Source organism: Ruegeria sp. K11 (genome assembly GCF_056531905.1).
On the sequence record NZ_JBQFMP010000004.1, the window covers coordinates 225,437 to 282,554 of the forward strand.

Genomic DNA, 57,118 nt, shown 5'->3' on the forward strand with positions numbered 1-57,118 from the left:
CATCGTTTTGATGCTGGTGCTGGCGGCAGCGGTTGTAGGATTCTGGAAACGCGAAGAAATTCAGCGTCTTATGGCAGTGAACGCGTTGTTTTCCGAAGACAAGATCGTTCACAACTTTTCTCATATGGATCAGGCGTTTCTGACGACCAATTTGTCGCGCGGCGATGGGCCAACGTGGGATCTGCCTTATGGGACGGGCTTTGATCTGCCGGACGGGACAGATCGCTGGATCGCGGATCGGGCGGTGACGTCATTGCTGGTGCTGCAGGATGGCCAGATCGAATTCGAGGCGTATTATCTCGGCACCTCTGCCGAAGACAAACGCATCGCTTGGTCCGTGTCCAAAAGCTATCTGTCTGCGCTGTTCGGCATTCTGGTGGCGGAAGGCGCAATCGACTCGCTGGACGATCCGGTCACCAAATATGCGCCCAAAATGAAAGGCAGCGCCTATGACACGGCCACGATCCGCAACGTGTTGAATATGGCAAGCGGCGTCACTTTCGACGAAGATTATCTGGACTACGATTCCGACATCAATCGGATGGGCCGGGTGATCGCTCTGGGCGGCGCGTTGGACGATTTTGCCGCCGATCTTCGCGACACGTTCGCCGAACCCGGTGAGACCTGGCAATATGTCTCGATCGACACACATGTCATCGCCATGGTGATCCGGGGTGCAACCGGCCGCAGTGTAACCGAGTTGATGGCCGAAAAGGTTATCGCACCGCTAGGGCTAGAGCATGACGGATATTACCTGACGGATGGGGCCGGAGTGGCATTTGCGTTAGGAGGGCTGAATTTCACAACCCGCGATCTGGCACGGTTTGGGCAAATGATCCTGCAGAACGGCCAACATGATGGCCAGCAACTGGTGCCTGCTGACTGGATCGCCAAATCGGTTCAACCTTCAGCCCCGACAGCGCCGGGGAAAATCGGTTATGGCTATCAATGGTGGATTCCCGTTGGCGCTCATGAGGGAGAGTTTCTGGCGCGTGGCATATATGGCCAGTACATCTATTTCGACCAGCCCAGAGGGGTCCTGATCGTCACCACCGGCGCCGACCGCAAGTTCCGGGAACCCGGCGTCAGCGACCAGAACATAGAAATGTTCCGCAAAATCGCCCAAAGCCTGTAAGGTGGCACCATGCAGAAACAGGACAGTATCAACGTTCTGGGCGGTGTTCTTGCCCATTGCTCGCGCGATCCGCTGACCGGGTTTTTCCGTGATGGGGCCTGCAACACCTGCCCCGAGGATCAGGGCAGCCACACGGTTTGCGCTGTCATGACGGCCGAGTTTCTGGCCTATTCGAAATATGTCGGCAACGATCTGAGCACAGCACGGCCCGAATTCAACTTTCCCGGCCTCAAGCCCGGCGACAGCTGGTGTTTGTGTGCGTCGCGTTTCCTTCAGGCGCATGAGGAAGGATGTGCGCCCAAAGTTCATCTTGAGGCGACGCATCAGCGCGCTCTGGAGATCGTTCCCCTTGTCGTTTTGCGGGAGCATGCGACAGAGGGGTAGATCACCCGGCGATTGCCACATACCCCCGAGAGGTTCGCGACGGCGGCCCGGTGGGGAAAGCGTGTTCGGACTTCAACTCCCAACCTGCCGCCGACAGCATCTCTGCGACAACGGTCGGCCGGTAGGCACGGTGGCGCCACTGGAACCAGATGATCGCATTGCACCAATGGGGTTTGCTGACCACCAGCCACAAGGTCGCCCCCGGTGCCGCAAGGGCACGCATCCGACGCAATGCGGCGACCGGGTCATCGCAATGTTCCAGCACATGAGCGGCCAGCAAACAGTCATACCGGTCCGGCGTGTCATAATCCTGCAGCGTCGCTTGAACCGCGTCCGCTTTGACACCCCGACGGGTCAAAGCAGACACCGCCTGTTGAAGCATGGCTGCCGAGGGCTCCAGCAAGGTTAAATGCCCTTCGGGGCGTAAAGCCGCGCGCGCATCGGCAAACGCGCCAGTGCCGCAGCCGATGTCCAGCGCAGTGTCGCCCAAAGCGGCTTTGGGGTCAGCAGACAGAAAGCCAAGATAGGCATCGAAATAGCCAAGCAAGCGCATCTTGTCCGCCCAACCCGGGGCAGCGGCATCGTATTTCTGATCTAACGTGGACGCTCGGGCCATCTTCGCAGATTGGCACATACGCCGATCATGCGAAACCGTGCCGGGATCAGAACTCAGCTTGCCAGGTCAAGCCAATGCTATAGCTTTCAAAATCGCTTTCGCCGAAGCCGTCGTAAAACAGATCAGCAGACAAGAGGCTTCTGTTTTCGAACCGGTAATCAAGCCCCATGTCCACTCGCCCCCGCGTCGTATCGCCGATAGGGGAAACACCGGGCACGGTGCCGGTTCCGGATGTCGTGCTCCACACCCCCGAGAGACCACCGTTCAGCGTCAGCTCTCCACGCGTGACAGCCACAGGATAGCTGAAATCCATACCCAGTCTGGCTGTTGTCAGGCTGAAATCCTGTGCCGAAATGCGGTTTCCAAGGCCGTCCGTGTAGGCCTCCTGATCGTCACTGACATAGCTGACGTCAAGAAGCGGCAATAGGGTCAGATCTCCGCGCTGTACTTCGCCGGTGACACGGGATTGGATCAACCAGCGGTCACTGTCGAAACTGTCCTCGAAGGTGCCCAGCGGCGAAATGTCGTTGTCACTTTGCCCATAGAGCGCGCGACCTTCGATGAAAATCGGCTGGCTGGGCAGTTTCGCCACCACATAGGGCCCGACGAACCATCCGGTCCCGTCGATCTCGGCATCCCCTTCGTCTGTTTCGGCATAATCCAGCTGTACCATCGCACCGAGCAGCAGGTTTTCATTGATCCGACGATGCGCCCCTATGGTGGCAAGCACATAAGAGCTGTCAAAATCGCCTTGCGAGCTTCGGTTGCCGGTCAGATTGAACCAAACCGGCAGGCTGGGATCGCTGGCGAAATTCAGAAAACTGGTCCCACGCGTCACCGAAGCGTTAAACGTTCCAGAGCGGGATTGTTGCAGGAAAGGCGTCAGGCCGGGTTGGTTCGATACAAGGCTGTTAGCACGGGCGAACTGGAAGGCCTCGATCAGACGCCGGGCTTCCGCTTCTGCGTCGTCGTCGGGGGTGCTCAACGGGGTTCTTGTATTGATAAGAACAGTATTTGTTACGCCTGACAGAGCGATTTCATAGCGGAAGAAAGGACCATCAACTGTTTCCCGGGCATTAAAAATGATGCCCATATAGCCGTCGGTTGCATAAGTGCTGTCAGCACCGTTTTGGCTAAGGATTGTTGCATCCAGATAGCCCAGGCTCAACAGATCCGCGACCGTAATGACAGAGCCGCTCACAATGGCATTACCCGAATACACAGTTCCGCCTGGAAACGACCCTGGAATACCAAACGAAACAAATGCGGTCGAGCTGCCGGTATCGTTGAAAGCTGACGCGGGACCTCCGTTCGGTGTCGCAATACTGGTAAACGGAATGTCGGGGAGGCCAAAGGCATCAGCTTCTTTGCTGTGGCCAAGCAATACCGCAGTTAGCAAAACTACTAAACCAAGTCTTTGAAACATAGACCAAACCATCACTACCTCCCAGTGCACCAAGACGTGCAAACATCCGAGCATAGCGGTCAGGTCTGACCGTCAAAACGCTGCTCGTTATCCCGTTTGTTTCGGGGTTCCCCAAAGTTTCGGCCGTTGAGCGCGACCGGTTAACATTCGGTTAATCTAAAGCGCGGCATTTGTATAGAACGGTGCAATAATTTGGTTAAACCTGAAGCCACGACACAACATCCCGGTGCGATTCCAGCTTGGGACATGCATGTTGATTGCCGGCTATTCATGCGTGAAATATAGATTTTTCCCGGCATTTGATCATGACGCGCGGGCTATATGAAATTTCCGTTTCCCAAGAACGTCGCCTCGCCTGTCAAAAACAGTTTCCAAAAAGACGACAATGCCTTCATTGAGGTGGAATTGCATCAGTCAAAAATTGATAAACGCAAGGCTGACGGAAGGAGGACGTCGCCCTCCCCCGCAAATTTTTCGATTTTGCTTAACCAGCGTCTCGGCCTTCGGTATCAGACATGTCGAAATTGAGGTATTTCGCAACCGTCTGCACGTCCTTGTCGCCGCGTCCGCACATGTTCATGCAAATCAGATGATCCTTGGGCAATTCAGGCGCAATTTTCATGACATGCGCCAATGCGTGGCACGGCTCCAGCGCGGGGATGATGCCTTCGGTCGAACAACACAACTGGAACGCCTCAAGCGCCTCTTTGTCGGTGATCGAGACATAGTTGGCGCGTCCTATGTCATGCAGCCACGAATGTTCGGGGCCAATGCCTGGATAGTCCAGACCTGCCGAAATCGAATAGCCCTCGAGAATCTGCCCGTCATCATCCTGCAGCAGATAGGTTCGGTTGCCATGCAGTACGCCCGGACGACCACCGGTCAGCGAGGCGCAATGCTCCATCTTCTCGTTCACGCCCTTGCCGCCTGCTTCGACGCCGATGATGTTCACATCCTTGTCGTCGAGGAACGGATAGAACAGGCCCATCGCGTTCGACCCACCGCCAATGGCGGCAATGATCGTGTCGGGCAGACGGCCTTCGGCCTTTTTCATCTGTTCCTTGGCTTCCTTGCCGATGATCGACTGGAAATCCCGCACCATCGCAGGGTACGGGTGCGGACCGGCCACAGTGCCGATACAGTAGAACGTGTCACGCACATTCGTCACCCAATCGCGCAGCGCATCATTCATCGCGTCTTTCAACGTGCCACGGCCCGAGGTCACCGGGATCACTTCGGCCCCCAACAGACGCATACGGAACACATTCGGAGCCTGCCGCTGTACGTCATGCGCACCCATATAGACGATGCACTTCAAACCGAACTTGGCACAAACAGTGGCGGTGGCCACGCCGTGCTGCCCTGCCCCGGTTTCGGCGATGATCCGTGTCTTTCCCATGCGGCGTGCCAGAATGATCTGGCCCAACACGTTGTTGATCTTATGCGCGCCGGTATGGTTCAACTCATCCCGCTTGAGGTAAATCTTCGCCCCGCCCAGATGCTCGGTCAGGCGTTCGGCGTAGTACAGAGGCGAGGGGCGGCCCACATAGTTGGCCCAAAGATCGTCCATCTCGGCCCAGAAGGTCGGATCGTCCTTGGCTTTGTCATATTCCTCTTCCAGCGACAGGATCAGCGGCATCAGAGTTTCGCTGACAAACCGCCCGCCGAAAATGCCAAAACGGCCCTGTTCGTCGGGGCCGGACATGAAGGAATTGAAAAGATCGTTGGCCATGGAAGTCTCCGTCATCTTACCCGTTGTTCATAGGAGGTGATGGCGCGATTGACCATCGCAAAACGCATCATTCCGCAGCCTGAAGTCGCTGTTCCCAAACCTGCAGAGCCTGGCCCCGGCTGGGAACAGCGACGCAGGAAAACTGGCAGAACACGTTGACATCCGCCAGTCGCGGAGCGGCCTGAACGATCCGGCGGTGCGGGCCGGACTGCGTAAAGCTCAGCATCGCCTCGATATCCTGCCAGACGGAATAGGAGAAATAGAGCCCTGCGTGGGGAAACACCTCGGCGTGCAGGCACAATGCATCTCCGCGGGCCTGAAGCAGGGCTTTGTGAGCGCGCCAGAAAAACTCTGGCGCGTGATACCATCGTCTGAGTGAAACTCCGCCAATTGCAGCCAGCATACAGCGCCCCTAAAAACCGGGATACGCATCAGGACGGCGTTCAGATCACCTTGTGGCGTCGAGGAACGCGTGGATCAGCGCCGCATCTTTGACACCCGGCGCGCTTTCCACGCCCGAAGACACATCGACCTGCCGCGCGCCGGTCATCCGAACCGCCTCGGCCACATTGTCGGGGGTCAGGCCGCCGGCCAGCATCCACGGCTTGCGCCAATATTTCCGGCCCGCAAGCAGACGCCAATCAAAAGCCAGACCATTGCCGCCGGGCAGATCGGACATGCGCGGCGGTTTGGCGTCGATCAGCAATTGGTCCGCAACGTCGGAATACACGTCAATCGCGTCCAAATCTTCGGGTTCGGCAATGCCGATGGCCTTCATCACCGGCAATCCGTAACGGTGCCGAATGCCAGCCACACGTTCCGGGCTTTCCTTGCCATGTAATTGCAGCATATCCAGGGGAACAGTCGACGTGATCCTGTCGAGGTCGTCATCGGTTGCATTCACCGTCAAAGCCACTTTTGCAACGCCAGCAGGCACCAAATGTGCAAGCTGTGCTGCATCGTCCCGGGCAAGGTGACGCGGCGATTTCGGAAAGAACACAAAACCCACATACCGCGCGCGCGCCTCAACCGCCGCGCGCACGTGCTCCGGAGCGGTCAGGCCGCAAATCTTGACAGATACATCGGGCATTTGAACGCCTCAGCTGGCTTCGTCCAACAAGGCCAGAACCTCGTCCTTGCCTTCGTTCTGCTTTTTCTTGAGCTTGTTGACCTCACGCTCAAGCTTGCGCACTTCGCTTTTCTTGACAGTGGCGTCCTTGCGGTGCTTGTGCTCGCGCAGCCATTCCCACAGGAATCCGATCACCAGACCGGCAATCACCCCGCCCAGCACCACGATGAACAGCGGCAGCGACGTGGTGAGGTTAAAGCCCAACAGCTCGGCCAGAGCATCGGGCATCAGCTTGAGTTCGACGATCTGCCGGTTGGCCAGCGAGACCGATACCAGAATGATCCCAAGGATCGCGAGAAAGGCGTAACGAATATAGCGCATCATGAGGTCAGGCTTTACCGTTCAATCGATCCCTTAGCAACTTGCCCGTCTTGAAAAACGGAACACATTTTTCTTCAACCTGAACCGTCTCGCCGGTTCTGGGATTCCGACCCACGCGGGCATCCCGTTTTTTGACGGAAAATGCGCCAAAACCACGAAGCTCTACTCGGTCGCCGCGTGACATCGCATCGGTCACTTCTTCGAACACTGTGTTCACGATCCGCTCGACATCGCGTTGATACAAATGCGGGTTTTCGTCTGCAATTTTTTGAATCAATTCAGAACGGATCATGCGCGCTACCCTCCCAGGCGACCGGTTTACCATCTCTAGTGTTCTGACCAGTATAGAAAAAAACCCAGTTCGGGGGAACGTAAACTCTGTGTGTTGGCGGGTATATTTACGCCAATCTGACCCGATTTTCCGCCGAATGGCCTGAATCCGCCTTCATGTATGCACGATACATATTTTAACCTGCGAATATGGAACACATTGATTCGCAACAAAAACGGCCCCGCACAGATGTACGGGGCCGTTGAATTGTATCGAGTCAGGGACCCGGTTTAGTCGCCGGATTTCAGCGCCGCACCCAGGATATCACCCAGCGATGCACCCGAGTCGGACGAGCCGTACTGTTGCACAGCCTCTTTCTCTTCCGCGATTTCGCGTGCCTTGATCGACAGGCCCAGACGGCGAGTCTTGCTGTCGACATTGGTGACACGAACGTCGACCTTGTCACCAACCGAGAAACGCTCGGGGCGCTGTTCGGCACGGTCACGGCTCAGGTCGGAACGACGGATGAACGACTTCATGCCTTCGTATTCCACTTCGATGCCGCCATCTTCGATCGCGGTGACGCCAACGGTGATGACCGAGCCACGCTTCACGCCGCCCACGGCTTCGGCGAACTTGTCACCGCCCAGGGCTTTGATCGATAGCGAGATACGCTCTTTCTCGACGTCCACTTCCGAGACAACCGCCTGAACGACGTCGCCTTTGCGGTAGTTCTGGATCGCATCCTCGCCACGCTCGTCCCAGGACAGGTCGGACAGGTGAACCATGCCGTCGATGTCGCCGTCGAGGCCAATGAACAGACCGAATTCGGTGATGTTCTTGACTTCGCCTTCGACTTCGGTGCCCTCGGGGTGCGTTTCTGCAAACACTTCCCACGGGTTGCGCTGAGTCTGCTTCAGGCCCAGAGATACGCGACGCTTCGCGCCGTCGATTTCCAGAACCATGACGTCGACTTCCTGGCTGGTCGAAACGATCTTGCCGGGGTGGACGTTTTTCTTGGTCCAGGACATCTCGGACACGTGCACCAGACCTTCGACACCGGCTTCCAACTCGACGAACGCGCCGTAGTCGGTGATGTTGGTGACGCGACCCTGATGGACCGAGCCCAGCGGGTATTTGGCAGCAACCAGATCCCACGGATCTTCCTGCAGCTGTTTCATACCCAGGCTGATGCGGTGGGTCTCTTTGTTGATCTTGATGACCTGAACCTTGATGGTTTCGCCGATCGTCAGGATCTCGGACGGGTGGTTCACACGACGCCATGCCATGTCGGTGACGTGCAGCAGGCCGTCAACACCGCCCAGGTCAACAAATGCGCCGTATTCGGTGATGTTCTTGACAACACCTTCGACGGTCTGACCTTCGGACAGGTTGCCGATAACCTCGGCACGCTGTTCGGCACGCGATTCTTCCAGGATGGCGCGACGCGACACAACGATGTTGCCACGGCGACGGTCCATTTTCAGGATCTGGAACGGTTGCTTCAGACCCATCAGCGGGCCAGCGTCGCGCACAGGACGCACGTCAACCTGCGAGCCGGGCAGGAACGCAACTGCGCCACCCAGATCGACAGTGAAGCCGCCTTTGACGCGACCAAAGATTGCACCTTCGACGCGCTGGTCGTCGGCATATGCTTTTTCCAGACGGTCCCATGCCTCTTCACGGCGGGCCATCTCGCGCGAGATGACGGCTTCGCCACGGGCGTTTTCTGCGGCGCGCAGGTAAACTTCGACCTCGTCACCTACAGCGATTTCAGGGGCTTCGCCGGGATTTGCGAATTCTTTCAGATCAACGCGGCCTTCCATTTTGTAGCCTACGTCGATGATGGCTTGACCGGCTTCAACCGCCAGAACCTTGCCTTTGACAACAGAACCCTCTTCGGGCGTGTCCATTTCGAAGCTTTCATTCAGGAGGGCTTCGAATTCCTCCATGGATGCGTTAGCCATGTGGCGTTGTTTTCCTTTACATACGTTTTTGCTGGCCGAGCGGTTGTCTCCGCCGGTCTTGTTTCATGCTGCCTGAGGACGTGACCCGGAACGCGCCTGAGCTAACAAACACAAAGGGCCGAGGTAACCCGGCCCTGCTCAGATACGTCATCCGGACGTTAACCGCCCTTGTTCAGACAGCGCGCGTATAGGCGGAATTCCGGCAAGGTGCAAGGGCCAAGCAATGATTTGCGGGCATTTCACGCCTAGCTGCCGTGCCAAATCCCGGCATCACGTCGCAACATCGACTTTTCGATGGCGTTCAATCTTTCAATGGCCGCCGAAGGACGGCTGCCCCCCCCTTCGCGCATCCATATCCTGAGTGCGGATGCGGGGCTCCAAGGCAAACAGGCCGTGGCGAGCCAATGCCGCAGGTCTTTGGGAAGGGCATCATAGGCGCGCATGGGGGATTCTCGCCGCCGTCGACGTTTCAGGCCGCTTCGCATGTTGCGACCAGAGTTTCGCCGCCCGCCCGTGTCTTTTGGATATGAGCTTTTGTACCGTTGACCCGACATGACCAACCTCCGCTTATTTGTATATGTTATGACATTACATATACGTTACCGCGGCACAAGGTCAGCTTTTACCGGTAATCGCGCTCTTAGATTTCCTCGCCCTTCTTCAACAGATCCTCGATCAGCTCGCGCTGCAGGTTGTTGCTGTCACCGCCGCCAAACTGTTGCGCGCCGCCGGAGTAAAGCGAGCCGTAGGTCTTGGCGATGTTCACTGTCTGCGCCAACCCCGAGATCAACTGGTCCTTTTCCAGAGGCGATAATGGGTGAATGAATGCAGCCCACAACGTTCCGTTGGCAATGGCATAGCGTGCATCCAGTGCGCTGTCGAAATTGGCCTGCATCATGCGACGCATATCATCGGCGCTCAGTTCTTCGGCACTGCGGATAGGTACCATCGCGCGCATTCGATCCGCTGTGGCGTCTGTTATGACCAGAACCGGCACGTCCGAGACCGTCAGTTGAAACCCGCCCAAACCGCGCGGTTCCGCTTCGGGATCAAGGGCGAAAATGATCTTGCCCAACCGCTCATAGCTCATCGGAGGCTCAAGCTCAGGGGTCTCTTCGACCTCTTGTGCAGCCAGACTTCCGGCTAGAAACATCAGAAAAAGGACTAGTCGGATCATGGTATCGCTCCTGCAGGTTGCCTGTTTACCTTACGCGCCGGGTTTCGGAGTGACCACACAAAGCTTGGTGAAGAGCGCTTCCCGATAGGACAACATTTGGAACGATCTGCAAAGTAGTAAGATTTAATCAGCATAGATCATTCCACATAAGGGCCATAGATATGTTTCAGCGGCCACCTCCCCCGCCGCTCGAAACTTCAAGATGGAAGGAAATGCAATGAAAACCCTTATCCTGACCACCCTGGCCGCAACTCTGCCTCTGATCGCCGCACCGGCCTTTGCCGCAGATGAAATCAATGTCTCGAACGGCATCTCGGCCGCAGGCGCGCCGCTGGCCGCGCATGGGGTCGATCTGGTCGCTCTGGTTACCAACGGCAATCCGGTCGAAGGCTTCGCCACTCATACCGCAACATATGACGGCGCTTCGTACTACTTCACCAGCGCCGAGAACCGCGAAGCGTTCGAAGCCAACCCGGCCGCGTATCTGCCACAGCATGGCGGATTCTGCTCGTTCGGCGTTTCGGTCGGCAAGAAGTTCGACGGTGACCCGGATCAATACCTGCTGGCAGATGGCAAGCTGTACCTGTTCCTGAACGCGGAAACCCGGGCTGCGTTTCTGAAAGATGTCACAGGCACAGCAAAAAAGGCCGATGGTCAGTGGGCTAACATCAAAAGCATCGCGGTCGGCGAATTGTAAAGCGCATGAAAGCAGCGCGCGGCGTCAGGACGTCGCGCGTTGTTTTTGCACGATAACCGCCACGGCCTGCGCCAGTGCGTCATCGATACTGAGATCGGTCGTATCCAGCAAAACCGCGTCCTCGGCGGGTTTCATAGGCGCGGTGCTGCGGTCGGCGTCGCGCGCATCGCGTTCGCGTACGTCGGCAAGAACCTGTTCACGCGTGATCTCGGTCGCTTTGGCCTTCAATTCAAGAAACCGTCGCTCAGCCCGAATTTCGGCGCTGGCGGTGACAAACAGCTTCACCTCGGCCCGGGGGCAAATCACCGTCCCGATATCGCGCCCGTCCAGCACCGCCCCACCGGCGCGACGCGCAAAAGCGCGTTGGAAATCGACAAGGGCGGAACGGACTTCGGGGATAACCGCCACTTTCGACGCGGCTTGTGCAATCTCTGTCGTTCGTAAATCACCCTCCGTAAGCTCATCCGCCGTCAACGCCTGCGCGGCATCCAACGGTTTCATCCCGTCCAGCGTGCGTCGACCAACTGCGCGATACAACAGACCGGTATCAAGATGGGCAAAGCCGAAATGTGCAGCCACGCCTTTGGAGATGGTCCCCTTACCGGCTGCAGCCGGACCGTCGATCGCAATGGTGAAACTCTGGTGCGACATCACACTGGCCTGTTATTTCGCACAAGCTTGGCGCCCAGCCGGGACATCAGAGGCTCGAAGATGGGGAACGAAGTGGCGATGGGGCCACCATCATCCACAGTGACCGGTTTTTGAGCCCCCATCCCCATCACCATGAAGGACATAGCGATGCGGTGATCCAGAAAACTCTCGCAGGTGCCGCCGCCAGGGATGTTGCCGATGCCCAGCCCATCGACCGACCACCAATCTTCGCCCTCATCCACGGTCACGCCATTGGCGCGCAAACCGCGGGCCATCGCGTCGATGCGGTCGCTTTCTTTGACGCGCAGCTCTTTCACGCCACCCATCATCGTTGTTCCGGCTGCGTTGGCCGCAACCACCGACAGAACGGGGTACTCATCGATCATCGAGGCCGCACGTTCGGGCGGCACTTCGATGCCCTTCATGTTGGGCGAGTATTTGGCGCGCAGATCAGCAACCGGTTCACCGCCCTCTTCGCGTTCATTTTCATAGATCAGATCGGCACCCATCTCGCGCAGCGTTGTAAACAGGCCCGCGCGGGTCGGATTCAAGCCAATCCCCGGAACCAGCACGTCCGAGCCGGGTGTGATCAGCGCCGCACAGACCGGGAAGGCCGCGCTGGACGGGTCACGTGGCACGGCGATGACCTGCGGCTTTAGCTCGGGGCGACCGGTCAGCGTGATCACCCGCCCCTCATCCGTGTCTTCGACGGTGATCTCTGCGCCGAAACCCGCCAACATCCGCTCAGAGTGGTCGCGGGTGGCCTCTTTCTCGATCACGACCGTCTTGCCGGGGGCGTTCAGACCGGCCAGCAGAACGGCGGATTTTACCTGCGCCGATGGCACCGGCACCTCATAGCGCACCGGAGTCGGGTCCGCTGCCCCGACGAGTGTCATGGGCAGACGCCCACCGGACCGCCCGACGGATTGCGTTCCAAACAGTGCGAGCGGGTCGGTCACGCGCGCCATTGGACGTTTGTTCAGGCTGGCATCGCCGGTGAATGTCGCCGTGATCGGACAGGTCGCCATTGCGCCCATGATCAGCCGCACTCCGGTTCCCGAGTTACCGCAGTCGATCACCTGATCCGGCTCGGCATAGCCGCCGACACCCACACCATGCACGGTCCATTCGCCGCCACCATGGTCGGTCACCTCGGCCCCGAAAGCGCGCATCGCCTTGGCAGTGTCCAGAACGTCCTCGCCTTCCAGCAGGCCGGTGATCCGGGTCTCGCCCACCGCCATCGCACCCAGAATCAACGACCGGTGCGAGATCGACTTGTCACCAGGCACCTCTGCCGTGCCGGTCAGCGGGCCGCAGGGATGCGAGGTCATCGGGATGGGCGTGCCGTGTCCGGACATGGGGGCTCCTGTTTTCGCTATCAGTTCAAGGCGGATTAGCGAATTGGGGCCGGTTGGTCCAGCGGCAATCAGCCTTTGCGGCAGAAGGTCAGATAATGCGGTGTCCGACCTTCGCGCAGAGCCTTTTGTTCGTAGCGTGTTGAGATCCAGTCATCCCACGGCGCGCGCCAATCAACGGGGCGTTCAGCCAGCCACTCAAACCCGGCGCGCGGAACTTCTTCCAATGTCTGGCGCACATAGTCGGGAATATCCGTTGCCACACGAAAGATCGCACCCGGTTTCAACGCGCGCGCAAGCGGCTCCAGGTGTTCGGGTGTGACAAACCGGCGTCTGTGGTGCCGGTTTTTCGGCCACGGATCGGGATAGAGCAGAAAGGCGCGCGATATGCTGGCCTCGGGCAGCACGTCGAACAGGTCACGAGCATCACCGGGATGCACCGCCAGGTTTTCGACACCGGCCCGACGGATTTTTCCCAGCAGCATGGCGACACCATTGATATAGGGCTCTGCCCCGATGATGCCGATATCGGGGTTGTTTTTCGCTTGATGCACCAGATGCTCACCACCGCCAAAGCCGACCTCAAGCCAGACCGGCTTGCCCCTAAACAGTGCGTTCAGGTCCAACGGGGTGCGTTCGGGGTTGGTGTCCCAATCCACCTCTCCGGGGGATAGGGCCGCGAGATCTTCGTTCAGATAGGTCTTTTGGCTGGGTTTCAGGGCCTTGCCCTTGAAGCGGCCATAGAAGTTTCTGCGCGGGCGTTGTGGGGTCTGGGTGCTCATGGCGGTGCCCATACTGCGGGCGTCGCTTTGTGGCAAGGGGTGGTAGTGGGGGCCAGCCCCCACACCCCCGGAGTATTTGTCAAAAGATGAAGAGCGCGCCCGAAGGGGCGCACCTTTTGATTGCGATCAGACTGCGACTTTGAGGGCGTCGACCAGATCGGTGCGTTCCCAGCTGAAACCGCCATCTGCTTCGGGATCGCGACCAAAGTGGCCGTAGGCCGCAGTCCGTTGATAAATCGGCTTGTTCATTTGAAGATGCTCGCGAATACCGCGCGGGGTCAGATCCATCACTTGCCCAACGGCCTTTTCAATCTCGGCGTCGGCAACCTGTCCGGTGCCATAGGTTTCCGCATAGATCGACAGAGGTTTCGAGACGCCGATCGCATAGCTCAGTTGGATGGTGCAGCGCTCAGCCATGCCCGCGGCCACCACGTTTTTCGCCAGATACCGCGCGGCATAGGCCGCCGAGCGGTCTACCTTGGTCGGATCCTTGCCCGAGAATGCGCCACCACCATGCGGGGCGGCGCCGCCATAGGTGTCCACGATGATCTTGCGACCGGTCAAACCGGCATCGCCGTCGGGTCCGCCAATCACGAATTTTCCGGTCGGGTTGACGTGCCATTCGGTTGCGTCCGTCAGCCAGCCTTCGGGCAGGGTTTCGCGAATATAGGGTTCGACAATGGCGCGGATGTCGTTCGAGGTCAGCGCTTCGTCCAGATGTTGCGTGGACAGAACGACAGAGCTGACGCCCACCGGTTTTCCGTCTCGATACAGCACGGACAACTGGGATTTGGCATCGGGTCCCAGTGCGGGCTCGGTCCCATTTTTGCGCACTTCTGCGAGACGGCGCAGAATTGCGTGCGAATATTGGATCGGAGCCGGCATCAACGCTGGCGTTTCCGTCGTTGCGTAGCCGAACATGATCCCCTGATCGCCCGCGCCTTCGTCCTTGTTGTCCGATGCATCGACGCCCTGTGCGATATGGGCGGATTGTTCGTGCAGCAGGTTCGTCACCTCGACCGTTTCGTGGTGAAACTTGTCCTGCTCATAGCCGATATCCTTGATACAGGCGCGCGCGATGTCATCGATATGCGCCATGTAATCATGCAGCTTTTCCTGATCCGACAAGCCAACTTCGCCGCCGATAACCACACGGTTGGTGGTGGCAAAGGTTTCGCAGGCCACGCGTGCTTCGGGTTCTTCGTTCAGAAATGCATCAAGGACGGCATCCGAGATTCGATCGCAGACCTTATCGGGATGCCCTTCGGAAACGGATTCCGAGGTAAAGGTATAGTTCTGTCGGGACATGAATAGTGCTCCATTAAGATTTCCCCATCACGCCAGGAAGCCGTTGTGGCGGGCATCAGAGGGGATACGGCGCGCGCTGCGGCGGGTCAATCGCAAATCAGCGACGACCCCATCGAGCGTGGCACCAAAGCACCGAAAAAAGGAACAATAAGACGGAAAACACCGGATAATCACCAATGCGAGAATAAACTGTAGGCGGGTGCGGCTGGGGCAAAGACACATCCAGATAACCCGCCTGCCCCAGCGGCAAGGACGCCACGATCCGACCCAAGGGATCAATCATTGCCGAAACGCCGGTATTGGCCGAGCGCATCAAGGGAAGGCCCTGTTCGATCGCCCGCATTTGCGCTTGCGCCAGGTGCTGAAACGGGCCAGAGCGCGTGCCGAACCACGCGTCATTTGTGATCTGCAACAAGAAATCGCTACGTCCCGGTGCGGACAAGACGTCCTGCGTGAAGACCGCTTCGTAACAAATCAGCGGCAACGCTGCTCCCAAGGGGCCCAGATCCAGCAATGCCGCGCCAGGACCCGCGCTGAACCCGTTGCCGTCCGAAGCGGCCAGACCGTGAATTCCGAAACGCGCCATAAGGTTTCCAAATGGCACGTATTCGCCAAATGGTGCCAGGTGGTGCTTGTCATAGAGCCCTTCTTGTTGTCCCTGCGCGTTCAGATGGATCATCGAGTTATAGATACGCGGTCCCTCTGCGCGCCGAATCCCGACGATGACCTGTGCCCCCTGCGCCGCATCCGCAATGACATCAAGAATAGGTTGCGCGCTGCCCAGCCACGCCTGAACCGAGGTTTCCGGCCAGACAATCAGATCCGGTCTCGGTTGCGCTGCGGTAAACTCGATCTGGCGCGCGAAAAACAAAGGCGCAAAATCGGGGTCCCATTTTTGGTGTTGGGGCGCATTGGGTTGTATCAGCCGAACCGTGTGATCGGTCTCGACCACAGATGGCCGTGTCGCGGCATAGCCGAACGACAGAAGGGCGAATCCCATCGACAAGGACCCGGCCATCAAGAGCTTGCGCCCGGACTGTTCGCTCCCCAAGACCGCCCCCGGAGGGAGTGTGGCCAAAAAGGTCAGGGCCGCCAGACCGTATGGGCCCACCAGGGACAACACTTGTGCCGCCGGAGTGCCAACCCAAACCTGCGCGACGCCTGCCCATGGGAAGCCGGTGAGCAGGTAACCTCGACCGAACTCGACCACAGCAAGCGCGATGGCCAGTGCTATTCCCTGGGCCAGCGGCGCGGCTTCGGGTTTGCGTGCGACCCGGAACGCGACAGCCCAGAACAGGGCCAGCCCTCCGGCCATGAAAACCAGTGCAAAGGGCGCCATCCAGGCGTGGCGTTCCGCGTCAACCTGAAATGGCTCGATGATCCAACTAAGCGCATGGGCAAAATACCCGGTCGCAAAAACCCATCCCAGCCAGCCTGCCTGCGTCGGTGTTGCAGTGGACAGGTATATTGGCCCAATCAGGACAAAGGCCACAAGCGTCAGCGGCCAGTAGCCCAGCGGCGCCAGCCCGCAAGCGGCAACTGCACCCAGCAGACCCGCTGCGCCAAGCCGCAGCCAGAAGGGCCAGCGCTGTATTAAGTTCATGCAAAGCTATCCGGCAGCATTACCCGCAGACGCTTGATCCGGCGAGGATCGGCGTCGATCACTTCGAACTCGGGGCCTTCGGGATGCAGAACAACCTCGCCCCGCGCCGGAACCCGGCCAGACAACATGAACACGAGCCCGCCAAGCGTGTCGATTTCTTCCTCGTCGACATCCTCGTGGCTGGTCAGCGACCGACCGATCTCTGCCTCGAAGTCCTCGAGCGGAACACGAGCCTGGACGATATAACAGCCCGGTTTTTCCTGCAGCCAAAGCTGGTCTTCGTCCGCATCATGCTCGTCCGCAATCTCTCCGACCACCTGTTCGATCAGGTCTTCGATGGTCAGCAATCCATCGACACCGCCATATTCGTCAATGACCAGCGCCATGTGGCGGCGTTCGGTCTGCATCTTGGTCAGCAGAACGCCTATGGGCATCGATGGTGGTACAAACAGCAAGGTTCGCAGCATCGAGCGCAAGTCAAACTCGGTCGTGTCACCATTGAAGCCATGGGTCAGCGCAAAGTCCTTGAGGTGGACAAAGCCAAGCGGCGTGTCCAGCGTTCCGTCATAGACCGGGATGCGCGACAAACCGCTTTCGCGAAATAACTGCGCCAATTCCTCTTTGGTCGAGGCTGAAGAAACCGAAATAATTTCCGCCGTCGGGATGGCCACGTCTTCCACCCGCATCCGGCGCAGGTTGATCATGCCCCGTGGCTGGGGGTCCGTTGTTCGATGTCCGTTGACCGAGCCGGTCTCTTCTTCGTCCTGCGACGAGAAGGCATCAATAATCCGAGAAAAAAATCCGCTTTTCTCTGTGCTGTCGTTGGTGTCCTGCGGGTGCGCGCTCTGCGCCGCCCTAGAACTGCCGTCTGTATCGTCCATTTTCCTGTTCCAATTGGTCGGACAAATCTGCCCACATCACCCATTATATGGGTTATTAACACCCAGTTTGCCAAGTATCTCGACCTCGACCCTCTCCATCAAAGTGGCGTCGGGGTCACGAATGTGATCATAGCCCAGTAAATGCAACACTCCGTGAACCAGCAAATGGGTGACATGATCGGCCATGGGTTTTGCGGCTTCGACCGCCTCACGCGCGCAGGTGTCGTAGGAAATCGCGATATCACCCAAGCTGATTTCTCCGGTGAAATCGGCCTGCGGCCGCGCGGGGACGGCACCGGGCTGTTCCGGAGCCAGATCCTCGGAGGGCCAGCTTAGAACGTTGGTCGGGGACGGCTTTTGCCGAAACTCGGCATTCAGCACGGCAATTCGCGTGTCATCACAGCCCAAGACACTGATTTCACATTCGTCGGGATCAAGATCGCAATGAGCGAGGGTCGCCGAGATGGCGCGGCGGGACAATGCCTCCAGTTCCCGCCAGCGGGGATCCTCAAGAGTGATTTCCAGGTTCATACCAGTTGTCCGACACTGTGGCGCACGCGCGCCGTGTCAGGTCTAACCCGTTTCGCGGCCCGCATCGGCCTCATACGCCTCGATGATGGCGGCGACAAGCGGATGGCGCACCACATCTTTCGAGGTGAAATAGTTGAAACTGATATTCGGAAGCGTTTTCAGCAACCGTTCCGCATCGGCCAGACCGGATTGGACACCGCGCGGCAAATCAACCTGCGAGCGGTCGCCGGTGATCACCATGCGGCTACCCTCACCCAATCGGGTCAGGAACATCTTCATCTGCATGGTCGTGGCATTCTGCGCCTCGTCCAGCACAACAAACGCATTCGCCAGTGTCCGCCCCCGCATAAAGGCCAGAGGCGCGATTTCGATTCGCTTTTCCTCGATCAACTTGGCGAGTTGCTTGCCCGGCAGAAAATCGTTCAGCGCGTCATAGAGCGGCTGCATATAAGGATCGACCTTGTCCTTCATGTCACCCGGCAGATACCCCAGTTTTTCCCCGGCTTCGACCGCCGGGCGGCTGAGAATGATTCTATCGACATGCCCACCGATGAACATCGACACGCCCACCGCCACGGCCAGATAAGTTTTGCCGGTCCCCGCAGGCCCGATGCCGAATGCGAGTTCATTGCTGAACAGCGACTGAACATATGCTTTCTGCGCGTCGGTGCGCGGTTCAACCAGTTTCTTGCGCGTCTTGATCTCGACCGTGCCGCCCTTGAACATCTCAAGCTGATCGCCATCACGGGTGCCGGTTCCAACCTCGGAATTGCCCATGCGCAATTCCCGGTCCACATCTGCGGCTTCGACATCGCGCCCGCCTTCCAGCCGCGCATAAAGCGCCTGCAGCACTTCAACGGCCTGCTTTTGCGCCTCTTCTTCGCCCATGACGACCAATTGGTTGCCGCGTCGCAGAATCTGGACTGAAAGCTTCTGTTCGATCTCAGCAAGATTGCGGTCATATTCGCCGCAAAGGTCAATCAGCAGTCGGTTATCGGGAAATTCAACAAGCGCCTCTTGCGGGGGCATGTCATCTTGCGGTGGGGTCAGGGCACCGATGGCCAATCCGTTCTCCTGTCTTGGCGTTACACCCCGAGCGTAGACAGGATTTCCAAGCGGATGCAAGCGGCAGATAAAATATTTGCAAAGTGAATGGCAAAAGCACCGAACACCTCTGGTCACGTCCTTGGAACGGCACCACCCGGCGCGTCAGAACGTGTAATTCAGACCGAAGCGCAGGCCGCGATAGTTGGGTGTCGATTTCGTTGCCAGCCCGGTACCCAGATCCACGCGTTCCGATTCGAATTGCAGATACTCAATCTCGCCCGTAATCGACCAGTTTTCGTTGATCTTGTGTTCGGCCCCCAGACTGGCCGAAAACCCGTTCCGCGTATCAATATCTTCAGCCGTGTCCGAAATGCCCCCGGCCGTCAGAGTATTACGCGTGGTAATCTCGCCCTGTACGTATCCGACAGTTACGAAATACAGGATATTGCCGCTTCGATTGGTAACACCGTTGCGAAGCCGCACAGACCATATGTCCGAGATTTCCGAGGCAGCATCGACGATTGTTCCGCCGATTTGAGTGGTCACATCGTCTTCCAGCGTGCCAAAGTCGTAGCCGACCTCGATCCCATATACATATTCGCGTCCACCAAAGGTCGGTAAATAACCCCGCCATCCACCGCGAACGCCACCATAAGTCCCCTGCGGCTCCAACTCACCAACCGGAAAAGTATTGCCTGCCGCGGACAGGCCAAAGCGATCCGACCCGCCGTCGCCATAGCCCGCACTTAGCCCAAGATAAAACGCGCTTACGTCTTCGGCGATCCTGGTGGGGGCGATAATATCGGGCTCAGCTATCTCCCCGATCACGTCACCCGCAAAAGCCGGACAGGCGATCACCAGCAAAGCTGCGGAAGTCAAACAACGCTGTATGAAACTCTGGACAAGCAACTGGTTCACTATACCCACCCTCCGCAACGTTGTGACCAACACCGCCGACCAACGCCAATTATTACACCTCAGGGACCCGGCCCTGAAAAACTAGCCATGCTCGGAACATAGTTCCGAATCATAAATCAAGGGTAAATTTCGGGTGACCGTTTCACTCTGACTGGGTGGCAGCCCGACTCAGAGCAATTCGCCGGCCAACGAGTTCGCTCCGGATGCCGTAATCTTTACCTTACGTAAGTCACCTGCAGCCACATCTGCGCCGGAAACGTGAACTGCATGAAGATATTCGGACTTCCCGACCATCTGGCCGTTCAGCCGCCCCGGTTTCTCGAACAACACGCTAACCGTACGCCCCACCATCGAATCCTGAATTTCACGCTGATGGCGCGTGATCACGGATTGCAGCCGTTGTAAGCGGTCATCCGCCACTTCGGCCTCGACCTGTGGCCGTTCTGCCGCAGGTGTGCCCGGTCGCGTCGAGTATTTAAACGAATAGGCATAGCCGTACCTGACCCGTTCGACCAGTTCCAGCGTGGCCTGGAAATCCTCTTCGGTCTCCTCCGGGAACCCGACGATAAAATCACCTGACATAAGAATATCAGGTCGTGCTGTCCGGATGCGCTCGATCAGGCGCAGATAGCTTTCGGCGGTATGACTGCGGTTCATCCTTTTCAGGATTTTATCCGAACCGGACTGCACCGGAAGATGCAGATAAGGCATCAGCTTGTCACAGGTCCCGTGCGCTTCGATCAGATCATCGGCCATGTCATTGGGGTGCGATGTGGTAAACCGGATGCGCTCCAGCCCGTCGATCTTGTTCAACTCCCAGATCAGACCAGCCAGGGTCATGTCACCATCTGGGCCCGCACCATGATAGGCGTTGACATTCTGGCCCAGCAACGTGATTTCCCGCACCCCGCGCTCGACCAGATCACGCGCCTCGCGCAGGATACGATCAGCGGGGCGCGAAACCTCGGCGCCGCGCGTATAGGGCACCACACAGAACGCGCAGAACTTGTCGCAGCCCTCCTGCACAGTCAAAAACGCCGTTGGTCCGCGCTTGGCCTTGGGACGGTTTCTGAGTTTTTCGAACTTGTCCTCTTCGGGAAAATCGGTGTCCAGCGCCTTGGCGCCCTCCCGTGTTTTCGCCTCCATCTCGGGCAGTCGGTGATAGCTTTGCGGCCCAACCACCAGATCGACCAGAGGCTGCCTGCGCATGATCTCTTCGCCCTCGGCTTGCGCCACGCACCCGGCGACGCCGATCTTGAGGTCCGGCTTGTCCGCCTTCAACCCCTTGAACCGGCCCAACTCGGAATAGACCTTCTCGGCCGCTTTCTCGCGAATATGGCAAGTGTTCAGCAGAATCATATCCGCGTCATCAGGGCTTTGGGTTTCGACATAACCCTGCCCGCCCAGCGTTTCAGCCATACGCTCGCTGTCATAGACATTCATTTGACAGCCATAGGTCTTGATATACAGCTTTTTCGGGTCTGACATGAAAACGGCCTTTGCGTTCGCGGGATCGGCGTCATCTATACATATCGAACGCCGCTTGCAATGGCGCGCGGTTTACCCGATTTTGGCGAAAAACCGCAGCGCGATACATCCTGACAGGCAATGACCTACGACACGCTCCAAGCATTCTTGCAAACCGGCCAGACAGCGCAACTCACAGGTCCGGTCGCCCTGATCTTTGCCGAAGATGATGTCGAGGTCGACAGCACCATCCGCCACCACCTGAATCTGGGCTTCAAATCCGTGATCGCCTTCATGCCCGGATCGTTCAACCTCGACCCCGAGCTTGCCCGGCGAATCCATCGCGTGACCATGACCTGCGCCCCCCGCACAACCGTGTTCGACGCCATCAACCAGATCACCAAATCGGCACCCGGCCTGTGGATGTATTACTGCTACAACGCCGAGTATCTGTTCTTCCCGTTTTGTGAAACGCGGACGGTGGGCGAAATGCTGACCTTCCACACGGAAGAACGCAGACAGGCCATGCTCTGCCACGTTGTGGACCTTTACGCCGATGATCTGGACATGTTTCCAAATGGCGTCGCCCCCGACCGCGCCCTGCTGGACAGCACCGGCTACTACGCACACTCCCGCCACGACACCGAGGGCCACCCGCTCGACCGGCAGCTTGAGATGTCCGGCGGTTTGCGTTGGCGGTTCGAGGATCACATCCCCTATGAGCGCCGCCGCATCGACCGTATCGCCATCTTCAAATCCCAAAAGGACATCCTGCTGCGGCCCGATCACACCTTCACCGAACCGGAATACAACACCTATTCTTGCCCGTGGCATCACAACATCACAGCAGCAATCTGCTCTTTCCGCGCCGCCAAGGCGCTGAAATCCAACGCAGGGTCCACATTCGACATCCGCACGTTTCGCTGGCAACACTCAAGACCGTTCGAGTGGTCTTCCACGCAATTGCTCGACCTCGGCCTGATCGAATCCGGCCAATGGTTCTGATCCGCATTTCTTCTGTTTGAAAATACCTCGGGGGAGTCGCGGCGCAGCCGCGGCGGGGGCAGAGCCCCCTATCGCCGCAACAAAACCGGAAACCAGTCTTCTCTCAAACGCTGACCAAGCTCCATGCCATGCCCCGGAAACGGCGGCGACGTGCGCCCGGGGCGCTCAACATACCGCGCGTCATCCCCAAGCAGACGCAACGAAAACGCCCGTCGCCGACAGTCCGACCGATTGCCACGCGCCCCGTGCAATGTCCGATAGTTGAACGCCACCGCATCGCCCGGGGCCATATCAAACTCGACGACCCGCATGCCCTCGGCATCCGGGTCCGGAACCGGAATATACTGCCCTTCATCCGGGAAGTACCCCTCTTCCGAAACCCAGCGGGTCGGCAAAACCTCTTTCTCCCACCGATGCGACCCGGCAACACACCGCAATGTCGCTTCGGTCACTGGGTCCAGCGGAGACCAGAAACTGATCGTCTGCTGCCCATCGACAAAGTAATACGGTCCGTCTTGATGCCAGGGTGTCGCCATCGACGTGCCGGGCTCTTTGACCAGAACATGATCGTGAAACATCTGTACGGTCTGCGACTGCATCAGATCAGCGGCAACCTCGGCAACCGGAGAGGTCCGGATCACCTCCTGAAACGGCGCGATGCGTGACCAGTTGCAATAGTCGTCGAAAAACCGACCCGTCTCACCCTGTTTCTGGTTCTCCGAAGCATATGGTCCGGGCTCGGCCATATTCATTGCGACCCCATCGCGCAATGCATCAACGTGTTCCGCGAACAATCCCCGGACCAGCACAACACCATCTTGCTGATAGGCGTCGATCATGTTCTGTGAAACCAAGGGATGCACCATTTCCGTCTCCATGCCTGTCCTGCGATGATCTGCACATGAGAGCCGCCACGGTTCAAGCCCTTTCGAACTATGTTCAGATACAGGACAAACCGGTCAGGCATGTCGACCGCAACCTGTTCATCGATTTCAAACGGGATTATTTCTTGCGCAGACGGATCACGACATCGACCGATGCAATCTCGACACCTTCAGGAGCCTGGGGAAGACGTTGAATCACCAGTTCTTCGGATGGGGCGTCGCTCAGCCGCGCCTCTTCTTCCCAATAAAAATGGGGATGGTCATGCGTGTTGGTGTCAAAATAGCTTTTTGACCCGTCCACCGTGATTTCCTGCAGAACGCCTGCGTCACAAAAGGCGCGCAGCGTATTGTAGACCGTCGCCAGAGACACGGCATCGCCATTCTCTTTCGCCGATTCAAACAGGCTTTCGGCCGTGACATGGCGATGCCGCCCGTCACCCACCAGCAACTCGGCCAGAGCCACGCGCTGCCGTGTCGGGCGCAAACCGGCGTCAACCAACCAATTCGTGGCTATGCTTTGGCTTTCAGGTGTCATGAATCCGATACCATTTTGTTGCTGACTTATATATAAGTGCTTTGGTCAGGTAATTTCAAATGAAATTCATTCGCAAAGAACGCCCTGAACACAACATGATGTAGGCCGCCGCTCTTGCAGGACCTTGCAAACGGGTGCTAGACGAGGCCAGATTGAATGAACGGACCCCTGGCAGGAGAGGCGGCAGAATGGCCCAATTCCCGAGCAGCTTTGATAAGGACGATCTGCTGAAATGCGCCCGTGGCGAGTTATTCGGCCCAGGCAATGCGCAGTTGCCCGCCCCGCCGATGCTGATGATGGACCGTATCACCGATATCTCGGCCGATGGCGGCGAACATGGCAAAGGGCATGTTCTGGCCGAATTCGACATCACGCCGGACCTGTGGTTCTTTGATTGCCACTTTCCCGGCAACCCGATCATGCCCGGCTGTCTGGGCCTTGATGGTCTGTGGCAGTTGACGGGGTTCAACCTGGGCTGGCGTGGCTGGCAGGGGCGCGGCATGGCCGTGGGTGTGGGCGAGGTCAAACTGACCGGCATGGTGCGCCCGGACCGCAAAATGCTGACTTATAAAATTGATTTCAAAAAGGCGATCCAGACCCGCCGCCTGACCATGGGCGTGGCGGATGGAATCGTCGAAGCGGACGGTGAAATGATATACGACGTCAAGGACATGAAAGTCGTCCTGTCCGAAGCCTGAGCCTGACCGGCCCGAAATAAGGAGCACGCACATGCGTCGAGTAGTTGTCACCGGTTTGGGGGTCGTGTCCTCCATCGGGAACAATGCCGAAGAGGTTCTCGCCTCGCTGAAAGCTGGCAAATCCGGCATCGAAGCGAACGCGCAGATGGCCGAACACGGATTTCGCAGCCAGATCGCCGGATCGCTCAAGATTGATGTGACCGAACATGTGGACAAGCGCACCCTGCGCTTCATGGGACCCGGTGCCGCCTATGCTCATATCGCCATGAGCCAGGCAATTGCCGATTCCGGCCTGACCGAAGATCAGGTGGTGAACCCGCGCACCGGTTTGGTGGCCGGGTCCGGTGGACCTTCGACCAGCGCTATGCTGACCGCGCATCAGACTGTGCTTAAAAACGGCGCGACCAAGCGGATTGGGCCGTTTGCAGTGCCCAAATGCATGTGCTCGACCATTTCCGCGAACTTGGCGACGGCCTTCAAAATCAAGGGCATCAACTATTCGATCACCTCGGCCTGCTCGACCTCGCTGCATTGCATCGGCAACGCGGCTGAACAGATCATGCTGGGCAAGCAGGACGTGATGTTTGCAGGCGGCGGTGAAGAACTGGACTGGACGCTGTCCTGCCTGTTCGACGCGATGGGCGCGATGTCATCCAAATATAACGACACGCCCGACAAAGCGTCACGCGCGTTCGATCAGAATCGCGATGGGTTCGTGATTTCGGGCGGCGGCGGCATCGTTGTGCTGGAAGACCTCGACCACGCTCTGGCCCGTGGCGCCAAGATATACGCCGAGGTCACCGGCTATGCCGCCACATCCGACGGCCATGACATGGTCGCCCCGTCTGGTGAGGGCGGCGAGCGTGCGATGCGGCTGGCCCTGTCCACCGTGCCCGAAGGCCGCAAGGTGGGCTATATCAACGCCCACGGAACCTCGACCCCGGTCGGAGATGTGGGCGAGGTCGAAGCCGTGCGCCGCATCTTTGGCGAAGGTGGCGTGCCGCCAATTTCATCGACCAAATCGATGACCGGACACGCGCAAGGCGCGGCTGGCGCATTAGAGGCGATCTTCTGCCTGCTGATGCTGCATCATGATTTCATTACGCCCTCGATTAACGTCGAGACTCTCGCCGAAGGCATCCTGCCCGGTGAAATTGCAACGCAATTGGTTGAAAACGCAGGTTTGGACAGTGTCATGACCAACAGCTTCGGCTTTGGTGGCACGAACGGGTCCATGGTTCTGTCCAAGTATAACGGGTGAATAAGATGTCGGAACTTCTCAAGGGCAAACGCGGCCTGATCATGGGCGTGGCCAATGACCGCTCGATCGCGTGGGGCATTGCCAAGGCCATGCACGAAGCCGGCGCTGAACTGGCCTTCACCTATCAGGGCGAAGCTTTCGGCAAACGGCTGGAACCACTGGCCCAGAGCCTGGGCAGCGATTTCATGGTCGATGCGGACGTCACAGACGACGAATCGCTGGATCGGGCGTTTGATGAGCTTGGGAAGCGCTGGCCGACCATCGACTTCGTGGTTCACGCCATCGCCTATTCGGACAAGTCCGAACTGACAGGGCGGTTTTTGAACACCACGCGCGCGAACTTCAAACACTCGCTGGACGTCTCGGCCTATTCCTTCATCGAGGTTGCGCGCCGCGCTTATCCGCTGATGAAAGACAATGGCGGCACACTGCTGACCCTGACCTATCAGGGGTCCAACAAGGTTGTACCGAATTACAACGTCATGGGTGTTGCCAAGGCGGCGCTGGAATCAGCCACACGCTATCTGGCCAACGATCTGGGTCCTGAAGGCATCCGGGTGAACGCGATCTCGCCCGGCCCGATGAAAACGCTGGCCGGTGCGGCCATCGGCGGTGCGCGCAAGACCTACAAGTTCTGCGACCAGAACGCACCGATGCGCTCGAACGCGACGCTTGAGGCGGTGGGCGGCACCGCTGTCTATCTGGCCTCGGATGCCGGTACCTATACGTCGGGCGAGATCATTCGCGTCGACGGCGGCTATCACATTCTGGGCATGCCGCAGCCCGAGGCCATGTGACCATATCTTTCCCTGTGACCGCCCAGATTTGACCATCTTTGGGTTGCAGGGATTGCATTATGAGCAAGTTTGAACACATCCTCGCAAGCACCGGGCATTCTGCCCCGAAACCGCGATCCGGTATGAAAAGCAGCCGCGCGCGTGTGCTGCTTTTGACCCTGACAATCATGTTGATTGCGTTTGCGTTCCTGACCCAGCCGCAAATCCGTGCGGCAGTTGAACCCTGGCTCGGGCAACTGCCGGGGATTTGATCCGGGTCCTCAGTTGATCGACACGATCTCGATATCGAAAATCAGGTCCTGACCTGCAAGCGGGTGATTGGCGTCCAATGTCACGGTGGCTTCGTCAACTTCGACAACGGTCACTGGCAGAGCTTGCCCGTCGGGGGTTTGCATCTGCAACTGCGTGCCCGGCTCCAGCGGAATGTCATCGGGGATACCTTCGCGCGGAATGCTTTGCCGTGCACCGGGATTGATCGGGCCATAGGCTTCTGCGCACGGAACCTCGACCCGTTTCTTCTCACCGATTTCCATACCCGGCAGCGCCGCATCCAGACCGGGAATGATCTGGCCCGAGCCCACCGCAAATTCCAACGGATCGCGACCGTCCGAGCTGTCAAAGACTTTGCCATCCAGCAGCGTGCCGGTGTAGTGGATGCGAACCGTGTCGCCTTGTTTGATTGCGGTCATTGTGGCCTCCGGGCCGTTAGGGCATGAAGTGCGCACCCTAAAGTTCTGCACGACATTGTAAACCCTGGCCCCTTTCCCCCTGCGGGATGTTGTGCAAGTCTGCGCCCGATTAGCGGAGGACCCAATGCCCATCACCACATGCGTTTTCGATGCCTACGGCACCTTGTTTGACGTCGCCGCCGCCGCGCGGCAGGCTGCGGCAGAACCCGGCTTTGAGGCGTTGCAGGACAAATGGCCCGAACTGGCCAACCACTGGCGCCTGAAACAGCTCCAATATACTTGGCTGCGCGCCGTGGCAGACGCCCATGCAGATTTCTGGGATGTCACGCAGGACGGACTGGATTGGGCCCTGGAGGCGGCTGGGCTGCAAGGCGACGCGAAGCTGCGGCAGCGGCTGTTGGATTTGTATTGGGAACTGCAGGCCTATCCAGAAGTTCCCGCGATGCTGAAGGCGCTCAAGGATGGGGGGATGCAAACCGCGATTCTGTCGAATGGCTCTCCACCGATGTTGGACGGCGCGGTACAGTCGGCCGGGATTGGCGATGTGCTTGACGATGTGCTGTCCGTCGAAAGCGTGGGTGTCTTCAAACCGCATGCCCGCGTCTATGATCTGGTGCAAGGCCGGTTCGGCTGCGCCCGCGACGAGGTGCTGTTCGTTAGCTCCAACGGATGGGACGCTGCAGGAGCCAGCGGGTACGGGTTCGTCACCGCCTGGGTCAATCGTGCGGGCGAGCCGATGGACCGGTTGCCGTGGAAACCCGCGCAGGTCTTGTCCGACCTGACGACGATCCCAAAACTCGCAGGTCTTTGATGGCGTTTTTCACCACCTCGGATGGAAAGCAGATTTACTTCGAAGACAGCGGCACGGGCGCACCGTTGTTATGTCTGGCCGGGTTGACGCGCAATACACGCGACTTTTCGTATCTTGCACCGCATGTGCGGGACTTGCGCATGATATCCATGGACTACCGGGGGCGTGGCCAGTCGGACCATGATCCGGATTACGCAAACTACAATGTCATCCGCGAAGCGCAGGATGTGGTGGAACTGCTGAACCATCTCGGTCTGGAAAAGGTCAACATACTAGGCACTTCGCGCGGCGGCCTGATCGCAATGGTGCTGGCTGCAGGGTATGCAGACCGGCTGGCCAGTGTGGTCCTGAACGATGTCGGGCCGGTGATCGAACCGTCAGCCATCAACCGGATCATGACCTATGTGGGCAAGCAGCCCAACGCCAGAACCTATGACGAGGCAGCACAGGCCCTGAAACACATGATGGAGCCCGCCTTTCCCGGCGTGCCACTGGATCGCTGGCGTCAGATGGCTACGTTTCAATATGCCGAAACCAGCAATGGCCTGACATTGCGTTATGACCCGGCCTTGCGCACCGCGCTGATCGAGCAGGCCAAAACGGGAGAATCGCCCGATTTATGGCCGTTGTTCGACGCGTTACGCGCCGTGCCCACTGGCGTGATCCGGGGCGCGAATTCTGATCTGCTCAGCGCTGCGACACTGGCGGACATACAGAGCCGAAATCCCGGGCTGATCTCGGCCGAGGTTCCGGATCGCGGTCACGTTCCCTTTCTGGACGAACCCGAGGCGCTGGAAGTGCTTCGCAAAACGATGAGGCCCGTATGAGCAATATCGACATGATCGAAGCCGCAGCGCAGCGGCTGCAGGGGCATGTGCGGCAAACGCCGATCCTGACCTCTCCGTTTCTGGATGACATCGCCGGGCGGCGCGTTCTGGTGAAACCCGAATGTCTGCAGCACACCGGCAGTTTCAAGTTTCGCGGCGCGTGGTCGGCAATCTCGGCGCTGGATGAGGAGACCCGCCAACGCGGGGTCATCGCCTATTCCTCGGGCAATCACGCGCAGGGTGTCGCCCATGCCGCCACGCGGCACGGCATTTCGTCGGTGATCGTCATGCCGTCGGATGCGCCGCAGCTAAAGATCGACAACACGCGCGCACTGGGGGGTGAGGTCATTTTGTATGATCGCGCCAATGAAAGCCGGGAAGAGATCGGTGAGGCGCTGGCCCAGCAGCGCGGTCTGACTTTGATCCGGCCCTATGACGAACCGCAAGTCATCGCCGGACAGGGCACAGCAGGGCTCGAGATCGCCGCGCAGGCGCGCGAACTGGGCGTGACCGAAGGCGACGTTCTGGTTTGTTGCGGTGGTGGCGGTCTGATCTCGGGCGTCGCACTGGCGCTTGAAAAGCACGCACCCGGGCTGCGTGCCCGCCCGTGCGAGCCCGAAGGGTTCGATGACGTCAAACGGTCCTTGTTGTCGGGCCGCATTCAAAGCAATGCCGAGACGTCCGGCAACATCTGCGACGCCATCCTGACCCCCCAGCCGGGGCAGATCACCTTTCCGATCCTGCAGCGGTTGTGCGGGCCGGGGTTTTCCGTGTCCGAGCAAGAGGCGATGCACGCCATGGCCCTTGCCTTTTTGCGGCTGAAAATCGTGCTGGAACCCGGCGGAGCCGTGTCGCTGGCCTCAGCCTTGTTTCGCAAAGATCAGATCGACGGGGACGCCGTCATCGTCCTTGCCTCGGGCGGAAACGTTGATCCGGAAATTTTTACCAGATCAACAGAGTTCTTAACCTGACATTCAGCGGGAATAAGGGCATTTTACGCGCGAACAGAGTCCAGACGCTCGAATTCAGAGGCCGAATGCCATGCATATCGCCGACCTTGGTGACGTAAAGCTGCACTACCGGATCGATGGCGACCCGGCTGGGGTGCCTTTGGTCTTTGCCAACTCGCTTGGAACCGATCTGCGCCTGTGGGATCAGGTGCTGCCGCATCTGCCCGACGGGCTACGCATCATAAGATATGACAAGCGCGGTCACGGGTTGTCCTCGGAACCGGCTGGGCGGTATTCCATGGGGGCTTTGGTGCGCGATGCCGAACGTCTCCTTGATTATCTTGAAGTCCGAGATTGCGTGTTTGTCGGGTTGTCCATTGGCGGCATGATCGCGCAGGGGCTGGCCGTGAAACGGATGGACCAGATTCGCGCTTTGGTGTTGTCAAACACGGCGGCCAAGATCGGCACCCCGGCAATGTGGCAAGACCGCATGGCCGCCATCGAACACGGCGGGATCGAGGCGCTGGCCGATGCGACCATGGAGCGGTGGTTCTCAAAGTCCTTCCGAGACACGCCAGAACTGCAGCTGTGGCGCAACATGATGGCCCGGCAACCGACCCAGGGGTATCTGGGGTGCTGCGCCGCTATTTCCGGCACCGATTTCTATACGCCGACCAGCGGGTTGCGGCTGCCTACGCTGGGAATTGCCGGCAGCGAAGATGGTTCAACCCCGCCCGATCTTGTGCGCGAAACCGTCGATCTGATCGCTGGCTCACGCTTTGCCCTGATGCGACGCGCCGGACACTTGCCTTGTGTTGAGCACCCGAAAGAGTACGCTGGGTTGCTGTCGGGGTTTCTGGCCGACATCGGGCATATCTAAAGGAGACGCATGATGGCAGATTTCCTTTTGGTTCACGGATCGTGTCACGGCGCGTGGTGCTGGCGCGACCTGATCCCCGAACTGACGGCGCTGGGGCATTCCGCGCGCGCCATTGATCTGCCCAGCCACGGCTCGGACCCGACGCCGATCGCGGATGTCACACTGGATCTGTGTCGGGACAAAATCCTGTGTGCATGTGACGCCAACACCATCGTTGTGGGGCATTCCTGGGGCGGCTATCCGATCAGCGCCGCAGCCGAGGCCGCGCCGGATGCGATCAAAGGGCTGGTCTATCTGTGTGCCTATGTTCCGCAGGATGGTCTGTCGATGATCCAAATGCGCAAACGCGCCCCCCGGCAGCTGATCGGCGATGCGGTCGAGAAATCCGCTGACGGCCTGTCCTATTTCGTCCTGCCAGACCGGATTCAGGGGCTGTTCTATCACGATTGCGATGCGGATATTCTGGCCTATGCGCTTGCCCGGTTAAGTCCGCAGGCCATCGCCCCGCAGGACACGCCGCTGCCGACCGGGCCATGCTTTGAACGTGTGCCAAAAGCCTATATCCGCACCCTCGACGACCGCACCATCCCAACGGAATATCAGGCCGAGATGAGCCGTCACGCCGCGCCGGAGCTGCGCCTGACCATCGACAGCTCGCATTCTCCGTTCTTCTCGCACCCGCGAACCCTTGCCCGGATGCTGGAGCGCATTGCAGACGCATTCTGACCCGACACCGACGTCACCTCTTTCCTCAAGGCCGGGGCAAAGCTAGTGTCGCCGGGGATTTTGGACCCGAGGTTTCATGCGCCTGCCCTTTCTGTTCGTACTCGGCATCGTGATGATCGACGCGATGGGCATCGGCTTGGTCCTGCCCATCATGCCGCAATTGATTGTCGAGGTTCAGGGCGGTTCCCTGGCCAATGCCGCCATTTGGGGCGGTGTACTCAGCACCGCGTTTGCCGCAATGCAATTCCTGTTCGGGCCGGTTCTGGGCAATCTGTCGGACGCCTATGGCCGCCGGACCGTGGTGCTGGTCTCGCTTTTTGTAATGGCGCTGGACTATGTGGTGATGGCCGTAGCGGGCAGCATCTGGCTGTTGCTGGCCGGGCGCATTGTCGGCGGGATCACCGCCGCCACCCATTCGACAGCCTCGGCCTTCATGGCGGATGTATCCAGACCCGAGGACAAGGCCGCCAATTTCGGATTGCTGGGCGCGGCCTTCGGGCTTGGCTTTGTTCTGGGGCCACTTCTGGGCGGCCTGCTCAGCGAATTTGGGACCCGCGCGCCGTTCTGGGCAGCGGCAGGGCTGTCCGGCTTCAGTTTTCTAGTCGGGCTGTGGGTGATGCCGGAAACCGTCACGGACAAGACCCGCCGGGCGTTCAACTGGCAGAGGGCCAACCCGGCCGGCTCGCTTAAGGCCATCGCTGCCCTGCCGGGCATTCGACCGTTGTTGTGGGTTTATTTCCTCTATTCCATCTCGATTTATGTCTACCCGGCCATCTGGTCCTATTTCACCCTGGAACGGTTCGGCTGGTCGCCGCAGATGATCGGCCTGTCACTGGCCGTATACGGGATTGGGATGGCGGCTGTGCAAGGCGGCCTGATCCGCCCGGCGACGCGGTATCTGGGTGAAAGGGTCACGATCATCTGGGGCATGGTGTTCGAGATCGTCAGCTTCGTTTTGCTGGCGTTTCTGACCAACGGGTTCATCGCCCTGATGCTGATCCCGATCACCGCATTCGGGGCGGTGGTTTCACCCGCGTTGCAAGCGTTGATGTCCAGGGCCACACCCGATTCACAACAGGGCGAGTTGCAAGGCGTACTGACCGCGCTGCATGCGCTTTCGATGATCCTGTCCCCTCTGATCATGACCAGCGTCTTTGCCTATTTTGTCGGGCAGAACGCCCCTGTCTATCTGCCCGGTGCGCCTTTCCTGCTGGCTTTGGCCCTGATGGCGGGCGGGTTCGTGCTTTTTGTGCGACCGCGCGCCGCTCTGGTCTGAGAGCGACCTTATTCTGGCGGATTTTGCCTTGAATGCATGCGCCCAAGCCGTCACCGTGGTCAAAAAGGAACGGGGAAAGACATGCAATCCATCAAAGCGGCCGTGTGCCGGGAGTTTGGCGCACCTTTGGTGATCGAGGACATCTTGATTGCACCGCCCGGGATGGGCGAGGTCGAGGTTTCGCTGGACGCGGTGGCGATCTGTCATTCCGATATTTCCTTCGCCAGCGGCGCCTGGGGCGGGTTCCTGCCCGCAGTCTACGGCCACGAGGCCGCAGGGGTCATCACCGCCGTGGGTGATGGGGCAGGCGCGTTTCAGGTTGGCGAGTCGGTGGTGGTCACGCTGATCCGCGCCTGCGGCTCCTGCCCATCTTGCGCGGGTGGAAAACCGACCATTTGCGAAACACCTTATGACACGGTCAAAGGCCCTCTTCGGACAGGCGATGGCGGACCTCTGGATCAGGCGATGGCTTGCGGTGCATTTGCAGAAAAGGTGGTGGTTGATCACCGGCAGATCGTAAAAATCCCGGACGCCATGCCAAAGGATGTGGCCAGCCTGTTGTCCTGCGGGGTCATTACTGGCGTCGGCGCGGCGGTGAATGCTGCGGGCCTGCGCGCTGGTCAGGATGTGGTTGTCATCGGTGCCGGAGGGGTTGGCCTGAACGCAATTCAAGGCGCGCGGATTGCCGGGGCCCGGCGTATTGTGGCGGTCGACATGACCGACGACAAGCTTGAGATCGCCAGGGAATTCGGCGCAACCCACGGCGTCCGCGCCGATGCGGGCACGCCCTGGAAAGCCGCTTACAAAGCGCTGGGCGGGCGTGGAGCCGATGCCGTTCTGATCACTGTCGGCGCGATCCCGGCCTATGATCAGGCGCCGCGCTATCTGGGGCGCGGCGGCAAGGCCATCATGATCGGGATGCCGCATTCCGGTGACATGTCCAGCTATGAGCCGGTCGTTCTGGCGGCGCTGGGTCAGGGGCTGATCGGTTCGAAAATGGGCGATGTCGTCATTCAGCGCGACATTCCCTGGATGATCGACCTGTATGATCAGGGGCGTCTGAAACTGGACGAGCTGATCTCGGGGCGCTGGACCCTGTCGCAGATCAACGAGGCGATTGCGGATACCAGAACCGGATCAGCCCGGCGAAATGTCATCGTCTTCGACAAGAACTAGGGCCACCTGACGCGAGGGATTGGGATGAAACTGCAGGATCTCGATATCATCGTCACCGCGCCGCCTGCGCCCGGCTGGGGTGGGCGCTATTGGATACTGGTCAAAGTCACAACGGATACCGGCATTACCGGATGGGGCGAATGTTATGCCTCGTCCGTAGGTCCCGAGGCCATGCGCCATGTGATCCGCGATGTGTTCGAACGGCATATGCAGGGCGAGACCCCCGAGAATATCGAGCTGATGTTTCGCCGCGCTTATTCCAGCGGATTCACCCAGCGCCCGGACCTGACCGTTATGGGCGCGTTCTCCGGGCTGGAGATCGCCTGCTGGGACATTCTGGGAAAGGACCGGGACCGGCCGGTCTATGCTTTATTGGGTGGGCTGATGAATGATCGCATTCGCGCCTATACTTACCTTTACCCGCTTCCCCAGCACAATTTGACCGATTTCTGGACCGCCCCGGATCAGGCAGCCGAATGCGCGGCGGAAATGGTCAGGCGGGGCTATACGGCGGTCAAGTTCGACCCGGCAGGGCCTTATACGATCCGGGGCGGTCATATGCCCGCGATGTCCGACATCTCGCTGTCTGTGGCGTTCTGCAAAGCCATCCGCGAGGCTGTGGGCGAAAAGGCCGATCTGCTGTTTGGCACTCATGGCCAGTTCAACACCGCCGGAGCCATCCGGCTGGGTCAGGCCTTGGAGCCATACTCTCCGCTCTGGTTCGAGGAACCCACTCCTCCGGACATGATCGAAGACATGGCCCGCGTCGCCCGCAATGTGCGCATTCCCGTCGCCACCGGAGAGCGGATGACGACCAAGGCCGAGTTCGGCGCCGTTCTGCGCGCCGGTGCAGCCGAGATTCTGCAGCCGGCGCTGGGGCGTGCCGGGGGCATCTGGGAAATGAAGAAGGTCGCCGCCATAGCCGAGGTGTTCAACGCCCAAATGGCACCGCATCTGTATGCCGGCCCCATTGAATGGGCCGCCAATGTCCAGCTGGCAGCCTCGATCCCGAATCTGTTGCTGCTCGAAACGATTGAGACACCGTTTCACGATCAGCTGATCAAAGGCAGCCTGAAGGTGAAAGACGGGTTTGTGCACCCTCCCACAACCCCCGGTCTGGGCATCGACGTGGACGAAGCATTGGCACGGGCGCATCCCTATACAGGCGGTGGTCTGCATTTACAGATGCAGGAAGCCCCATGTGACTATGCCAATGGCAACGCCTTTCAAGGCGGCGCACCGGCCACCGAGGGGTGACAAACCAAACAAAATTGGGGCATATTGTTACGACTTCAAGTTTCGAAACGGATCGATCGTGACCCTGAAAGACATCGACCTCCCCCCGGCGCAGGCGGATGGCCCTGCCGACATGAAGGAAAGCGCCGAAAAGGCAGCCGCTTTCCTGAAAACGCTGGCCCATGAAGGCCGGTTGATGATCCTGTGTCATCTGGGCGCGGGTGAAAAATCGGTGGGAGAGCTTGAGGACCTGTTGCAGATGCGGCAGGCCGCCGTTAGTCAGATGCTTGCGCGGTTGCGCGCCGAAAATCTGGTATCGACCCGGCGCAACGGGAAAACCGTGTATTATTCCTTGCACGACGGCAACACGGCTCAGGTGATCGAACTTCTTTATAAGCTGTTCTGCAAACCCGCCGACTAGTTTGAAACGTATCCGGCGATAACCTGCAGCAGTTTGAACGCAGTGGCCGCATCGTTTTCGACGACAGCCAGAAACTCTTCTTCACCGATGCGCAGACAGGACAGATCGGATTCGGCGATCATGCTGAGCGCGCGCGGCTCTTTCCGGATCAACCCCAGTTCACCGACCAGAGCACCCGGGCCAACCGTGGCGATCAACTGATCCGGGTTGTCTGACTGTGGCAGGTACAGGCCCGCTTCGCCTTTCAGAACCACATAGGCTCCATCCGTGGGTTGGTCATCCTTCAAAAACACGATCTCACCCGGTTTGGCGTTGAACCAGCGCGCACCAAAAGCCAAAAGGCGCAACTGCCTGCGGTCCAGTCCCGAAAACAGAGGCGTCTGTTCCAGCGCCCGCAGCTTGCGTGCCAGATCGGCCGATGCGGCACTGTCTTCCTCGACCTCGGTCGGTCCTTCGTCCGACACGACCCGGCCCTGCCGTATTTCAACATACATGTCGAACACGTCGGGATTTTCAAATTGATCATGCAGATAGATCACGGTGGTTTCGGGCAACAACGCGCGCAGGTTTTTGTAAACCGAGACCTGCGTTTCCATGTCATAGCTGGCCAACGCGCTGTCGAGGATCAGGATATCGGGCTTTTTGATTGTGGCGCGCGTGAACGAAAGCGGCTCGGCAAAGACCGCTGGCAGGTTCTGCCCGCCCAGCGCCACGGGAATATCGTAGATCAACTCCACAACCGATGGGCGCGCGCCGCTTTCTGCCAGGACATCGACAATCAGTTTGCGCGCCTCGTCCGACCGCGCTCCGCCCATCTGACTGACCTTGCCGAACAATGCGTTTTCCATCACCGTCAGACCGGGTGCAAATTTCTCGGCATCCAGCGGGACAAAGACGTCGTGCAATGTCTCAAGCAGTTTGTGCGAATGGCTGTGGCGCAACTCCAGAATGCGGCTTTTCAGTTCATTCGTGAAGGCCGGGCCGATCTGTTCGGCCGAGATCACAACCGGAACCGCCAGCAACGTGGCCAGTTGTTCGTCGTCCAGCCCTGCCACCCCTTCGTTTCGCGTACGCTCCAGAAGCTCGATTGCGGCCTCATAGGTATGCGCTTCAAGGCCCAGCTTTCGGAACAGGGGATGATCGGTGCCGTCCAGACCAAAGATCTGACGCAGCATCTCGATCACGTCGCGGGTCAAACCAACCAAGACCTCATCCAGACCCAGATCACGCAACTGTCCCAAAAACACAGTTTGGCGGGCCAGCAATTCCTGCGTGACCGGAACTTTGGGCGTGGCGAACAAAAGGTTCTCTGCCACGGGCAAAGCGGCATTATAGGCGTCGCGATCAAAGATCAGCGCCTGCTCTTCAAACCCGGCCTCACGCACGGCTTTCTGAACCTGAGGGCGCAGGTCGACCAGCATCGTCGCCAGCGTCGCGTGTCTGACCGGATCAAAAATCTGCTCGGCCCCACGGTTGAACAGCGCAACTCCGGAACCCATCCCGTCAATCAGTTGCAGCCACCAGTCCCGTAACGCCTGCGCGTCCCTGACACCTGCACGCGATGGATCCAGCCAATCCACCGTGAACGGATCGGCACTATTGCCCGCGCGCAAGGTTTCGCCAAAACCCGGATCATCCGTCACCTCGGACAGCGGCTTGAACCGTATTGGCATCATAACATTCTCGCCCAGCGTGCCCTGAAACATCACCGGTCGCGACGAGGCATAGCCGATCTTGGCCGCGATGACGCTTTGATACAGCGACGTGATATCCTTGCCGCCCACATCCAGCCGTCCCGAGCTGGGCAGGATTTCCCGCGTCAACAAATTGGATATGGCCCGGCGGTCCTCTTCGCTGGGCGCCGCGATACCAATGGTCTTGCCGCCGGGGAACACCAGATCAAGGTCGTCGAGAACCTGGTTGCCATCCATGTCCCGCACTGACACATGGTTCAATGCGATGTCCCCGTTCAGTCGCGGCGTTTCCTGCGGCTCGCCTTCAAACAAGCCCTCGTCCTGCATGCCCGCCGGATCAAAGCGTTCGATGACCACGTCCCAGCGCAGCGACATATCCTGGGTCTGGTTGTAATAGGCCAACAGCTCTTTCCACGGCGAGCTCAGATCCTTGTACGCGGCCAGCGCCGCCACCAGCGCCCCCAGCGAGACCGAACCCTGCAACACCAGAATCCCGCCCACGAGATAAAACATGAACGGCGTCAGCTGCGAGATGAAGTTGTTGATGAACTTCATGAAGAACTTCTTCTGGTAGATCTCAAAGCGAATGCCGAACAACCGCCCCAGCTGATCCGAGATCATCGCCCGCCGATACCGCCAGCCGCCATTGGCCCGCAAGGTTGCGGCACCGGCGGCGTTCTCGCCGATCTGCGCCGCCAGAACCCGTACTTCCTGAATGCGGCGCTTGTTCAACAGGTTGATCTGGCGTTGCAGCCGCGGGATCAGCCAGGCTTGCAACGGGATCAGCGCGACGGCGGCCAGACCGAACCAGACGCTTTGCAGAAACAGAAACGACAGGATGGTGATCATCTGCCCCGCCTGCAGCACCGGCTGACTGATCGCATCCCCCATCAAGCCGCCCATCGGCTCGCTCTCTGCGGTGATCATCGACACCAGTTCGCCCTGACTGACACGCTCAAAATACGGCTGAGGGAAACGCAGGGCACGACTGATCAGCTGATAGCGGAACCGGCGCAGCATCCGTTCGCTCAACACGCCCTTCATCGTGTTGATCCGCATCTTCATCAGCCCATGCGCCAGAACGGCGAGCAGGAAGGCCAGGCACAGGATCACCAGAAAGGTCGTCTGCTGCAGGCTGTATCCCCAGACCTCGACAATTTGCGAGGTCGCACCGATAGCGTCGTTGATAATCCGCTTGGGCAGTTCCAGCGTCAGGTACAGCAACGGGAACAGGGTTGAGGTCACGGCCAGCAGGATCAGCTGATCGCGTTTGGAGTGTTTCCAGATAAACCGAAAAATCGTGCGTTCTATGAAACCCGCCCCTGCCGTTGGTTTGCCATTCAAATCATTGATTTCAGTCTGAATGCAACGTCCTGAATTTACCGCAATCGTATCAGGGGACGCAAATGAATAAAAATCCCGACAAATTCCCCTTATGTGAACTAGTTCATTTGCGCAGAGTTGAATTACCGCTTAGTCTGCAACGCGGGACGATATCGGGAGGGTTAATTTGCCTGCCACTTTTGGCGCTGTGTTGCTGTTGCTCTGCTTGCTGCAGATCAAACACATGTTTGCCGACTATTACTTGCAGACGCCCAAAATGCTGTCGGGGCGTGGCAACTATTTCCATTTTGGACGCGCGCAACATGCAGCCGTACATGTTGTGGGCTCGGTCATCATTTTTGCCCTGTTTCAGGCCCCACCCGCGTTTATCCTGATTATCGCCGCCCTCGAATGGATCGTGCATTTCCATATCGACTTTTTCAAAGCCAGCTATTCCGACAAAAAACAGCTGCAACCCAATCAGGCGGCATTCTGGCGCGCCGCAGGGCTAGATCAGTGCATGCACAACCTGACCTACATCGCGATGGCCTGGGCCTGGGTGCAGTTCGCGACCTGATTGTCAGGGCGTGATCGGCTTGTTGTGCTTTATGGTGCGCAAGACCACATTGGTCTGGGCACTGGCAACGGCTGGCAAGCGAAACAGGAAGTCTTCGAGAAACACATTGTAGGCAGCCAGATCCCGGCACAGGACACGCAGGTGATAGTCGGCCTGACCGGTGGTTGCGTAACACTCCTGCACTTCGGGGCTGATTTCCACGGCACGAATGAAATCGACGATCTTTTCGGGATCATGCCGGGTCAGATGCACATGAACAATCGCTTCGAAAGTCAGGCCCAGCGCCGAGGCATTAACCACCGCCCCGTAACGTTCGATCAGGCCCGCCTCTTCAAACGCGCGCACCCGCCGCCACAGGGCCGAGGTGGACATGCCCACCGCATCCGCAAGCTCGGCATTTGACATCCTGCTGTCACTTTGCAGGGAAATGAGGATTCGGCGGTCTTTGTCATCCATTTGCATAGTTTTGGTTAAATAGATCATCTTGGCCGCAATAGTCGATTTATTTTTTCGGAATTATAGCTATCTTACAGGATATTCGGCACCAAATTTCGGCAATCTTGGACTAGTGTTCCGATCAGCTAACAGCCTGACGGACCCGCGCCATGAGCAGCCAAGACCCGACCCTCCGCATATACCAACTCTCCGACCGTTACGATCTGACCCAAGGCCGGGTCTTTCTGACCGGCACGCAGGCACTTGCCCGGATCATGATGGATCAAGCCCGGCGGGATCGTGACGCTGGTTTGAACACGGCGGGGTTTGTCTCGGGCTATCGCGGCTCACCGCTGGGCGGACTGGACCTTGAACTTTGGCGCGCCAAAGAACGGCTGAAAACCGACCGTATCACATTCATGCCAGCCGTGAACGAGGACCTCGGCGCGACGGCGGTTCTGGGCGCGCAACAGGCGACGCTGGACCCGCATTGCGAGGTCGAGGGCATTTTCTCAATGTGGTATGGCAAAGGTCCGGGCGTAGACCGCTCGGGCGATGCGCTGAAACATGGCAATGCCTATGGGTCCGCGCCCAAGGGCGGCGTGTTGGTGGTTGCGGGCGACGACCACGGCTGCGTAAGCTCGTCGATGCCGCATCAGTCAGATGTGGCCTTCATGGCGTGGTTCATGCCGACCCTGAATCCGGCTTCGGTTGCGGAATATCTGGAATTCGGCGAATACGGCTTTGCCCTGTCGCGGTTCTCGGGCACCTGGGTCGGGTTCAAGGCGATCAGCGAAACCGTGGAAAGCGCCCGCTCGGTCGATCTGCGCCCGGATCGCAGGTTCACGCTGCCCGAAATCGACCTGCCCGAACGCGGGCTGCATGTGCGTACCGCCGACCTGCCCTCACCCGAGATCGAGACCCGCATTCAGCACAAGCTGCGCGCCGTGCGGGCCTTTGCCGAGGCCAACCCCATCGACCGGCGCGTCTATGATATCGACAATGCCAAGTTCGGCTTTGTCACCACCGGCAAAGGGCATCTCGACCTGATGGAAGCGCTGTGCCTGCTGGGTCTGGACGAGGCCGCCTGCCGCCGTCTGGGCGTCGACATCTACAAGGTCGGCATGGTCTGGCCTCTGGCCCGCCGCAACGCGCTGCGGTTCGTGAAAGGCAAGGCCGAGGTGCTGGTGGTCGAGGAAAAGCGCGGCATCATCGAAAGCCAGTTCAAGGAATATTTCTACGATTGGCCCGGCGACAAGCCGCAGAAGATGGTCGGAAAATATGACAGCCATGGCGAGCCGCTGATCCCCTGGACCGGAGAGCTGAGCCCACTGATGCTGGCCCCCATCGTGGCCGCGCGTCTGGACACGTTCTTTCCCGAAGAGAACCTGCCCGCCAAAGCGCAGGCTTTGACCGAAACGCCCGCGCCGGTGATCAACGTGCCGGGAGCTGTGCGCACGCCCTATTTCTGCTCGGGCTGCCCGCACAACACCTCGACCAAAGTGCCTGAAGGCTCGACTGCGGCCAGTGGCATCGGCTGTCATGTTATGGCCTCGTGGATGGATCGCGAGACCGTGGGCTATGCGCAGATGGGCGGCGAGGGTGTGCCACAGGTAGTGGCCTCGCAATTCAACGGCGGCAAGCATATCTTCCAGAACCTTGGCGAGGGGACGTGGTACCATTCCGGCAGCCTCGCGATCCGGCAGGCCGTCGCGGCGGGGACGAATATCACCTACAAGATTCTCTACAACGATGCAGTGGCGATGACCGGAGGACAGCCGGTGGACGGACCGGTCAGCGTCGCGGGCATTGCCCAGACCTGCCGTGCCGAAGGCGTGGACCGGATCGCGCTGGTCTCGGACGATATCACCAAGTTCCGCCGCGCGGATTTCCCCGCCCGCACCACCTTTCACGACCGCGCCGAGATGGATACGCTGCAGCGCGAGTTGCGCGATATCCCCGGTGTCACCGTTCTGATCTATGAACAGACCTGCGCCACCGAAAAGCGCCGCCGCCGCAAGCGCGGCACGCTGGAGGACCCGCAAAAATTCGTCTGGATCAACGATCAGGTCTGTGAGGGCTGCGGCGATTGCTCGGTCGCTTCGAACTGCCTGAGTGTCGAGCCGCGCGAGACCCCTCTGGGCCGGAAGCGCAAGATCAACCTGAGTTCGTGCAACAAGGATTTTTCCTGCCTGAACGGGTTCTGCCCCAGCTTTGTCACGGTTGAAGGCGCAAGCCGCCGCAAGAAAACTGTCGATCTGGACCTTGCCGCCCTTGAGGAGGGTCTGCCAGACCCGGACCTGCCTGCACTGGATACGCCATATGACCTGCTGGTCACGGGTGTGGGCGGCACCGGGGTTGTCACGGTGGGCGCACTGATCACCATGGCCGCACATCTGGAAGGCAAAGGGTCATCTGTTCTGGATTTCACCGGCTTTGCACAGAAATTCGGCACTGTTCTCAGCTATATCCGTCTCGGCACGGCACCCGATGCGCTCAATCAGGTGCGCATTGATCAAGGCGCTGCGGATGCGGTGATCGGATGTGATGTGGTGGTCAGTTCGGCCCCCAAGGCCTCGGTCCACTATGCGCACGGCACTCAGGTTGTGCTGAACCGGGCCGAAATGCCCACCGGCGATCTGGTGCTGCGCCGCGACGCGCACCTGCGGGTCGATGCGCGCGAACAGGCCATTGCCGATGTGGTTGGCGCGAAAAACCTGTCGGGCCTCGACGCAAACGCAATCGCCGAGGCGACGTTGGGGGATGCGGTTTTTGCCAATGTCATCCTGCTGGGATATGGCTGGCAAAAGGGCCTGGTGCCCGTCTCTCATACTGCGCTGGCGCAGGCCATCCTGCTGAACGGTGTGGCCATCGACAAGAACCGGCTGGCCTTTGCCCTTGGCCGATGTCTGGCCGCTGATCCCAACCGGATCGATGGGCTGGTGCAACCGCCCGAGCCTGAGGAAACACTGGATCAGATGATCACGCGACGGGTCGCCTTTCTGACCGACTATCAGGACGCGACCTATGCAGAACGCTACGCGCAGCGGATCAGGGCGGTTCGCGATGCCCATCCGGGGGCGTCCGATCCACTGCTCGCCTCGGTCGCGCGCAACCTGTTCCGCTTCATGGCCTACAAGGACGAGTTCGAGGTGGCCCGGCTGCAAACCTCCCCTGATTTCACCGACGAACTGGCGCAGCAATTCGAGGGCGATTTCACAACTAGATACCACTTTGCGCCGCCGATGCTCAGCTGGCGCAAGGACGCGCGCGGACGGCCGGTCAAACACACGTTCGGGCCGTGGATGCGCCCTGTCCTGTCCGCCTTGGCCCGTGCGAAAGGCCTGCGCGGCAAGGCGTGGAACCCGTTCGGCTACCATTCCGAGGCCCGCCTGCATCGCGATATTCTGGCATGGTACGACGCGCTGCTTGATCAGTTCCTGTCCGATCCCGAAGGCGAGTGGCTAGAAAAGCTGGCAACCGCCGATGAGATCAGAGGTTATGGCCCGGTGCGCGCAGACAGTTTTGCGGCGGCGCGCAAACAGGCGGGTTAGCCCAGAACCGAAAAGCTGCTGTCGGTATTGATCGGGCGTTTGCGCGAATAAAACCCCACGTCGATGCTGCGCCCGATATAGGGCAGTTCGAACTGCAATGGCTGCGTGTCGTGATCGGCCCCGCCTTCGACATAGTCGATCAGAGCAGCCATCATCTTGCCCGCAATCGGAGCGTTCTTATACTGGTTCCCGCTGGTCCCGCAGGCCATGTAAAACCCCGGCAGGCTGGATTTGTCGTAGATCGGAATCCAGTCGGTCGAGGCATCGTACAGATCAACCACCCCGCGCGTTTTCGACGGAATCCCAAGCGACGGCACCCGCTGCGCATAGCGCATCGCTTGCGTGGTCCACTGATCGGTAAAGTCGCGATTATAGCTCTTGTCGTTGTCGCACCATTGATGGGGATCGCATTCCGGATCCTCGGACCCGATCAGGATGTGATTGCCATGCTCGGGGCGGCAGTAAAGCGCGATATCGCTGTCCGACACGATGGTTCCCTGATTTTCAAAATCGAACCCCTCGGGCGCGGGCACATGCACCACCTCTTGCCGCAAGGGGCGGGTCTGGATCGTCATGTCGTCCAACACGCCCGCCATCCGGTTGATGATGGCCGAACCCGGCCCCGCGACGTTCACGACGGCTTTGCAATGGATCTCCTCGCCCGAGGCCAGCCGCACGCCGGATACCCGGCCCCCTTCAGTCAGGATCTCGGTCACTTCGGCACCGGTCCGTACCTGCGCCCCATGCAGCTTCGCCGCGTCCATCAGGTTTTGCGCCGACAGGGCCGGGTCGGTCACATAGCCCGCCTTGGGCCAGAACACCGCGCCCTGCATCCGGCCTCCGTTGGGCTGACCGAACTCGGGGTCATCCATGCGTTTGGCCGGGGCAAAACTGTCCAGCGCATAGATCGGCAGCTGGTTGGTGATCTGGTCCGGCGACCAGTCTTCGAACGGACAACCCAGCTTGGCACTGTAGGCCTTGTGTTTGTCCAGAAACCCGTTGGCCTCGGTCTTCATCACCAGACACCCGGTTTCCCGAAACTGCGCCAGATCGGCCTCGTCAGGCAGGCCCAGATATTCAGACCAGTTGCGCCAATAGTGATAGCCCTCCCACGCGAAGGCGGTGCCATCCAGCGTGGAATAGTGCATCCGAATGATGGCGCAGGACCCGGCGGTCGAGCCATGTCCGACCTGGGTGTTCCGGTCCAGCGACAGGGTTTTCCACCCGACTTTCGACATTTCGAACGCGATGGCCGCGCCGATCACACCGGTGCCGATGATGATTGCGTCAGGTTGGCTCATGATCTGTCCCCTCCCAGAACCGTTTTGCATAGGCGCTGAATTCAGTGATTTCCTCGGGGCGCGGTTCGACCCCGGTAAAGACGTAAAGATAGTGCGGCACCATCGACAGGCGCACCGCCATAGGCTCATTCAGCTGCGCAAGATCATAGCCGATCTGCATGTAGTACAGCACCCGCGCGCGCGTTTCGGCCTCGGTCTCGTCATAGTCGAAACGGATGAACATCGCGCGCAAAGCCGCCAGACGCCGCGCATCCGACTGGTCCAGCATCCGGCGCACCTTGCCGGACCTGCGTGCCCAGTCGCGCACCGCGAAATCCAACGCGGTATCGAACAGGGCCGTGTTCACCACGCATCGCTGAACGTTGCAGACGGCGGCGGTGATGGTTTCGGCTTGTAGCTCGGATTGGGCGATCAACGCGGCGGTATTGGTTGCCTGCCATTTTGCCAGTAAAGCATCCAGCAATTCCTGACGGGACTTGAAATACCAGTAGAAGGACGACCGCGACACCGCCATGCGTTCGGCGAGGTTCATCACCTTGACCTGCTCGACCCCGTCCGAGATCAGCACATCCATCGCCACGTTCAGCCAGTCGTCGCGCGTGACTTTGACGTTACCGACCAGAGGTTCGGCCTTGGGGTCATCGCGGTGCAAAATTGGTTTGGTGTTCATTCAACTCTCCGGCGGCGCGCCGCCCTCTTCCGTGCGTCGGGCGATGAAGCCCTGCATAGCACCGATCCCGTCGCTTTGTTCGGGTGGTTCGAAATTGGCAAGGATATCCTTCCAGACGCCCGTTGCGCGATGATTGGCATCCACCGAACCACGCTCGGTCCAGGTGCCGAAATTGGCATAGTCATGGACGTGGGGTTCATAGAATTCGGTGTTGTAGCGCTCCATCGTCTGGCTGGTGGCAAAGAAATGCCCGCTGGGGTCAACCTCGACCAGCGCGGTGTCGAATCCGATCTCGGACGTCCCCGCCTGCGCACCGGCGCAAAGCTCTGCCACCATGTTCAGCACTTCGGCGTCACAGATCATCTTCTCGAACGACACTGTCAGACCGCCTTCGAGCCAACCCGCCGAGTGGATGATCACCGTCGCCCCGGCCATCAGACAGCCCCACAGGCCGAACTGGTTTTCGTTGGCGGCCTGCACATCGTTGATGTTGGACGCCGATCCCGCTGCCGAGCGCCATGGCAATCCAAGATGCCGGGCCAGTTGGCCCGCCGCCAGAGACGCCTGAAAATGCGACGGCGTCCCAAAGGCGGGTGCGCCAGACTTCATGTCCACGTTGCTGGTGAAGGTCCCATAGCACACGGGCGCGCCGGGGTTGGTCAATTGCGTCAGTGTCAACGCAGCCAACGCCTCGGCATGGGACAATGTGATCGCACCTGCCACCGTGATTGGGGCCATTGCCCCCATTAGCGTAAACGGCGTGATGATCGACATCTGCCCATAGCGGGCGAAATCGATCAACCCCTGCGCCATCGGGATATCCAGCGTGCGCGGGCTGTTGGTGTTGATGATCGTGTAGCTATGCGGGTTGGCACGGAAACCCTCATCACTAAGCCCCCGCGCGATGGACAGCATCTCAAAGCAATCTGTCACCTGCGGCGTCCCGCGCGAAAAGAAGAACGGGAACTTGTCCGTCAACTCCATCTGTGCCTGCGTGGTGAAATAGTGGCGCAGGTTGGTCGGCACGTCCTGCGGCTCGACCTGAGGCGATATCATCTGGAACACATCGAAATGGTGGGTCAGTTTCAGGAACTCCAGATAATCCTGCCCTGTCGCGGGTCGCCGCCCGCGTTCCAGATCGGTCGCATTGGGCGCGCCTGCCCCGGGTTGAAACACCAGACTGCCGAGTTCCAGCGTAAAATCACGTTTCCGATCACCTGCGCGACAGTTGATCGATCTCGGGGCCGACGCCACAGATGCTTCGACGATGTCTCGACCCAGAAAGACCATCTGACTGTCTTCATCGACCTTTGCCCCGGCCTTGGCGAAAATCGCGCGCGCCTCGGGCAGCAAGACCTTGATGCCCAGCTCTTGCAGCATCCGCAGGGCGGTTTCGTGCATGTCGGCGATCTGGTCTGCCGGGAACACCTCCATCTGCGGAAACGGGTTCCGCAACTGGCGGTAATTCACATCGCGACTGGGCTGGAGGACGGCTTCTGCCCCGCGCCCGCGCCGTCGGCGTCGTCCACCCTCAGCTTCCATCATCAGCCCCGCATCGCTTTGCCCTGCGGGTCATAGGGCGACGCGGCAATGATCCGCGCAGGCCGCTCGACCCCCACCACATGCACCGACAGCTCGGTTCCCGGCTCGGCCCTGTCCCGATCCACCAGCGCCATCGCCAGAGATTTGCCGGTGTAGTGCCCATACCCGCCCGAGGTCACAAAACCGACCCGTTCACCGCCTGCCCAGATCGGTTCATACCCGCTGGCATCCGCGTCCAGCGCATCGACCTCAAGCGTCACCTGCACCTGCGCGGGGCCATTTCCGTCGCGTTCGGCCAAAGCCGCCTCTTTGCCGACAAAATCCTTGTCCCAGTCGATCCAGCGGTCCATGCCCGTCATGCCGGGCGTGTAAAGCTGCGTGAACTCCGCCGACCAGATGCCAAAGCTTTTTTCCAGCCGCGTCGATAGCATCGCGTTGAAGCCACACTCGCGGATACCCTCATCCGCCCCGGCCTCAAGCAGCATCCGGCGCAGCTTGATGTGGTCGCCATAGCGGCAGTTGATCTCGTAGCCCTTTTCACCGGTCACCGACATCCGCGCGACGCGGGCGCGGACCAGACCGATATCGAAATCTGCACACCCCATGAATTTCAGGCCACCGAAATCCTGCTCCGCCAGCTTCTCAACCACCGCCTGCGATTTCGGGCCAACAACGGCAAAGCCGCAATATTCCTCGCCCAGATCGCGGACATTGACGCCGTCCATCATGCGATCATCGAACCAGCGCATATGCCAGGCGCGCAGGTAATAGCTGCCCATGATCCACCAGGTGCCGTCGCCCCAGTTCAGCACGGTCAGATCGCCCTTGAGTCGCCCGTTCTCGCCCAGCATCGGGGCGAGTTTCGCCCGACCCGGCGCGGGCAGTTTTGAGGCCATGACCTTGTCCAACCATGCCTCAGCGTTCGGACCCGAGACCTCAAACCGCGAAAAGCCCGAGATATCCATCAGGCCCACGCCTTCGCGGATCACCTTGCATTCCTCGGCCACGATATCATGCGCGTTCGACCGCTTCAGCGTCGGTGTTTCCTCAAACCCGTTCGGCGCAAAATACAGCGGCACTTCGAGATCCCAGCTGACGCCCCATTTGCACCCCGCATCCGTCATCGCGTCATGCGCCGGGGCCATTTTCAGTGGGCGACCTGCGGGCAATTGCTCGTTCGGATAGGTCATCACAAAGCGGCGCGAATAGAACTGCCCCGTGGTTTCACGGATATAGCGCTTGTTCTGTGCGAAATCGCCAAAACGGGCCACGTCCATCGGCCATGCATCGGCCTCGGGCTCACCATGGATCATCCACTCGGCCAGCGTCTTGCCGACGCCGCCGCCCTGCAGGAACCCGGCCATCACCGCACAGGCAGACCAATAGCCCCGCTTGCCCGGCACCGGCCCGACCAGAGGGTTCCCGTCCGGCGCAAAGGTAAACGCGCCGTTCACCCAAGTCTTGATGCCGACATTCTGGATCGACGGATACCGCTCAAAGCCCAGCATCAGTTCATTTTCGATCCGATCAAGCTGTTCCTGAAACAGCTCCTCGCCATAGTTCCATGGCGCGCCATCCATGGCCCAATGTTCGTGCTCGACCTCGTAAATGCCGACCAGAACGCCCTTCTGGTCCTGCCGCATATAAGTGAACCCTTCGAGGTCCACGGTCATTGGCATCTCAAAATCTGCCTGCGCTACCTCGGGCACCGTATCGGTAATCAGATAGTGGTGCTTCAGCGGAGAAACCGGCAGTTCGACCCCCGCCATGCGCCCCACTTGTTTGGCCCAAAGGCCTGCGGCGTTGACCACATGCTCACATGTAATGGTGCCCTTGTCGGTCACGATCTCCCATCCGTCAGCCGTCTGCTTCAGACTTTCGACCTTGGTTTCCTCATAGTATTCCGCGCCGCGTTTCTTAGCGGCTGTCGCATAGGCCTGCACCGTCCCGGTCGTGTCGATATAGCCCTCACGATCCGCCCACATCGCGCCCAGAACGCCATCAGTGGACATGATCGGGCAGCGTTTCTGTGCTTCTTCGGGCGACAGCAACTCGCAATCATCAATGCCGATGGACTGGAAAATGCGATAGTTCGCCTGCAACCATTCCCACCGCTCGGGTGTGCCCGCCAGCGTCAGACCGCCCGTCATGTGCAGACCGATATTCTGGCCCGATTCCTTCTCGATCTCGCTCAGCAAATCGATGGTATAGGCCTGCAACGCCGCCATGTTCGGGTCCGCGTTCAGCGCATGAATACCGCCTGCCGCGTGCCATGACGACCCCGAGGCCAGACGGCGACGTTCCAGCATAACCACATCTGACCAGCCGAACTTGGCAAGATGATACAGAACCGAGGCGCCCACGACGCCGCCCCCGATGACCACAACGCGATACTGAGATTTCATCCTGCGCTCCCATGCATGACTCGCTCAGGACGCTAGTAGCACTGTTCACTTCTGTCTAGACATTTCTGTCCAGTCCTAATGCCGGGCAAAACCGCATCTAAACCTGTGCGCTGGGACGGGCTTTGATCCCGTCGAACCAGGCTTGCGTTGCCCTGTTGCCTTCGGGGATGCGTGTTTTCACCACACGGGCGAAATCGACGAAAACAAAACCGGTGATATCCGCCAGCGAAAAGACGTCGCCCGCCAGATAGGGGGTTTCACTGAGACGGTCTTCCAACAGGTCAAAAAATGCAGCCAAACGGCGCGTACCGCGTTCGACCAACTCAGGGATCTGAGCGTAATTCTGTGGGCCGGGGATGGCGCGGTTTTCGAAAACCGGGTGAGAATTGCGCAGCATATCCGCGATTGGAATACCGCCCTGATGCTCGACAATGGCGTTCCAGGTCAGCACCAACCCTTTTTCATCCGCCGTTCGTCCCATAAGCGGAGGCTCGGGGAACCGCGCTTCAAGATAGGCCGCGATGCCAAGATTCTCGTTCAGTACCGTGCCGTCATCCGTCACCAGCACCGGAAGGGTCAATCGCGGGTTCACTGCGCGAAAGGCATCGCTGAGCTGTTCTCCTTTGGCGATCGAGACGTCCTGCGTTTCGATGTCCAGCCTCTTTTCGGCAATGAACATACGAGCACGTCGCGGGTTTGGTGCGGTTGCGCAATCATAAAACAGCATCTCGATCTCCCTTTGCGCCTGATTAGCGGCGGTAGATGAAACAGCGCCCCTCGACGGCGCCCTCGGGCAGTGCAAGCTCGGTCAGCGTGTCAAAATACATGCGGTCGCTGGACACCATCAACCCACCGGGAGCGAGCAAAGGTTCAATCAGCGGAGAGACAAACCGCGCGAATGCATCGTTCTTTTCGCGGTTATGACCTCCCAGATCTGCGTGGATCAGACTGGCCGTCGCACCGAACCGTTCGACCGAGGCCGGCAAGGTTTCGCGCACGTCCCCCAAGATCACACGGTCCTCGGGCGGTGTGGAATCGGGATGCGACGCCACCGCGCGCTCGAAGACATAGATCGGACGGTCCGAAATATACTGCGCCATGTGGTGATAGGTGCGCCCGTTCCCCAACCCCAGTTCGAACACCGGGCCCGGCTGACCCGAGGTCTGCGCAATGGCATAATCCAGGCAGGCGCGTTGCGACACCATACGGTCGATAAACAGGTCCAGGCGGCTTTGCGTGTCGGGCACCGGGCGTTCTCCTTGGGTTGGGCTTGTCATGTGAATAAAGGTCGATTCCGCCCTTTGATTACAAAAACTCAAGCCTTTGTGTACCCGGTCACGGGCCAGTTTCGTCATTCCGCGACAATTAGCATGAAGAAGGTATTTGACTAGCACGCCCCAACCGCGCGAAACTACGACTAAAAAAATAGATCAGGGAGTTCTCTAAGCCGATGTCCATTTGCGGCCTGCCGGGTGGAATACCCGCATGAGTGCGTTGTTGTCTGTCCGGGACCTCAGCATCGGTTTTGGTGCAGGGCCTGACGTCGTTCAGAACGTCAGTTTCGATGTCGATCCGGGGCAGACACTGGCACTTGTCGGAGAGTCCGGGTCAGGCAAGACAATCTCGTGCCGTGCGGCGCTTCGCATTCTGCCCAGGACCGCCCAGATTCGCAGTGGCAGCGTTACGCTGAATGATGCGCACGGCACCGCCGATCTGACTGAAATCAGCGAACGCCAGATGCGCAGCATTCGGGGCAACCGAGTGTCGATGATCTTTCAGGAGCCGATGCGCTCGTTGTCGCCGCTCCACAAGATCGGCAACCAGGTCAGCGAAGTACTTTGGCTGCATCGTGGCGCGTCCGAAAGTCAGGCGCGCAAGGAAGTCATCCGTCAATTCGAGCGAGTGGGATTCCCGGATCCTGACCGCGCCTACGACAGCTACCCGTTCGAGCTGTCAGGCGGCATGCGGCAGCGGGCAATGATCGCAATGGCAATGGTGGCCAAACCGGAACTGCTGATCGCGGATGAGCCGACAACGGCGCTGGATGTGACCACGCAGGCGCAGGTTCTGGGACTGATCAAAGAGCTGCAGCGCGAAACCGGGATGGCGCTGATTCTGGTGACTCATGATCTGGGCGTGGTGGCCAATATGGCTGAAAAAGTCGTCGTCATGCATAAGGGCCGTGTGATGGAGGCAGGCCCCGCCGCGCCGATTCTGACAGAACCTGCGCACCCCTACACCCAGCAACTGTTCAACGCGGCCCCCGCCATTCCCGATCAGGATGCCGTGGGCATCCCGATGCCCGACGACGACCTGATCCTGCAGCTGAAGAACGTGTCCAAGACGTACTCGATGCGGGCCAGCAAGGGCTGGAAAGCGGATACCAAGATCCATGCCTGCCGTGGCGTGGATATGAAGCTGGCACGCGGCAAGACATTGGCGATCGTAGGCGAAAGCGGGTCGGGAAAGACCACCGCCGCCCGAATCGCACTGGGTGCCGAACTGCCCGATCCCGGCGGCGAAGTTCTGTTCACCGCCGCCACTGAAAGCCAGCCAATAACCGTCAACCAAATGACACGGGCCGAGCGGACAGCGTTTCAGCGCAAGGCGCAGATGGTGTTTCAGGACCCCTACAGTTCTCTCAGCCCGCGCATGCGGATTCAGGATGCGATGACCGAACCGCTGGAAATCCATGGTCTGGGCACCACGGCCGAACAGCGCGACAAGGCCGCCGAAATGCTGCTTCGCGTTGGGCTGAATGATGACATGCTCAAACGCTACCCGCATGCCTTTTCCGGCGGTCAGCGGCAGCGTCTGTCGATTGCCCGCGCCATGATGCTGGACCCCGAGATGATTGTCTGCGACGAGCCGACCTCGGCGCTGGATGTCTCGGTGCAGGAACAGATCCTGACCTTGCTGGAAAAGCTGCAGGACAGCCTGAACCTGTCTTATCTGTTCATCTCGCACGATCTGGCCGTTGTGGCCCGGATCGCAGACGAGGTGGCCGTAATGCGACGGGGTCTGGTTGTCGAGCAAGCCCCGCCCGAAACCTTGTTCTACAACCCCCGTCACCCCTACACCAAAGCGTTGATCGCGGCGCAGCCCGAACCGGATATCAATCGCCCGATCAACCTGAAACTGGTTGCATTAGGCGCCGGTTCGCCTGAAAGTTGGGATGACGCCTTTAGATTTTCCGACTCCGTGATACCCTCACTCATAGAGATGGAGCCCGGCCATAAGGTACGTTGCCATGTTTAAGACCACTCGTAATCTGTTGCTTGCCACGTCGATGGCCGCTTTTGGGATGCTGCCCGCTACGGCAGAAATCCCGTCTAACCTGCAGGAAAACGAATTCTGGAAATCCGAAGTCGAAAACGGAAGCCTGCCACCTGTGGCCGAACGGGTGCCTCAGGACCCGTTGATCGTCGATATGGTCGCCAAGGGACGCGCACCGGGAACCCCCGGCGGAACATTGCGCACGATGGTCACCCGGTCGAAAGACATTCGGCAAATGGTGGTCTATGGCTATGCCCGACTGGTCGGCTTTGATTCCGAATACAACATAGTCCCTGATTTGCTCGAATCTTTTGAAAACGAAGGCAGCCGCAAATACACGCTGCGTCTGCGTCAGGGGCATAAATGGTCTGACGGGTCGCCTTTCACCTCCGAAGATTTCCGGTACTGGTGGGAAGACGTGGCCAATCACGAAATGCTCAGCCCCTCCGGGCCGCCCGATTTCCTGATTGTGGAAGGCAAACCGCCCAAAGTGTCTTTCCCCGATGCCACAACAGTGGTGTTCGAATGGGACGAGCCGAACCCGAACTTCCTGCAAAGCCTCGCTCAGGCCAGGCCGCCTTTTATCTACCGGCCATCCGAGTTTCTGAAACAGTTTCACGAAAGCTACGCCAATACAGAAGATCTGGCCTTTCAGGTGGAAGATGCGCGGGTCACCAGTTGGGCCGCGCTGCACAACAAACTGGACAACCTGTACAAGTTCGACAACCACGAATTGCCGACGCTGCAACCCTGGCTGAATGCAAGCTCGGGCAAGAAAATCCGGCACAATTTCGTCCGCAATCCGTACTACCACCGCATTGACTCCAATGGGGTGCAGCTGCCCTATATCGACGTGGTCGAGATGGAGATCGTGGCTCCGGGGCTGGTCGCTGCCAAGACCAATGCGGGTGAAACCGACCTGCAAGGGCGCGGATTGGCGTTTCGCGATGCCTCGATCCTGAAAAAGGGCGAGGCCGAGGGAAATTATAAGACGCTGCTTTGGAAAACCGGCGTCGCTTCGCAGATCGCCATTTACCCGAACCTGAATTTCGAAGACGACGTCTGGCGCGAGGTTCTGCGAGACGTTCGCGTGCGTCGCGCCTTGTCGATGGCGATTGACCGCAAAACCATCAATCAGGCGCTTTATTTCAAACTGGCCCAACCCGGTGCTATGTCGGTCTTGCCTGCCTCGCCGTTCTACAACGAAGAAAACGCGCAAGCCTGGGCTCAATATGATGTCGATGCCGCCAACGCCCTGCTGGACGAAGCGGGTCTGAACGAACGTGACAAGGATGGTATCCGCCTGTTGCCGGACGGACGACCCATGGAGCTGATCATCGAAACCGCCGGAGAACGGCAGGAGGTCGAAAACGCGCTGCAAATCGTCACCGACACCTGGCGCGAAATCGGGGTTGATCTGGTGATGCGCCCGCTCGATCGGGACATTCTGCGCAACCGCGTGTTTTCGGGCAATTCGATGGCGTCAGTCTGGTTCGGTTGGGATGACGGTATTCCGCAGAACCACACCTCACCCGCATATCTTGCCCCCACAGATCAGGTCTTTCTCGCCTGGCCCAAATGGGGGCAGTATTACCAAACCGGGGGCGATGCCGGCGAGCCGCCAGACATGCCCGAGGCCGAGCGCCTGATGGCTCTGGCGCATGATTGGGAAATCGCCTCGACCGATGAAGATCGCGCCGCCGCGTGGAACGAGATGCTGAGCATCCATGCCGATCAGCTTTATGCCATCGGTATTCTGAACGGCGCGCCTCAGCCCATTGTCGTGTCGAACCGGCTGCGCAACGTGCCGGAACAGGCCATGTGGGCCTGGGAGCCCGGTGCGCATTTCGGCATTCACCGACCGGATGAATTCTTTTTCGCCGACTGACAGGAGCAGCTAAATGATAATGCTGCGCTATGTGGTGTATCGCTTTTTCACGATGCTGCTGACGCTGCTTGTCGTGTCGATGCTGATCTTCGTGATTATCAACCTGCCACCAGGCGATTACCTCAGCAACCAGATCGCCGAATTGCAGGCATCGGGCCAGTCTGCAGGCGTGGCCAAGGCCGAATTCCTGCGGCAGGAGTATGCGCTGGACCGCCCCATGTGGGAACAATATCTGATCTGGATGGGGTTCTGGGCCGGCCCGCATGGGTTCGAGGGGCTTATTCAGGGCAATTACGGCTGGTCCTTTGAATTTGACCGCCCGGTGGCCGAGATCGTTGGCGACACCTTGTGGCTGACCGTGGTCGTGAATCTGGCCGCCATCCTGTTTGTCTATGCCGTCGCCCTGCCCCTCGGCGTCATCGCCGCCGCGCGGTCGCGCACATGGATCGACTATACCTCGGCCTTTGTGGGTTATCTGGGTCTGGCAACACCGAACTTTCTGCTGGCGCTGATCCTGTTCTATTACGGCCACCGCTATTTCAACCTGCCCATTGGCGGCCTGATGGACCCATCTTTCGAGGGTCAGCCGATGAGTTGGGACAAGCTGAAATCCATCCTGGTGCACCTGATAGTACCAACCTTTGTCATAGGCACCTCGGGCGCTTCCGCGATGATGCAGCGACTGCGCGCCAACATGTTGGACGAACTGGGCAAACCGTATGTGGAGACTGCTATCGCCAAAGGCATGGCCCCGTCGCGGATGCTGACAAAATACCCGCTGCGCGTGGCATTCAACCCGTTCGTAGCCGATATCGGCAACCTGCTACCCTCGATGGTGTCCGGCTCGGTTCTTGTGTCGGTGGTGCTGGGCTTGCAAACCATCGGACCGACCTTGCTGACGGCGCTGAAGACGCAGGATCAGTTCCTGTCGGCCTTCATCCTGATGTTTGTGGCGCTGCTGACTCTGATCGGTACCATGATCTCTGACATCCTGCTGGTCATGCTGGACCCGCGTATTCGATACGAAGGGCGCGAAGCATGACCAAACATCCCGATGATCGCTATGTCGACGACGCGCCGTTCGATCCGCAAGCCTCGATCCAACAGCTCGAGCGCGCCGATCTGGATGCCCCCAACTGGGTGCTCGTCTGGCGCAAGTTCCGGACCCACAAGCTGGGCCTGATCTCGGGCGTCTTTCTGTTGCTGTGCTACCTGATGCTGCCTTTTGCCGGATTCATTGCGCCCTACGGCCCAAATGACCGGAACGGAGAGCACCTGTATGCACCGCCGCAATCCATCAACTGGTTCCACCAAGGCGAATTCATCGGCCCCTATGTTTATCCCATCGTAGCCGAGGCCGATCTGGAAACGTTTCAGTGGAAATTCGTCCCCAACACCGAAGACCCGCGCCCGATCAAATTCTTTTGCGAAGGATCCGAGTACAAACTCGCAGGGTTGATCAAATCCGACACTCACATGTTCTGCGCCCCTGATGGGGCCACGCTGTTTCTGTGGGGGTCCGACCGTCTGGGCCGCGATGTGTTCAGCCGCATCCTCTACGGGGCACAACTGTCGCTGACCGTGGGCCTGATCGGCATTTCCGTGTCTTTCTTTCTGGGCATTCTCTTTGGATCAATGGCCGGATATTTCGGCGGCAAGATCGACTGGGTTATCAACCGCGTGATTGAAATCCTGCGCTCTCTGCCGGAACTGCCTCTGTGGCTCGCTCTCTCAGCCGCCGTGCCCTCAAACTGGAGTCCGGTTGCAGTTTTCTTCATTATTTCGATCATTCTGGGCATTCTCGACTGGCCCGGCCTCGCCCGATCCGTGCGCGCCAAATTCCTGTCCCTGCGCGAGGAAGAATATGTGCGTGCAGCCGAAATGATGGGCGCAAGCTCGGGCCGGGTGATCCGTAAGCACCTGTTGCCGAATTTCATGTCGCACCTGATCGCCTCGGCCACCCTGTCAATCCCGGCCATGATCCTCGGAGAAACCGCGCTCAGCTTCCTTGGGCTTGGCCTGCGCGCCCCGGCGGTCAGCTGGGGGGTGATGCTGAACGACGCGCAGAACCTCGCCTCGATCGAGATTTACCCGTGGACCGCGATCCCGATGCTGCCGATCATCGTGGTGGTTCTGGCGTTCAACTTCCTGGGTGACGGGCTACGCGACAGCCTGGACCCTTATCAGCAATGAGCCTGCTCTCGGCCCTTCCGGCGACAGACAGTTACCAGACACATGGCTCGGGCGCTTTGCCCAGCGCATTTGCGGTGTCCAAGCTTGCCACAGCAAGTTTCGCCGCTGTCGGGCAAGAGCTGGCGCGCTTTATGGGGGCCACGGGGCTTGCGCCTTTATCCCCCGAAGTTTCGGTCGATCACCGTCTGGCGTCGCTGTGGTATGGGCATTCCTTCAAGCCCGATGGGTGGGAAATGCCCAATCTGTGGGATGCGGTCGCGGGCGATTACAGGGCGTCAGACGGTTGGATTCGCCTACACACCAACCTGCCACACCACAGAGCGGCAGCCTTGAAAGTGCTGGGCGTCGCAACAAGCAGAGATGCAGTTGCCGCAGCCGTACAGAGCCACACTATCGCAGCACTTGAAGCGGCCATTGTCGGCGAAGGTGGCGTTGCCGCCGCGATGCGCAGCCGCGCAGACTGGCTGGACCATCCACAGGGGCGCGCTGTTTCGCGTGACCCGCTGATTGGTTGGACCCATCCGCGCCAGATCACCTTGCGTGACCGGCCTCAGGCTACCGCGGCGCGCCCTCTGGCCGGTTTACGCGTGCTTGACCTGACCCGCGTTCTGGCGGGCCCGGTCTCAACACGTACCTTGGCCGGGTTCGGGGCCGAGGTCCTGCGCATCGACCCGCCCGGCTGGGACGAGC

General features: G+C 59.3%; 55 protein-coding genes and 1 riboswitch (2 of these 56 cut by a window edge). Of the genes, 24 read left to right on the top strand and 31 right to left on the bottom strand.

The annotated features are described in order from the left end of the window. Positions 1–1,135, top strand: partial view of a serine hydrolase domain-containing protein gene (locus ACR0K4_RS08230; RefSeq protein WP_480853562.1) — the 3' portion only. The gene continues 29 nt to the left of window position 1, outside the view; 1,135 of the gene's 1,164 nt are visible here — the last part of the coding sequence; its start codon lies off the left edge, out of view; it ends in the stop codon at positions 1,133–1,135. 9 nt (positions 1,136–1,144) lie between these two features. After that, positions 1,145–1,519, top strand: a complete 375-nt coding sequence (locus tag ACR0K4_RS08235) for a DUF2237 family protein (protein ID WP_480517576.1) — start codon at positions 1,145–1,147, stop codon at positions 1,517–1,519. A gap of 1 nt (position 1,520) precedes the next feature. Here ACR0K4_RS08235 and ACR0K4_RS08240 read toward each other — a convergent pair whose 3' ends face one another. The 10 genes from ACR0K4_RS08240 to ACR0K4_RS08285 all read right to left on the bottom strand — a co-directional run bounded on the left by ACR0K4_RS08240 (position 1,521) and on the right by ACR0K4_RS08285 (position 10,158). Beyond that, the gene (locus ACR0K4_RS08240; protein WP_480853563.1) at positions 1,521–2,153 is read right to left on the bottom strand and encodes a class I SAM-dependent methyltransferase; all 633 of its coding nucleotides are present in this window, start codon (positions 2,151–2,153) and stop codon (positions 1,521–1,523) included. Between the two features lie 28 nt (positions 2,154–2,181). Beyond that, positions 2,182–3,336 carry an autotransporter outer membrane beta-barrel domain-containing protein gene (locus tag ACR0K4_RS08245; protein WP_480853564.1) on the bottom strand — a complete coding sequence of 385 codons (1,155 nt, stop codon included), beginning with the start codon at positions 3,334–3,336 and terminating at the stop codon, positions 2,182–2,184. A gap of 709 nt (positions 3,337–4,045) precedes the next feature. Beyond that, positions 4,046–5,293, bottom strand: coding sequence for a tryptophan synthase subunit beta (gene trpB / locus ACR0K4_RS08250; protein ID WP_480853565.1), 1,248 nt, complete (start codon positions 5,291–5,293; stop codon positions 4,046–4,048). 67 nt (positions 5,294–5,360) lie between these two features. Next, positions 5,361–5,696, bottom strand: a complete 336-nt coding sequence (locus tag ACR0K4_RS08255) for a hypothetical protein (RefSeq protein WP_480853566.1) — start codon at positions 5,694–5,696, stop codon at positions 5,361–5,363. Positions 5,697–5,741: 45 nt separating this feature from the next. Further along, positions 5,742–6,383: a phosphoribosylanthranilate isomerase gene (locus tag ACR0K4_RS08260; protein WP_480853567.1), complete on the bottom strand. Its 642-nt coding sequence runs from the start codon at positions 6,381–6,383 to the stop codon at positions 5,742–5,744. 9 nt (positions 6,384–6,392) lie between these two features. Further along, a complete protein-coding gene (locus ACR0K4_RS08265) occupies positions 6,393–6,743 on the bottom strand; it encodes a lipopolysaccharide assembly protein LapA domain-containing protein (protein ID WP_480517987.1) in 351 nt (116 codons plus the stop codon). Between the two features lie 7 nt (positions 6,744–6,750). Then, entirely contained in the window at positions 6,751–7,035 is a 285-nt protein-coding gene (ihfB, locus tag ACR0K4_RS08270; protein WP_008758048.1) for an integration host factor subunit beta, read from the bottom strand. 269 nt (positions 7,036–7,304) lie between these two features. Next, positions 7,305–8,981 (bottom strand): 30S ribosomal protein S1, encoded by a 1,677-nt coding sequence (gene rpsA / locus ACR0K4_RS08275; RefSeq protein WP_480853568.1) that lies wholly within the window; start codon positions 8,979–8,981, stop codon positions 7,305–7,307. Positions 8,982–9,226: 245 nt separating this feature from the next. After that, positions 9,227–9,535, bottom strand: a complete 309-nt coding sequence (locus tag ACR0K4_RS08280) for a DUF6525 family protein (protein WP_480853569.1) — start codon at positions 9,533–9,535, stop codon at positions 9,227–9,229. A gap of 86 nt (positions 9,536–9,621) precedes the next feature. Then, complete coding sequence (locus ACR0K4_RS08285) at positions 9,622–10,158, bottom strand: hypothetical protein (RefSeq protein WP_480517560.1); 537 nt, start codon at positions 10,156–10,158, stop codon at positions 9,622–9,624. A 217-nt stretch (positions 10,159–10,375) separates the two neighbouring features. Here ACR0K4_RS08285 and ACR0K4_RS08290 point away from each other — a divergent pair, with 217 nt between their 5' ends. After that, on the top strand, positions 10,376–10,855 hold the full coding sequence (locus ACR0K4_RS08290; protein WP_480853570.1) for a YHS domain-containing (seleno)protein: 480 nt from the start codon (positions 10,376–10,378) through the stop codon (positions 10,853–10,855). 24 nt (positions 10,856–10,879) lie between these two features. On the opposite strand, the gene ACR0K4_RS08295 is transcribed toward ACR0K4_RS08290, so the two are convergent. The 10 genes from ACR0K4_RS08295 to miaB form a co-directional block, all read right to left on the bottom strand. Beyond that, entirely contained in the window at positions 10,880–11,506 is a 627-nt protein-coding gene (locus ACR0K4_RS08295) for a (d)CMP kinase (protein ID WP_480853571.1), read from the bottom strand. Beyond that, entirely contained in the window at positions 11,506–12,864 is a 1,359-nt protein-coding gene (gene aroA, locus ACR0K4_RS08300) for a 3-phosphoshikimate 1-carboxyvinyltransferase (protein ID WP_480853572.1), read from the bottom strand. Before aroA ends, ACR0K4_RS08295 begins: the two co-directional genes overlap by 1 nt. A gap of 68 nt (positions 12,865–12,932) precedes the next feature. Further along, positions 12,933–13,643: a tRNA (guanosine(46)-N7)-methyltransferase TrmB gene (gene trmB, locus ACR0K4_RS08305; RefSeq protein WP_480853573.1), complete on the bottom strand. Its 711-nt coding sequence runs from the start codon at positions 13,641–13,643 to the stop codon at positions 12,933–12,935. 126 nt (positions 13,644–13,769) lie between these two features. Beyond that, the gene (gene metK, locus ACR0K4_RS08310; protein WP_480853574.1) at positions 13,770–14,951 is read right to left on the bottom strand and encodes a methionine adenosyltransferase; all 1,182 of its coding nucleotides are present in this window, start codon (positions 14,949–14,951) and stop codon (positions 13,770–13,772) included. Positions 14,952–14,957: 6 nt separating this feature from the next. After that, positions 14,958–15,006: riboswitch (SAM-SAH riboswitch) on the bottom strand. A gap of 42 nt (positions 15,007–15,048) precedes the next feature. Then, positions 15,049–16,554: an apolipoprotein N-acyltransferase gene (gene lnt / locus ACR0K4_RS08315; protein WP_480853576.1), complete on the bottom strand. Its 1,506-nt coding sequence runs from the start codon at positions 16,552–16,554 to the stop codon at positions 15,049–15,051. Continuing rightward, a complete protein-coding gene (locus ACR0K4_RS08320; RefSeq protein ID WP_480517546.1) occupies positions 16,551–17,435 on the bottom strand; it encodes a hemolysin family protein in 885 nt (294 codons plus the stop codon). The genes lnt and ACR0K4_RS08320 overlap by 4 nt, the downstream gene beginning before the upstream one ends. Positions 17,436–17,471: 36 nt before the next feature. Further along, the gene (gene ybeY, locus ACR0K4_RS08325; protein WP_480853577.1) at positions 17,472–17,966 is read right to left on the bottom strand and encodes an rRNA maturation RNase YbeY; all 495 of its coding nucleotides are present in this window, start codon (positions 17,964–17,966) and stop codon (positions 17,472–17,474) included. Between the two features lie 42 nt (positions 17,967–18,008). Next, entirely contained in the window at positions 18,009–19,031 is a 1,023-nt protein-coding gene (locus tag ACR0K4_RS08330) for a PhoH family protein (RefSeq protein WP_480517542.1), read from the bottom strand. Positions 19,032–19,175: 144 nt separating this feature from the next. Beyond that, on the bottom strand, positions 19,176–19,931 hold the full coding sequence (locus ACR0K4_RS08335; protein ID WP_480853578.1) for an outer membrane protein: 756 nt from the start codon (positions 19,929–19,931) through the stop codon (positions 19,176–19,178). 168 nt (positions 19,932–20,099) lie between these two features. Continuing rightward, a complete protein-coding gene (gene miaB, locus ACR0K4_RS08340; RefSeq protein ID WP_480853580.1) occupies positions 20,100–21,419 on the bottom strand; it encodes a tRNA (N6-isopentenyl adenosine(37)-C2)-methylthiotransferase MiaB in 1,320 nt (439 codons plus the stop codon). Positions 21,420–21,539: 120 nt separating this feature from the next. Between miaB and ACR0K4_RS08345 the strand changes: the two genes are divergently transcribed. After that, positions 21,540–22,403, top strand: a complete 864-nt coding sequence (locus ACR0K4_RS08345) for a hypothetical protein (RefSeq protein WP_480853581.1) — start codon at positions 21,540–21,542, stop codon at positions 22,401–22,403. Between the two features lie 68 nt (positions 22,404–22,471). Here ACR0K4_RS08345 and ACR0K4_RS08350 read toward each other — a convergent pair whose 3' ends face one another. Beyond that, positions 22,472–23,269 carry a phytanoyl-CoA dioxygenase family protein gene (locus tag ACR0K4_RS08350; RefSeq protein ID WP_480853684.1) on the bottom strand — a complete coding sequence of 266 codons (798 nt, stop codon included), beginning with the start codon at positions 23,267–23,269 and terminating at the stop codon, positions 22,472–22,474. A 136-nt stretch (positions 23,270–23,405) separates the two neighbouring features. Further along, a complete protein-coding gene (irrA, locus tag ACR0K4_RS08355) occupies positions 23,406–23,822 on the bottom strand; it encodes an iron response transcriptional regulator IrrA (protein ID WP_480853582.1) in 417 nt (138 codons plus the stop codon). Positions 23,823–24,010: 188 nt separating this feature from the next. Here irrA and fabA point away from each other — a divergent pair, with 188 nt between their 5' ends. From fabA to ACR0K4_RS08375, 4 genes are read left to right on the top strand one after another with little or no spacing between them, the layout of a single operon-like run. Next, positions 24,011–24,520 carry a bifunctional 3-hydroxydecanoyl-ACP dehydratase/trans-2-decenoyl-ACP isomerase gene (gene fabA / locus ACR0K4_RS08360; protein WP_480517532.1) on the top strand — a complete coding sequence of 170 codons (510 nt, stop codon included), beginning with the start codon at positions 24,011–24,013 and terminating at the stop codon, positions 24,518–24,520. 31 nt (positions 24,521–24,551) lie between these two features. Then, positions 24,552–25,781 carry a beta-ketoacyl-ACP synthase I gene (fabB, locus tag ACR0K4_RS08365; protein WP_480853584.1) on the top strand — a complete coding sequence of 410 codons (1,230 nt, stop codon included), beginning with the start codon at positions 24,552–24,554 and terminating at the stop codon, positions 25,779–25,781. 5 nt (positions 25,782–25,786) lie between these two features. Continuing rightward, entirely contained in the window at positions 25,787–26,578 is a 792-nt protein-coding gene (locus tag ACR0K4_RS08370) for an enoyl-ACP reductase FabI (RefSeq protein ID WP_480517528.1), read from the top strand. A 59-nt stretch (positions 26,579–26,637) separates the two neighbouring features. After that, the gene (locus ACR0K4_RS08375; RefSeq protein WP_480517526.1) at positions 26,638–26,829 is read left to right on the top strand and encodes a hypothetical protein; all 192 of its coding nucleotides are present in this window, start codon (positions 26,638–26,640) and stop codon (positions 26,827–26,829) included. A 9-nt stretch (positions 26,830–26,838) separates the two neighbouring features. Here the strand turns inward: ACR0K4_RS08375 and ACR0K4_RS08380 are convergent, their stop codons facing one another. Beyond that, complete coding sequence (locus ACR0K4_RS08380; RefSeq protein WP_480517524.1) at positions 26,839–27,267, bottom strand: FKBP-type peptidyl-prolyl cis-trans isomerase; 429 nt, start codon at positions 27,265–27,267, stop codon at positions 26,839–26,841. A gap of 124 nt (positions 27,268–27,391) precedes the next feature. Between ACR0K4_RS08380 and ACR0K4_RS08385 the strand changes: the two genes are divergently transcribed. The 9 genes from ACR0K4_RS08385 to ACR0K4_RS08425 all read left to right on the top strand — a co-directional run bounded on the left by ACR0K4_RS08385 (position 27,392) and on the right by ACR0K4_RS08425 (position 35,570). Then, positions 27,392–28,078 carry a haloacid dehalogenase type II gene (locus ACR0K4_RS08385; RefSeq protein ID WP_480517522.1) on the top strand — a complete coding sequence of 229 codons (687 nt, stop codon included), beginning with the start codon at positions 27,392–27,394 and terminating at the stop codon, positions 28,076–28,078. After that, on the top strand, positions 28,078–28,905 hold the full coding sequence (locus ACR0K4_RS08390; RefSeq protein ID WP_480853585.1) for an alpha/beta fold hydrolase: 828 nt from the start codon (positions 28,078–28,080) through the stop codon (positions 28,903–28,905). The genes ACR0K4_RS08385 and ACR0K4_RS08390 overlap by 1 nt, the downstream gene beginning before the upstream one ends. Next, positions 28,902–29,876 (top strand): threonine ammonia-lyase, encoded by a 975-nt coding sequence (locus ACR0K4_RS08395; RefSeq protein WP_480853587.1) that lies wholly within the window; start codon positions 28,902–28,904, stop codon positions 29,874–29,876. Before ACR0K4_RS08390 ends, ACR0K4_RS08395 begins: the two co-directional genes overlap by 4 nt. 70 nt (positions 29,877–29,946) lie before the next feature. Beyond that, the gene (gene pcaD / locus ACR0K4_RS08400; protein ID WP_480853588.1) at positions 29,947–30,735 is read left to right on the top strand and encodes a 3-oxoadipate enol-lactonase; all 789 of its coding nucleotides are present in this window, start codon (positions 29,947–29,949) and stop codon (positions 30,733–30,735) included. Positions 30,736–30,747: 12 nt separating this feature from the next. After that, a complete protein-coding gene (locus tag ACR0K4_RS08405) occupies positions 30,748–31,461 on the top strand; it encodes an alpha/beta fold hydrolase (RefSeq protein ID WP_480853589.1) in 714 nt (237 codons plus the stop codon). A gap of 76 nt (positions 31,462–31,537) precedes the next feature. Beyond that, on the top strand, positions 31,538–32,737 hold the full coding sequence (locus tag ACR0K4_RS08410) for a TCR/Tet family MFS transporter (RefSeq protein ID WP_480517512.1): 1,200 nt from the start codon (positions 31,538–31,540) through the stop codon (positions 32,735–32,737). Between the two features lie 81 nt (positions 32,738–32,818). Next, entirely contained in the window at positions 32,819–33,913 is a 1,095-nt protein-coding gene (locus ACR0K4_RS08415) for a Zn-dependent alcohol dehydrogenase (protein ID WP_480853590.1), read from the top strand. Between the two features lie 24 nt (positions 33,914–33,937). Next, positions 33,938–35,170, top strand: coding sequence for a mandelate racemase/muconate lactonizing enzyme family protein (locus tag ACR0K4_RS08420; RefSeq protein ID WP_480853591.1), 1,233 nt, complete (start codon positions 33,938–33,940; stop codon positions 35,168–35,170). Positions 35,171–35,282: 112 nt separating this feature from the next. Continuing rightward, the gene (locus ACR0K4_RS08425) at positions 35,283–35,570 is read left to right on the top strand and encodes an ArsR/SmtB family transcription factor (RefSeq protein ID WP_480853685.1); all 288 of its coding nucleotides are present in this window, start codon (positions 35,283–35,285) and stop codon (positions 35,568–35,570) included. On the opposite strand, the gene ACR0K4_RS08430 is transcribed toward ACR0K4_RS08425, so the two are convergent. Next, positions 35,567–38,608, bottom strand: coding sequence for a cyclic nucleotide-binding domain-containing protein (locus ACR0K4_RS08430; RefSeq protein WP_480853592.1), 3,042 nt, complete (start codon positions 38,606–38,608; stop codon positions 35,567–35,569). The genes ACR0K4_RS08425 and ACR0K4_RS08430 overlap by 4 nt on opposite strands. Before the next feature lie 166 nt (positions 38,609–38,774). Between ACR0K4_RS08430 and ACR0K4_RS08435 the strand changes: the two genes are divergently transcribed. Then, on the top strand, positions 38,775–39,164 hold the full coding sequence (locus ACR0K4_RS08435; RefSeq protein WP_480517504.1) for a DUF3307 domain-containing protein: 390 nt from the start codon (positions 38,775–38,777) through the stop codon (positions 39,162–39,164). Positions 39,165–39,167: 3 nt separating this feature from the next. Here the strand turns inward: ACR0K4_RS08435 and ACR0K4_RS08440 are convergent, their stop codons facing one another. After that, complete coding sequence (locus tag ACR0K4_RS08440) at positions 39,168–39,626, bottom strand: Lrp/AsnC family transcriptional regulator (RefSeq protein ID WP_480853686.1); 459 nt, start codon at positions 39,624–39,626, stop codon at positions 39,168–39,170. 143 nt (positions 39,627–39,769) lie between these two features. On the opposite strand from ACR0K4_RS08440, the gene ACR0K4_RS08445 reads away from it, so the two are divergent. After that, positions 39,770–43,153: an indolepyruvate ferredoxin oxidoreductase family protein gene (locus tag ACR0K4_RS08445; RefSeq protein ID WP_480853593.1), complete on the top strand. Its 3,384-nt coding sequence runs from the start codon at positions 39,770–39,772 to the stop codon at positions 43,151–43,153. Here ACR0K4_RS08445 and ACR0K4_RS08450 read toward each other — a convergent pair. From ACR0K4_RS08450 to ACR0K4_RS08475, 6 genes are all read right to left on the bottom strand, one after another. After that, positions 43,150–44,454 (bottom strand): NAD(P)/FAD-dependent oxidoreductase, encoded by a 1,305-nt coding sequence (locus ACR0K4_RS08450; RefSeq protein WP_480853594.1) that lies wholly within the window; start codon positions 44,452–44,454, stop codon positions 43,150–43,152. The two genes, ACR0K4_RS08445 and ACR0K4_RS08450, sit on opposite strands and share 4 nt — an antisense overlap. After that, entirely contained in the window at positions 44,441–45,124 is a 684-nt protein-coding gene (locus ACR0K4_RS08455) for a TetR/AcrR family transcriptional regulator (protein WP_480853595.1), read from the bottom strand. The genes ACR0K4_RS08450 and ACR0K4_RS08455 overlap by 14 nt, the downstream gene beginning before the upstream one ends. Continuing rightward, complete coding sequence (locus tag ACR0K4_RS08460) at positions 45,125–46,666, bottom strand: trimethylamine methyltransferase family protein (RefSeq protein ID WP_480853688.1); 1,542 nt, start codon at positions 46,664–46,666, stop codon at positions 45,125–45,127. Between the two features lie 2 nt (positions 46,667–46,668). Then, on the bottom strand, positions 46,669–49,071 hold the full coding sequence (locus ACR0K4_RS08465) for a GcvT family protein (protein WP_480517494.1): 2,403 nt from the start codon (positions 49,069–49,071) through the stop codon (positions 46,669–46,671). 97 nt (positions 49,072–49,168) lie between these two features. Next, the gene (locus ACR0K4_RS08470) at positions 49,169–49,798 is read right to left on the bottom strand and encodes a glutathione S-transferase family protein (RefSeq protein ID WP_480517492.1); all 630 of its coding nucleotides are present in this window, start codon (positions 49,796–49,798) and stop codon (positions 49,169–49,171) included. A gap of 22 nt (positions 49,799–49,820) precedes the next feature. Beyond that, on the bottom strand, positions 49,821–50,348 hold the full coding sequence (locus ACR0K4_RS08475) for a class I SAM-dependent methyltransferase (protein WP_480517490.1): 528 nt from the start codon (positions 50,346–50,348) through the stop codon (positions 49,821–49,823). Positions 50,349–50,556: 208 nt separating this feature from the next. Here ACR0K4_RS08475 and ACR0K4_RS08480 point away from each other — a divergent pair, with 208 nt between their 5' ends. The 5 genes in view from ACR0K4_RS08480 to ACR0K4_RS08500 are tightly spaced (at most 13 nt apart) and all read left to right on the top strand, a layout consistent with a single transcriptional unit that may run on beyond the window. Further along, complete coding sequence (locus tag ACR0K4_RS08480) at positions 50,557–52,329, top strand: ABC transporter ATP-binding protein (RefSeq protein ID WP_480853596.1); 1,773 nt, start codon at positions 50,557–50,559, stop codon at positions 52,327–52,329. Further along, the gene (locus ACR0K4_RS08485) at positions 52,322–54,235 is read left to right on the top strand and encodes an ABC transporter substrate-binding protein (RefSeq protein WP_480517487.1); all 1,914 of its coding nucleotides are present in this window, start codon (positions 52,322–52,324) and stop codon (positions 54,233–54,235) included. Before ACR0K4_RS08480 ends, ACR0K4_RS08485 begins: the two co-directional genes overlap by 8 nt. 13 nt (positions 54,236–54,248) lie before the next feature. After that, positions 54,249–55,277: an ABC transporter permease gene (locus ACR0K4_RS08490; RefSeq protein WP_480517485.1), complete on the top strand. Its 1,029-nt coding sequence runs from the start codon at positions 54,249–54,251 to the stop codon at positions 55,275–55,277. Beyond that, the gene (locus tag ACR0K4_RS08495) at positions 55,274–56,428 is read left to right on the top strand and encodes an ABC transporter permease (protein WP_480853598.1); all 1,155 of its coding nucleotides are present in this window, start codon (positions 55,274–55,276) and stop codon (positions 56,426–56,428) included. Before ACR0K4_RS08490 ends, ACR0K4_RS08495 begins: the two co-directional genes overlap by 4 nt. Continuing rightward, positions 56,425–57,118 carry the 5' portion of a CoA transferase gene (locus ACR0K4_RS08500; RefSeq protein WP_480517481.1) on the top strand. Its footprint extends 662 nt past the window's final position, so 694 of the gene's 1,356 nt are visible here — the first part of the coding sequence; it begins with the start codon at positions 56,425–56,427; the stop codon falls past the right edge of the window. The genes ACR0K4_RS08495 and ACR0K4_RS08500 overlap by 4 nt, the downstream gene beginning before the upstream one ends.

Bases quoted from the DNA above. Each gene is read 5' to 3' on its own strand.
- fabB (WP_480853584.1), top strand. From the start codon at position 24,552: ATGCGTCGAGTAGTTGTCACCGGTTTGGGGGTCGTGTCCTCCATCGGG.
- metK (WP_480853574.1), bottom strand. From the start codon at position 14,951: ATGTCCCGACAGAACTATACCTTTACCTCGGAATCCGTTTCCGAAGGG.
- ACR0K4_RS08350 (WP_480853684.1), bottom strand. From the start codon at position 23,269: ATGGTGCATCCCTTGGTTTCACAGAACATGATCGACGCCTATCAGCAA.
- ACR0K4_RS08370 (WP_480517528.1), top strand. From the start codon at position 25,787: ATGTCGGAACTTCTCAAGGGCAAACGCGGCCTGATCATGGGCGTGGCC.
- ACR0K4_RS08470 (WP_480517492.1), bottom strand. From the start codon at position 49,798: ATGCTGTTTTATGATTGCGCAACCGCACCAAACCCGCGACGTGCTCGT.
- ACR0K4_RS08475 (WP_480517490.1), bottom strand. From the start codon at position 50,348: ATGACAAGCCCAACCCAAGGAGAACGCCCGGTGCCCGACACGCAAAGC.
- ACR0K4_RS08415 (WP_480853590.1), top strand. From the start codon at position 32,819: ATGCAATCCATCAAAGCGGCCGTGTGCCGGGAGTTTGGCGCACCTTTG.
- pcaD (WP_480853588.1), top strand. From the start codon at position 29,947: ATGCATATCGCCGACCTTGGTGACGTAAAGCTGCACTACCGGATCGAT.
- ACR0K4_RS08405 (WP_480853589.1), top strand. From the start codon at position 30,748: ATGGCAGATTTCCTTTTGGTTCACGGATCGTGTCACGGCGCGTGGTGC.
- ACR0K4_RS08295 (WP_480853571.1), bottom strand. From the start codon at position 11,506: ATGTCGCACCAGAGTTTCACCATTGCGATCGACGGTCCGGCTGCAGCC.
- ACR0K4_RS08480 (WP_480853596.1), top strand. From the start codon at position 50,557: ATGAGTGCGTTGTTGTCTGTCCGGGACCTCAGCATCGGTTTTGGTGCA.
- trmB (WP_480853573.1), bottom strand. From the start codon at position 13,643: ATGAGCACCCAGACCCCACAACGCCCGCGCAGAAACTTCTATGGCCGC.
- ACR0K4_RS08485 (WP_480517487.1), top strand. From the start codon at position 52,322: ATGTTTAAGACCACTCGTAATCTGTTGCTTGCCACGTCGATGGCCGCT.
- ACR0K4_RS08460 (WP_480853688.1), bottom strand. From the start codon at position 46,666: ATGGAAGCTGAGGGTGGACGACGCCGACGGCGCGGGCGCGGGGCAGAA.
- aroA (WP_480853572.1), bottom strand. From the start codon at position 12,864: ATGTCCGGACACGGCACGCCCATCCCGATGACCTCGCATCCCTGCGGC.
- ACR0K4_RS08320 (WP_480517546.1), bottom strand. From the start codon at position 17,435: ATGGACGATACAGACGGCAGTTCTAGGGCGGCGCAGAGCGCGCACCCG.
- ACR0K4_RS08465 (WP_480517494.1), bottom strand. From the start codon at position 49,071: ATGAAATCTCAGTATCGCGTTGTGGTCATCGGGGGCGGCGTCGTGGGC.
- rpsA (WP_480853568.1), bottom strand. From the start codon at position 8,981: ATGGCTAACGCATCCATGGAGGAATTCGAAGCCCTCCTGAATGAAAGC.
- ACR0K4_RS08255 (WP_480853566.1), bottom strand. From the start codon at position 5,696: ATGCTGGCTGCAATTGGCGGAGTTTCACTCAGACGATGGTATCACGCG.
- ACR0K4_RS08285 (WP_480517560.1), bottom strand. From the start codon at position 10,158: ATGATCCGACTAGTCCTTTTTCTGATGTTTCTAGCCGGAAGTCTGGCT.
- ihfB (WP_008758048.1), bottom strand. From the start codon at position 7,035: ATGATCCGTTCTGAATTGATTCAAAAAATTGCAGACGAAAACCCGCAT.
- ACR0K4_RS08495 (WP_480853598.1), top strand. From the start codon at position 55,274: ATGACCAAACATCCCGATGATCGCTATGTCGACGACGCGCCGTTCGAT.
- ACR0K4_RS08380 (WP_480517524.1), bottom strand. From the start codon at position 27,267: ATGACCGCAATCAAACAAGGCGACACGGTTCGCATCCACTACACCGGC.
- fabA (WP_480517532.1), top strand. From the start codon at position 24,011: ATGGCCCAATTCCCGAGCAGCTTTGATAAGGACGATCTGCTGAAATGC.
- lnt (WP_480853576.1), bottom strand. From the start codon at position 16,554: ATGAACTTAATACAGCGCTGGCCCTTCTGGCTGCGGCTTGGCGCAGCG.
- ACR0K4_RS08455 (WP_480853595.1), bottom strand. From the start codon at position 45,124: ATGAACACCAAACCAATTTTGCACCGCGATGACCCCAAGGCCGAACCT.
- ACR0K4_RS08280 (WP_480853569.1), bottom strand. From the start codon at position 9,535: ATGTCGGGTCAACGGTACAAAAGCTCATATCCAAAAGACACGGGCGGG.
- ACR0K4_RS08240 (WP_480853563.1), bottom strand. From the start codon at position 2,153: ATGTGCCAATCTGCGAAGATGGCCCGAGCGTCCACGTTAGATCAGAAA.
- ACR0K4_RS08260 (WP_480853567.1), bottom strand. From the start codon at position 6,383: ATGCCCGATGTATCTGTCAAGATTTGCGGCCTGACCGCTCCGGAGCAC.
- ACR0K4_RS08410 (WP_480517512.1), top strand. From the start codon at position 31,538: ATGCGCCTGCCCTTTCTGTTCGTACTCGGCATCGTGATGATCGACGCG.
- ACR0K4_RS08420 (WP_480853591.1), top strand. From the start codon at position 33,938: ATGAAACTGCAGGATCTCGATATCATCGTCACCGCGCCGCCTGCGCCC.
- ACR0K4_RS08440 (WP_480853686.1), bottom strand. From the start codon at position 39,626: ATGCAAATGGATGACAAAGACCGCCGAATCCTCATTTCCCTGCAAAGT.
- miaB (WP_480853580.1), bottom strand. From the start codon at position 21,419: ATGTCAGACCCGAAAAAGCTGTATATCAAGACCTATGGCTGTCAAATG.
- ybeY (WP_480853577.1), bottom strand. From the start codon at position 17,966: ATGAACCTGGAAATCACTCTTGAGGATCCCCGCTGGCGGGAACTGGAG.
- ACR0K4_RS08445 (WP_480853593.1), top strand. From the start codon at position 39,770: ATGAGCAGCCAAGACCCGACCCTCCGCATATACCAACTCTCCGACCGT.
- ACR0K4_RS08450 (WP_480853594.1), bottom strand. From the start codon at position 44,454: ATGAGCCAACCTGACGCAATCATCATCGGCACCGGTGTGATCGGCGCG.
- trpB (WP_480853565.1), bottom strand. From the start codon at position 5,293: ATGGCCAACGATCTTTTCAATTCCTTCATGTCCGGCCCCGACGAACAG.
- ACR0K4_RS08290 (WP_480853570.1), top strand. From the start codon at position 10,376: ATGAAAACCCTTATCCTGACCACCCTGGCCGCAACTCTGCCTCTGATC.
- ACR0K4_RS08395 (WP_480853587.1), top strand. From the start codon at position 28,902: ATGAGCAATATCGACATGATCGAAGCCGCAGCGCAGCGGCTGCAGGGG.
- irrA (WP_480853582.1), bottom strand. From the start codon at position 23,822: ATGACACCTGAAAGCCAAAGCATAGCCACGAATTGGTTGGTTGACGCC.
- ACR0K4_RS08390 (WP_480853585.1), top strand. From the start codon at position 28,078: ATGGCGTTTTTCACCACCTCGGATGGAAAGCAGATTTACTTCGAAGAC.
- ACR0K4_RS08385 (WP_480517522.1), top strand. From the start codon at position 27,392: ATGCCCATCACCACATGCGTTTTCGATGCCTACGGCACCTTGTTTGAC.
- ACR0K4_RS08425 (WP_480853685.1), top strand. From the start codon at position 35,283: ATGAAGGAAAGCGCCGAAAAGGCAGCCGCTTTCCTGAAAACGCTGGCC.
- ACR0K4_RS08345 (WP_480853581.1), top strand. From the start codon at position 21,540: ATGACCTACGACACGCTCCAAGCATTCTTGCAAACCGGCCAGACAGCG.
- ACR0K4_RS08235 (WP_480517576.1), top strand. From the start codon at position 1,145: ATGCAGAAACAGGACAGTATCAACGTTCTGGGCGGTGTTCTTGCCCAT.
- ACR0K4_RS08265 (WP_480517987.1), bottom strand. From the start codon at position 6,743: ATGCGCTATATTCGTTACGCCTTTCTCGCGATCCTTGGGATCATTCTG.
- ACR0K4_RS08490 (WP_480517485.1), top strand. From the start codon at position 54,249: ATGATAATGCTGCGCTATGTGGTGTATCGCTTTTTCACGATGCTGCTG.
- ACR0K4_RS08375 (WP_480517526.1), top strand. From the start codon at position 26,638: ATGAGCAAGTTTGAACACATCCTCGCAAGCACCGGGCATTCTGCCCCG.